The sequence below is a fragment of the Parapedobacter luteus genome (assembly GCF_900168055.1).
Lineage (GTDB): Bacteria > Bacteroidota > Bacteroidia > Sphingobacteriales > Sphingobacteriaceae > Parapedobacter > Parapedobacter luteus.
Window position 1 is genome coordinate 115,343 of record NZ_FUYS01000009.1, and the last position, 57,671, is coordinate 173,013.

A 57,671-nucleotide genomic window follows, 5' to 3' on the forward strand; every position below is an offset into this window, starting at 1 on the left:
AAGTCATCAGCATCCCTGTCGGCGATGAAATAGACGGGGAGACGGCCTTGAAGCGGATGCGGGCAGCGCTGGCTTCGCTCCCACAGGTGGAGAGCGTGAGCGGCTCGGACATCAACATCGGCAGGGGCACCGATGGCAGCTCCGCTACCTCGCGCCTCGGTTTTGGCTATGAAGACCGTACCATCCGCACGCATTGGCTGCGGGTAGACTACGATTACCTCAGCACACTGGATCTCCAGCTGGTGGCAGGCAGGGATTTTTCCCGCGATTTTGCCACAGACACGAATGCCGTACTCATCAACGAACAGATGGCTGCGCAGCTGGGTGGCATCGAGAAAATACTGGGACAAACCATTCCAATCAATGACGGCATGCAGGTGATCGGTGTGGTGAAAGACTACAACTTCAAGGATCTGCGGCAACAGATAGAGCCGCTCACGATGTTTATCAATCCGAATGAATTCGCCGTGGAGTACCTTTTTGTAAAAGTACGGCCCGAAAACTTAGCGGCTTCGCTTGCTGCAGTGGAAGCTGTATGGAAAAAAGTAAACCCGCGGGCAACGGATGGCGCGTCGTATCTGGATGAAAATACGGACAACCAATACCGGCGCGACCGGCGCTTTACCAACATCATCATCAGCGGCGCGGCACTGGCCATCCTCATTTCCTGCATGGGCCTATTTGCCATTGCGCTGCTGTCCATCAACCGGCGGGTCAAGGAAATCGGCATACGCAAGGTACTGGGGGCCAGCGTATCGGGCATTATTCTCTTGCTATCACGCGATTTTATGAAGATGGTGGTCATCGCCTTCGCCATTGGCGCTCCGATAGCTTGGTGGCTGGCAAATAAATGGCTCGAAAGCTTTGCGTACCGCATTGATGTTCACGCGGGGCTGTTGCTTCTTGGAGGCTTCATGGTATTGATGGTTGCGCTGGCAACAGTAATAACACAGTCGCTTCGTGCCGCGCTAGCCAATCCGGTGGAGTCGTTGAGGGATGAGTGATTTCAGCTTATGGGTTATAACCGTTAGGCTTAACAGCGTATTGCTTATAACCTGACGCTTACTTCATAAATCTAAAATGTAAAAAATGATCAAGAATTATTTCAAGACTGCCATACGAACTTTGGTCAAAAACAAATCCTACGCTGCCATCAATATCGCCGGCTTGGCCGTAAGTCTCACGGCGGCCATGCTGCTGCTACTTTGGGTATGGGATGAATTGAGCTACGACCGTATGCATGCCAAAGGCGACCGGATTTATTCCGCAAACGGCGCCATTGACCGAGAAATGCAGAACATTTGGGCAACTTCGGCGCCCTTGGCCGTCTTCGGTAAGGCGGAAATTGCCGCAGTCGAAGAGGCTTGCCGTGTGAACGAATCGGGAGGCTCCGTCTTGCTCTCCCATGGCCGTAAAACATTCAACGAGCGGGCAATTTACGCCGATTCTACGTTCTTCCGCATATTCGATTTCCGCCTGTTGGAAGGGAACCCGCTCAAGCCTTTCGCTGATAACAACTCCATCGTGCTTAGCCAAAGTACGGCGAATAAGTACTTTGGCAGCGAACAGGCAATGGGTCAGGTGTTGCAAACAAAAGACGGCAGGAACTTCAAGGTAACTGCCATCATGGAAGACATGCCGACCAATTCTTCGCTGCGTTATGACCTGTTGCTACCGGTTGGCATGCTCGCCGAAAACCGGAATGATATGGACAATGATTGGGGCAACTTCTATTTGAAGACCTATTTTTTGCTTAAGCCCGGCACAGATGCGAACGCTGTGGGTAAGCAATTGGCAGCAATACATCTTAAACACCGCCCATCCGAGTTTTTCAAGGATATCAACTACTTGATGCAGCCGTTGGAAAAGCTACATCTTTATAACGAAAAAGGCGACGAGCAAGGGATGCGCCAAGTCAAGATTTTCTCCTTGGTTGCACTCGTTATCTTACTGATTGCCTGCATCAATTACGTCAATCTGGTGACTGCACGGTCTACCAGGCGTAGCAAGGAGGTAAGCGTTCGCAAAGTAGTGGGAGCTAATAAAGGCCATTTGTTCTGGCAGTTTATAGCAGAATCGTTTGTTGTCTTTTTCATCGCGCTGATCGTCGCCATCGGGTTGATTGCGGCACTGATACCGATTTATAATAGTCTTTCGGGCAAGGAAATGGTGTTCAGCCTGTTGGATAGCCGTGTGTGGATAATCTTTGGTCTTGCACTGATAGCCGTGCTATCGATGGCCGGTGTGTACCCGGCCTGGATGCTTTCGTCGTTCAAGCCGGCGACGGCCCTCAAAGGTAAACTACCTGGATTCGGAAAAAACGGCAACTTCCGCAGGGTTTTGGTGGTGGTGCAATTTTCATGTGCCGTGGTATTGATTGTGGCTACGCTTGTTATCGCTAGCCAACTCAATTATATCCGCAACCTCAACTTGGGGTATACCAAGGAGAATATTTTTACGTTTAACAGCTATAATTTCCAGAAAAATTATGAAACCATCCGGGACGAGCTTCAAAATCAACCCGGCATTGCCGGCGTGACGGTTGCCCAGCAGTCTATTCTCAATGTTGGGAGCGCCACAGGCGATATCGAGTGGGAAGGCAAACCTGCTGGCATGGAGAATTTCATGATTAACCAGTTGTCTGTGGATCGCAATTTCCCCGAAGTGATGGGCATGGAGCTCATAGCGGGAAAAGGGTTTACGGGGACGGCGGCGGATAGCGCTCATTATATTCTTAATGAGACGGCCGTCAAACAAATGGGCCTCGAAAATCCCATCGGCCAGACGATATCCTTTCATGAGGTGCCGGGCACCATAGTGGCTGTTGTAAAGGATTTTCATTTCAAGAACATGAAGACGGCCATTGAGCCCTGCATTTTGTTCATAAATCCAAACTGGGGGTGGAGTACCCTGTATGTGAAAACTACCGGAAGCGAAGCACAACAGGCAATTGCGGCTGTAGAAAAACTTTGGAAACAATATAATGCCGACTATGATTTCAACTACCAGTTCATGGATGAGTCGTTTGACAACATGTACAAAAGCGATATGCGGTCTGGAAAATTGTTCAATATCTTTGCGGGAGTCGCCATCTTCCTATCGTGCCTCGGCCTTTTCGGCCTGGTGACCTATGCCGCGGAAACACGATTCAAGGAAATCGGCATCCGAAAGACATTGGGCGCTAGCGCCAGCAACATCATCATACTGATTTCCAAAGATTTTCTTGTCCTGGTAGCCATTTCCTTTTTGGTGGCCTTTCCGTTGGCCTGGTGGATGATGAACGGCTGGCTGAACAGCTATGCCTACCGTACGGATATCGCTTGGTGGATTTTTGCTGTCTCGGGCTTTGTCGCTTTTGCCATTGCGGCCATCACCGTTTGCGGCAAATCACTTCGCGCTGCGCAACAGAATCCTATCAAGGCGATCCGAACCGAATAAGCCGCGGCGACAACCTGTACGCAGCAGCCAGTTTGTTGCGTACAGGTACACAAAATTTCATGCCGTAAAAAAAAACAAAACCAGCAGGCCGTTGTTCTCTATGAAGTTGCAGTGTAATCCTTTTGCACCGCGGGCTAACTAACACAGATATGAGACAACAAGTTATTGACAATGCGGCATCTCTTTATAAAGATCCTATTCCTGTTCCATTTCTCTTCCCCAGATATCCAGAGAAAATCCATTACCCATTAATCGAAGGGACATCCTACCGTTATGACGGCATTGCCGAAGGCTTATTTACGCTTGACAAAAACTGGCGATGCATCTATGCCAGCACAAGCTTTCTCCGTCTTTTGGACAAGAAATCGCATGATTTGGTAGGCAGCCAAGTGTGGGAGATATTTCCGGAACTTGAAGCTACTGCGTTAGGCAGTATTTATAAATGTTCGATGCACGATGGCATGCCCCGTATTCTCGTGGATTATATCCCCGCCTTCTCCGGATGGTTTCGCGTAAGCATCACACCTACCGCAGAAGGCATTGATACCATCATACAGCACCATACAAAATCGACATCCGAAAGACACCCTTCGTATACATCGGAAGAAAAGTACCGTACATTGTTCAACTCAATTGACGAAAGCTTTTGTTTAGTTGAGGTTTTGTTTGACACCTACAATCGTCCCTATGATTACCGCTTTCTGGAAACCAACGAGGCCTTCAAGCAACAAACGGACATTGAAAATGCAGTCGGCCGAACCATGCGAGAAATAGCCCCGCTACACGAAAATCACTGGTTTGAAATTTATGGCCACGTCGCACTTACTGGAGAATCCATCCGCTTTGAAAATCATGCTGAGCAGCTGCACCGCTGGTATGAAGTCTATGCATTTCGCATGGGAGCTGCCGAACAACGACAAGTGGCTATACTGTTCAAAGACATCACTGAGCGCAAGCGAATGGAGCACCTCAAAGATGACTTTATCAGCACAGCGAGCCACGAGCTTAATACGCCGCTTACCGGAATCAAGGCATATACGCAATTGCTGACGCGGGAATTACAGAAAGCAGGAGATAAAAGGAATACTGCATTGGCTAAAAAACTCCACCACCATGTGGAACGGATGGTCAACCTGGTCAATAATTTGTTGGACACTTCCAACATTACCAAAGGAGAGTTCCCCCTTACGAAGGAACGCTTCGACATCAACGACCTCGTTGGAGAACGCATCAATGAATTCAGGCTGCTTAACCAATATCATCAAATCATCCTAAACACAAAACCCGTAAGGCCGGTTTTCGCCGACCGCCAGCGCATAGGGCAAGCGTTGGGCAATATCATTACGAATGCTATAAAATACTCCCCCCCGACCGGAAAGATTACGGTCAGTGTCTCTGATGTAGACGAAAAATTCCTAAAAATCAGTATCGAAGACCATGGCGTTGGCATTCCAGCCCCTTCGTTAACTAACGTGTTTGACCGCTTTTTTCGTGCCGGTAGTGCCGATATGCCGACTTATCCCGGTATGGGACTCGGACTATACATTACCGCCCAAATCATTAAGCACCACGGAGGAACCATCACGGCAGATAACAAACCGGACAAAGGCGCGGTCTTTTCTTTCACGCTGCCCTATGACTAATTGACATTTGTCCACGTGTTCCACCTCGCCGCGAGCGAGAAACTTATATGCCCATGACGGACTATGCGATTGCATAATGTCCACTGAAATCAACCGCCAGTAAATACCATTTCAAAGCATACGAACGTTTTAAAAAAAAATTTGTTTGCCAACCTAAAAATTTGGCACCCTTTTCGCTAACAAAGGATAGGTTTAGGTTGATAGCCCCTAACCCCATTGGGGCGGCCGTCCCGATGTATATTGGGACGGCTTTTTTATTTATAGCTGCTATTTTACAGCCTAAATAGCTATTTTGACGATGATTCTTTAACTTAGACGCGTATCCCACTTCATTTAAAATTAATTGCATCTCATGAAGAAAATGATTACAATCATCGTAATGCTGTGCAGCATTTTGGTCACTTCGGCACAGGAAGAGGCCCGTTTATTGCGCTTTCCCGCCATCCATGGCAATCAGGTTGTTTTTACGTATGCGGGCGACCTCTACGTTGTATCGGTAAACGGCGGCGTAGCGCGCAAAATCACCAGTCATCCCGGTTATGAAATGTTTGCACGATTTAGCCCGGACGGTAAGCACATTGCATTTACCGGCCAATACGATGGCAACACGGAAGTGTTTGTCATTCCGGCAAACGGGGGTGAGCCTAAACGCATCACCTATACACCTACATTGAGCCGCGATGACTTGGCTGATCGCATGGGCCCCAACAACATTGTCATGGGTTGGACACCCGATAACCAACATGTAATTTACCGTAGCCGAGGCACTTCGTTCAATGCCTTCAAAGGCAAGCTTTATTTGGCGCCCCTCAACGGGGATCTCAGCCGGGAGTTGCCTTACTCAGTGGCCTCTTGGGCCTCGTACAATGCCGACGGCTCGAAGCTGGCGATGAATCGCGTATTTCGTGAATTCAGGACATGGAAATATTACCGGGGAGGGATGGCTGACGACATCTGGCTTACCGACCCGAAAACCGGTGAAACGGAAAACGTGACCAACCATCCCGCCCAGGATGTCTTCCCGATGTATTACAACGATAAAATTTACTTTGTAAGTGATCGTAATCGTATCGCAAACTTGTTTGTGTATGACACACAAACAAAGCAAACACGACAGGTGACCGACTTCAAGGACTACGACGTCAAGTTTCCCTCGTTGGGAGGTGACGCCATCGTGTTTGAAAACGGGGGATATATCTACCACCACGACCTCCTTAACGGACAGACCAAAAAGCTTAATATCGTTATCGCCGAAGACTTTGCCTCCGGACGCACCAAACAAATAGACGCATCCAATTTTATCTATAGCGCTGACCTGTCGCCAGATGGAAAGCGGGTGGTGTTTGGTGCGCGCGGAGACGTGTTTACCGTCCCGGCGAAAGCAGGCGTGACGCGTAACCTGACGCAAAGTAGCGGCGTACACGACCGCAATGTAGGATGGAGCCCGGATGGCCAGTGGGTAAGCTTTATTTCGGATCGTACAGGAGAAGACGAATTATACATCCAGAAACAGGACGGTACCGAACCGGCAAAACAACTTACCAAAGGGGGCGGCGCTTATAAATTTAACGCAGTCTGGAGTCCGGACAGTAAATATTTGCTATATGGCGACCGGAACCAAGATTTATATGTCGTAGATATCCAGTCTGGCAACAAAACACTTGCTGCTCATTCGGACGAAAGCACCATCGGCGCTTATACTTTTGGGCCCGACAGCAAATGGATTGCTTATAGCATGCCCGGCAAAGCCCGCGAATTTACCGTCATCAAGCTATACAACATCGAGACCAAGAAAACCATTACGGTCACCGACACGTGGTATAACAGTGGCCAACCGGAATTCAGCCCTGACGGCAAATTCCTGTATTTTGTATCGCAGCGCGACTTCAATCCGACATACAGTAGTACAGAATGGAATCACGTTTATAATGACATGAGTCGTCCCTATCTGGTCAGGCTCAGCGCTTCGACCAAGTCTCCGTTTACCGAGGAAAGCGACGAAGTAACGGTGAAAACGAACAAAGAAAAGGAAGAAAATGAAGACAAAAAGGCTGAAAACGCTGCAAAAAACGGTGTAATAATCACTGTCGACGAGGAAGGTCTGGCCGACCGAGTAGAGAGCTTGCCGGTATCGCCCGGTTCGTATTTCGGACTTGTTGCTACAGAAGATGGGCTCTATTATTCCAGTGCCGGTACCAATGGACGAGGATTCAAGTTTTTTAATCTCTCGGACAAGAAAGAAACAGAAATCGGGACTTTTGGAAGTTATGCGGTAAGTCCTGACAGAAAAAAAATCCTAATCCGCAGCAGCGGCGGATTCTTCATCGAAAACCTGGCCAAATCAAAAATTACGCCTACGAATAAGGTGGATTTGACGGGACTGAAAACGACCGTAGATCTAAAAGCGGAATGGAAACAAGTCTATGACGAGAGCTGGCGGCAGATGCGTGATTATTTTTATGATCCGGATATGCACGGAGTAAACTGGAAAGCCATGCACGACAAGTATGCGCCATTGCTCCCTTACGTCAACCATCGGGACGACCTCACTTACCTCATTGGCGAGCTGATAGCCGAGCTCAACGTTGGGCACGCCTACGTGAACAGCGGCGACCGCCCTGCAGTGGAACGTATACCTATGGGGCTTTTAGGTGCAACGTTCAGCCGTGACAAAAGTGGCTATTACCGCATCGACAGCATTCTTTCGGGCCAAAGCTGGAACAAAACGCTCGTATCCCCCTTGCGCGCTCCTGCTGCCGGGGCTAAAAAGGGCGAATACATCATCGCCATCAATGGCGTATCCATGAAAGACGTAGACAACCTCTATCAGACGCTTATTGGCAAAGCCGACCAACTCATCGAAATTGAAATCAACACAAATCCTGCACCCAACGGAGCGCGAAAGGTCCTTGTAAAGCCGATAGCCGATGAGTCCGCCCTTTATTACCATGAATGGGTACAGCAAAACATCGCAAAGGTAAACGCCGCAAGCAACGGCCGGATTGGTTATGTACATATTCCAGATATGGGCCCAGATGGTCTCAACCAGTTTGCTCGTTACTTCTATCCGCAGCTGGACAAAGAGGCCCTCATTATCGATGACCGCGGAAACGGTGGGGGCAATGTGTCGCCGATGATTATAGAACGTCTGCTGCGCAAACCTGGCTTAGGGACCATGCGGCGAAATAGTAAAACAGCGTCCATCAAGCCCGACGCGCACGTAGGGCCTAAGGTATGCCTCATTGACCAGTATTCTGCTTCGGATGGCGATCTATTTCCCTGGCAGTTCAAGCATTACGGGATCGGGCCACTCATTGGCCAACGTACTTGGGGCGGCGTAGTGGGCATCAGCGGCACCCTACCATTTATCGACGGCGGCGATATGCGAAAACCCGAATTTGCGCACTTCGCGGCGGATGGGTCATCGTTTATCATTGAAGGAGAAGGCGTGCACCCCGATATTGAGGTCATAAACGATCCCTATGAAGAGTACCAGGGTACCGATGCCCAGCTAACCAAGGGCATTGAGATATTAATGGAGCAATTAGCTAAAGGAGAGGCTACGGGTGTACCGAAAATACCCCCCTTTCCAAATAAAGCAAAATAGCTAACTATTCAAAGAGGTTATTCATGACGAATAACCTCTTTTTTTATTACTAAGAACCAAAACCAAACCAAAAAAAAGCCAACAACACCAAATAACCATCTATAAAAACTTAAAAAAAATATAAAATAAACAAGAAAACACCAGTTTATTTGACAAAAAACATATTTTTATAAAAAATTACCACAACAACGATAACAACAAACACTTCTTTTGCCCCCAAACCAACAGCCATGACAGCAAAAACGAACCATTTTTTAAAACATTACGCGTACACTCCCAATAATTGGGATGAAATGTATGACTCAAAAGCAGTAAGAAAACAATACGCGTCAGTTTTTGCTAACCTCCTACAACTGGATACTGATAGTTTAGTCAGCAAGCATGATATAGCAAGTGAGCTATTCATGAACCAGGGCATTACCTTTACCGTCTACGACAATGATGAAGGCATCGAGCGCATTTTTCCTTTCGATATCATTCCCCGCATCATTACCGGAACGGAATGGCAGCAGATAGAGCAAGGTATTGCCCAGCGCTTGAAGGCACTCAACCTATTTCTCAAAGACGTGTATAATGAGCAACAAATCATACGCGATCATATTATTCCTGCCAGCCTTATTGCCTCTTGCCCGCACTACAAGCGTGAAGTATTTGGCATCAAGGTACCCTACGACATCTATGTACACATCTCCGGAATCGATTTAATCCGAGGCAATGACGGAGTACTTTATGTGCTGGAGGACAACCTGCGTACGCCGTCCGGTGTGAGCTACATGCTAGAGAACAGGGAAGTAACGAAACGGATTTTCCCTGACATGCTCGCTTCGAATAATGTACGGCGGATCAGCCATTATCCGGTACTACTCCACGAAATACTCCTTGAATTAGCTTCCACCCAGGTATCTAATCCGCGCGTGGTATTGCTTACGCCAGGCATTTATAATTCTGCTTACTATGAGCATTCTTTCCTTGCACGGCAAATGGGCATCGACCTCGTTGAGGGTAGAGACTTACTTGTAGACAATCACAAGGTATACATGAAGACGACAAAAGGTTTAGAACAGGTGCACGTTATTTACAGACGTTTAGATGACGAGTACCTTGATCCATTGGTCTTTATGAAAAACAGTGTATTAGGGGTGCCTGGGCTTATCGGTGCCTATCGCAAAGGCAATGTAGCCATTGTCAACGCCCTGGGTAATGGTGTGGCAGACGACAAAGCGGTATATGCTTATGTTCCCGCCATGATTAAGTATTACCTCAATGAAGACCCAATTTTGCAAAATGTTCCCACCTACCAATTGAGTAATCCGGAAGCCATGCATTATGTATTTGAAAACTACCGGAACATGGTCATCAAAAACACCAACCAATCGGGCGGCTACGGCATGGTAATGGGCAACACCATCAGCGAAAAAGAATGGTTAAGAGCGAAAGTTATCATTGAAAACAACCCTCGTAATTATATCGCCCAGCCTATTGTCCAACTGTCAACGGTGCCCTGCTTCATCAACGGCAACATAGAACCCCGCCACGTGGACCTTAGACCCTATGCTCTTTATGGCCCCAAAGGCATTAAGCTGGTCCCCGGAGGGTTGACCCGTGTAGCGCTGAAGGCCGGTTCACTGGTCGTCAATTCTTCCCAAGGCGGTGGCAGCAAGGACACATGGATTGTAGATGAGTAACCTAAATCGATAAGACAGCAATTATGTTAAGTAGAATAGCCGACTCGCTTTTTTGGTTAAACCGATATATGGAACGTACGCAAAGTATCCTTCGTGTTATACGCAGCCACTATATCATCTCGTTGGATAAAGATGCCATTGGAAGCACCACGTGGAGACCTATCCTTGAAATTTTTGCGCAACTGACTGATTCGGAAATCACCCAAATTGAAGCGAAACCCGATATCGTGCTGCAAAAAATATTAACGGAATCCACTAACCCTAACTCAATTAAAACAATCGTGGCTCGTGCAAGGGAAAATGCACGTGGCGTCCAAAATCACATTACCAAGGAGCTGTGGGAAGCGGTCAACTCCATGTATCACCTGACCAACAAACCGTATCTCAATCAAAAACTATCCGGCCCCGAAGCCCTGGAAGTAGTCGACCAACTAATGCGCCAGAGCGTATTATACGCCGGTATCGCCGACATTACCATGCCGCGTGGAATGGGGTGGGACTTTATGAAACTTGGCAAATACCTTGAGCGAAGTATGGAGACCATCGTCATCACAGACAAACAGTGCCAGCTATTCGGATATGACATGCAACAAGAAAGCGATATTACAAAATGGCGCTTTCTCCTCATGTCACTTGCCGGATACGAAGTCTATCTTAAAACCTACCAAACATTTAGACACAACAACAATATCTTGCATCAGATGTTGCTTAATGAACATTATCCACATTCGGTGATTTTTTCGCTCACCAGGATAAACCGCTATTTGCGCGATGTAATCAAAGACAATGAGTCAAACGAAAAATTAGCATTAATACGTACATTTGGCCGTTTATACAGCAAAGTCAACTACATGGATCCTGAACGTTTGGAAACCATGGACTCGCGGGCTTTTTTTAAGGAATTGCGCAATGAGTTGTTGGTATTTCATAACCAATTGGAAAAAGTGTTTTTTTCTTATTAGTGCTCAAAAAATTGACAAATGGCAATTTTCAAAATCCACCATATCACCAAATACGAATACGACAATCCAGTAATGGATAGTGTCAATGAAATCCGGATTTTCCCCTATGCCTGCGCAGAACAAGAGCTTTTGCAATTGGAGCTGACCATCACCCAGACGCCGGACGTCTATCTATTCCGGGACTATTGGGGAAATAAATGCGGTCAATTTTCGCTTGTGGCCCCGCATCGAACACTGATGATTGCAAGTAAAGCCATCATACGTACAACACTCTCCAACCAATTGCAAATTGAGTTCCACAGCGATTTCAATCGGCTCCACACCGAAGTAGCGAACAATCTCGATCTTATTGAATTGACCTATCCCGACCAGATCAGTAACCAGTGGGCAATCGACCAGATAGTCGACCAACTTATGAAGGGAGGCGGAAGTGTAGCAACCGTCGTTGAAAAATGCTGCGAGTACATTTACAAGCGGTTTAAGTATGTAAAAGGGATCACCACCATCGAAACCACGGTAGATGAGATTTTGGAACACGAATCAGGCGTCTGCCAAGATTTCGCGCACTTGATGCTACAAGTATTGCGGACCATGGGGATACCAAGTCGTTATGTCAGCGGGTATATCTGCCCAAATAAAAACGGTATGAGAGGCGAGGGAGCTACGCATGCGTGGGTGGAAGCGTATATACCCGGTTATGGTTGGGCCGGTATTGATCCAACCAACAATGTTTGGGTCACAAACACACACGTCAAATTAGCGATAGGGCGCAATTTCAACGATTGCAGTCCGGTAAAAGGTACATTCAGGGGTAATACAAGGCAACACTTGTCTGTGTATGTATCGGTAGGTTACGAAGACGGCCACGTATTTGAGGACACCAATGCCGTAAAGCAAGAGCCCTTGCTTGATACCCAAGCGGTAGAAGCTTCGGACCATATCAGTACCCAACAACAGCAATAGCGCTTAGATAAGCCCGGCCAGCAGTGTTGGATATACGCCTAAAACTACCGTCAGTAATACCGCAACCCATATGGCAGCTTGATATTGAGCCGTCATCGTCACCTCATCACGATCTGCCGGCTTGAAATACATCGACACAATCACGCGGAAATAATAAAAAATACCCATTGCCGCATTGATAGCTGCAAGTACGACTAATAGCACTTGATAATCGGCCAATGCGCTGCTAAACATCATAAACTTTCCAATGAAACCGGCTGTGAGCGGAATTCCAGCCAGCGAAAGCATCGCAATAGTAAGCGCAGCGGAAAGGTAGGGGTTTTTCCGCGCCAAGCCGTTAAATGCCTCGAAATGGTCACTCCCCGTTGCCCGCTTTACCAAGATAAGTATTCCAAACGCCACTACCGATGCTAATGAGTAAGCTCCGGCGTATACCAGCACAGAGCTGGCAGCAGCCGGCCCAATCGCAACAATGGCAAACAACATGTATCCGGCGTGTGATATACTGGAATAGGCAAGCATTCGTTTGAAGCTTTGCTGAGCGATTGCCGTAATATTGCCAATAAACAAGGTAATAATGGTGATGACCAATAAGACCGGCTCCCAAAAGTCGTGCAACGGTATAAAGCAAAAGTAAAACAAGCGCAGAAATCCGGCAAAAGCAGCCGTCTTAACCACGGTACTCATGAATGTCGTAATTAGTATTGGGGCACCATCATAGACATCAGGCGTCCAAAAATGGAAAGGAGCAGCGCCTACCTTAAAGGCCAGCCCCACAATCAGCAGCAAGATACCTGCATAAAACAAAGGCGACACTCCCTGCGGATTGGCTATCACATACGCCTTGATTGCCGCCAAGTCGAAAGAGCCGCTTGCTCCATACAGGAGAGTAATGCCAAACAGGAGAAAGCCTGTTGAGAAAGCGCCCATCAAGAAGTATTTAAGTGCCGCTTCGTTTGAAGCGAAATCCTTTTTTCTAATACCAGCAAGAATATATAGGGCCACTGACATGATCTCGATGCCGATAAACAGCATGGCCAGGTTGTGAAAAGAGGTCACCAGCAATGCACCAGTCAGTGAAAAAAGAATCAGCGCATAGTATTCAGCCACATGCACGCTAGCCGCATCGAAATAGCCCTTAGACAACAACATGACCAGCATGGTCACCAAAATGCATAATACCGAAAACGCAATAGCATAATGGTCAAAAAGCACCATGCCACTATATATGGGCGTTGCGTCTCCTGCCCATTGCATGACATACATTACCAGCGCAGCGGCAAGCCCCAGGAGTGAAATAGGTAAAAGCGATCTCCCGGCTTTGAACAACCCCAAATACAACAATAATATGGCTAATAAAGACAGCGTAATAATCGCACTCATGTTTTGTTTATTATCTCTTTAATCCCTCCGGCTAATCTAATAACCTTCGGCATATACTATATTAGTTTTTACCTATCAATCCAACTTTATCGACCAATTCTGCTACCGCCGCTTCTGATATATTCAATAGCGGGCCGGGATACACACCAATGCCGATGATAAGTAGCACAATGACTGCCAGCACCAGCCATTCAGAACCTCGAATGTCTGGGAAAGCAGCTGTTTGCTCATTGACATCTCCAAACATTACCTTTTGATACATACTCAGCATGTAGACAGCGCCAAGTATCAAGGTAAGCCCCCCGAAGACTGCATACCAAACACCGTACTCGTACACACCAAGCAATAGTAGGAATTCGCCCACAAAACCATTGGTAAGGGGCAGTCCCACCGCCCCCATGACAATGACTAAAAAAACGATTGCCAATATCGGAGCGGGTTTAGCAATACCGCCCATGGCAGCTAAATCCCTGGTACCTAGCCTACGGGCCACAATGTCCAGCACAAAGAATAACCCAACCACACTGATTCCGTGGTTGACCATCTGAATAATGGCCCCCTGTACGCCTTGCACATTCCAAGCAAAAACACCCGCGCCGATGAGTCCTACGTGAGCTATCGATGAATACGCAACCAAGCGTTTGGCATCACGTTGTTTAAACGCGATAATCGACGCATAAACCACACCTATGATACATAATACCAAAGCGAGTTGTCCATATGCAGCGACACCGAGAGGCGCTACGGGAATCAACCAGCGGATGACGCCATATACCCCCATCTTAAGCATGATCCCCGCCAACAACATCGTTCCAGCCGTAGGAGCTTCCGTATAGGTGTCCGGCTGCCAAGTATGGAACGGGAATATGGGCATCTTAATGGCGAACGCAAGGAAAAATGCCCAAAAAATCCAACGTTGCGTGCTGGAGTCCAAAGCCAACTGATAAAACGACGACAACGCATAGTCATCTGTGGGTACTTGCAAATGCAGGTAAATAATAGCCGCCAACATAAGCAAGCTTCCCAAAAAGGTATAGATAAAAAACTTAAGATTGACGCGAATGCGATTTTCGCCGCCCCACAAGGCACAAATAAAGTAAATGGGTATCAACGCTACTTCCCAACCGACGTAGAATGCAAAAGCGTCCAACGCGGTGAATACCAGTAGCAACCCCGCCTGCATAAACAAGACCAGTGCATAAAACCCGCCTTTGTAATCATAACTAAATGCCGCCAGAATAATCAAGGGTACGAGCCCATTCGTCAGCAATACCAACGGTAGGCTAATTCCGTCGATTCCAACATGGAAATGGATGCCAAGAGACGGAATCCAAGCAAACCGTTGCTCGAATTGCATACTGGCATCCGGCACAAAATTCACTAAAAATGGAATAGTAAACGCCAGCGAAACCAATGATACCAAGAGCGCAAACTGCCTGGCGGCTTTCGCCTGCTGCACAAAGGCAAGCACCAATGCCCCAAAGACCGGAAGTAATAATAGTATAAATAGATTGTCCATGTACGCGATATAACTTCGTCTCGATTAACCGTTAAAAATACCATAGGCCAAAAGCACCACCGCGGCGATGACCATCATGAAGATGTAAAACCCGACGTTTCCACTCTGCAACAACCGGATTCCCTTACCAGATTCGCCAACACTTCTGGCCAGGCCATTGACGACGCCATCTATACCCGACTTGTCGACCACACGATGCAGGAATACAGATAAGGCATTCAATGGGCGCACAATCAACGCATCATAGACCTCATCCACATAGAACTTACGGTAGGAAAGCCGCGCCAACAGGCCACGGGACACCTCATCGGCAGCCGGTATGGTAGCCTTACTCACATATTGCCGGTAGGCCACGACAGCCATAAATACAGCAGCTAGCGACGAAACTCCCATTAGGATATACTCCGTGCTGTGATCCAGATGGAATGTGCCGGTTTGAGCAACCGAATCAGCAAATACGGGGGAAAGGAAATCAGCCAACGCGTGACCGCCTCCCAAAGCCGACGGCACATTGATAAATCCACCGATGGCTGCCAATACCGCAAGAATAATCAACGGAACAGTCATTGACGCCGGCGACTCATGTAAATGGCTTGCCTGCTCCGCGGTGCCCCTAAACCGGCCGAAAAACGTCAGGAATAACATCCTAAACATATAAAATGCTGTAAACAACGCGCCGATAAAGCCGAGCATCCACAACAGTTTGTTATCGGCAAATGCATGGGCCAATATTTCGTCTTTGGAAAAAAATCCGGAAAGGGGAGGAATCCCTGCTATGGCGATGGTACCGATGAGCATCGTCAGGTATGTGATCGGCAACTGTTTCTTAAGCCCTCCCATGCTCCGCATGTCCTGTTCATTGCTCATCGCGTGGATCACAGAGCCTGCCCCCAAAAACAGCAACGCTTTAAAAAATGCGTGCGTAAGGACATGAAAAAATGCGCCGGTAAACGCCCCGACCCCCAGACCTAAAAACATGTACCCCAATTGCGAAACCGTTGAATAGGCCAGTACTTTCTTGATGTCATTTTGCGTGATGGCGATCGCCGCAGCCAATAGGGCGGTACAAATGCCGATGGCTGCCACCACCTGAAGCGTGATAGGGGAAAGTGTAAATAGGATGTTGGAACGGGCAATCATGTAAATACCAGCTGTAACCATCGTAGCGGCATGTATCAACGCCGAGACGGGCGTCGGGCCAGCCATGGCATCAGGCAACCAAGTAAACAACGGTATTTGCGCCGACTTACCCGTAGCGGCTATAAACAACAGCAACGTAATCAGCATCAACGTTGTATCGCCCATAGGCATAGTTGCCGCCTCGGGAAATACTCCCGCAAATTCCAATGTTCCAAACGTGGAAAAAATCAGAAATACGGCAATGAGGAAGCCTAAATCACCTATCCGGTTCATCACAAAAGCTTTCTTGGCAGCACTGGCGTAAGCCGAATTTTTAAACCAAAAGCCTATCAGCAAATATGAGCAAAGCCCCACCCCTTCCCAACCGATAAACATGACGATATAATTTGATCCAAGCACCAACAGCAACATGAAAAAAATAAACAAATTGAGGAAAGCGAAGAACTTCGCGAATCCTGGATCATGTTTCATATATCCTGTTGAATAGATATGGATAAGGAAGCCAATGCCCGTGACGATGAGCAACATGATAGCACTCAATGGATCGACCAAAAACGAAAGAGAAACATGTAAATTCCCCGCACTAATCCAATCGAAAATCAATTGTGTGAATGTTGCCGCCTCCCCGGCTTGCCGGGCGCTATATACCATCGAGAACACGCCGCAGCTCAACAGAAACGCCCCCAATACCACACCACTACCGATAATTCCGACTAACGATTTTGGCAACACATTCCTACCGAGCCCGTTGACCAGAAAACCAACCAAGGGGAGTAGCGGAATCAACCAAATTAACTCTATCATGTTTATTGCTTAAAATAAGTTCAGTCTTAAAATTTCAAACCAATGTTATGCTATATGTCAACAGCCCGCTATTACACAGCGGGATATACCAGCGATACCACACTTATCCCCGTAAACGGTTTAAGGCATTAATATCTACCGAACGAGTATTCCGATACACCATCACGATAATCGCCAACCCGACTGCTACCTCTGCCGCTGCCAAAGCCATGATGAAAAAAACGAACACTTGCCCAGAAGGATCACCACTATAGGCCGAAAAAGCCGTCAACAATAAGTTAACCGAATTGAGCATCAACTCAATGGACATCATGATAATAATTACGTTTCGCCGAATCAGCACACCAATGACACCGATGGCAAAAATAACACTACAAAACAGGATATAATGGTTAAGCGGAATACCCTGCATATTTTGTACGATAGTTTCCATTTAAGCTTTTTTTGGATCGTTTTTGGCCAACAATACCGCTCCTACCATGGCGGTTAACAAGAGAATAGATGAAATCTCAAAGGGAAGGAGGAACTCACTAAACAATACCCTACCCAAGTTGCCGACTAAGCCAATATCCGGGTCTTTTAGGATGATGGATTCCGACGACTCCAACGCTCTGAACGAACCCGCCAATGTGACCACTAAGCACATACCTGCAATCACCCCCATAAATTTCACCAGATTCGACTTCAGTGGCTCGGTATCCTTATTGAGGTTGAGCAGCATCAGTACGAATAGGAACAGTACCATGATTGCCCCCATATACACAATAAAATTGACTACGGCTAAAAACTGAGCATTCAGTAAAATATAATGCACAGTAAATGTAAAAAAGGTAATCACCAGATACAGGACGCTATGTACCGGATTCTTGGTGAAGATAGTCATTAGCGCAAAAAATACCGACAGGAAGGCTACAAAATAAAAAACGCTCATGCTGTTTTTGTAAGGTTTTTCAGCTGATTAGGCTGTGGTTTCATGCTCTTTTTTATATTCAAACCGCGGTTCCACCAGTTTGTCTTTACCATAAATAAAATCTTTACGCAATTGTTCGGGCGGCACGTGCGAGCCGTCTAAGAAGATGGCTTCCTTGGGGCACGCCTCCTCGCAAAGTCCGCAGAATATGCACCGCAGCATATTTATTTCGTATACAGCAGCGTATTTTTCTTCCCGATAAAGGTGCTCCTCGCCCTTCTTACGTTCCGCCGAAATCATCGTAATTGCTTCGGCAGGGCAAGAAAGCGCACATAGCCCACAAGCCGTACACCGCTCCCGCCCTTCCTCGTCACGTTTAAGCGAATGTTGCCCTCTGAAATTTTTTGAGTAAGGCCGTTGCACCTCAGGATATTTATATGTTGCCTTAGGTTTAAAAAAATGCCTTATGGTGATACCAAGTCCCCGCGCAATGGCCGGTAGATACATCCGCTCCCAAAAATTCATGGGTTTCTGCTCCAGTACCTTCTTTCTATTACTTAGTGATTGCATAATCTCTTTCCCTTCCATTCTCATTAAAAATAAGTGTCCTTCACAATGGTGATAATGCCAGTCAACACAATATTAGCCACGGCCAAAGGTATTAAAATCTTCCATCCTAACCGCATCAATTGGTCATAACGGAAACGAGGGATTGTCCACCGTATCCACATGAAGAAAAAGATGAAGGCGAGGATTTTCGCAAAAAACACCAATACTCCGATGATGGTAATCCAGTTTTGAGATAGCCCCAAATCATACATAAACGGAAAATTATAACCACCAAAGTAAAGTGCCGCCATCAGGGAGGATGACACGAACATATTAATGTATTCGGCAAACATATAAAAAGCCAGCTTCATTGAAGAATACTCAACGTTATAGCCCCCAATCAGCTCCGTCTCACACTCGGCAAGGTCAAACGGCACGCGATTACATTCGGCAAATGCGCAAACCAGGAAAATCAGAAAGCCTATGGGTTGTACCCATATATTCCAATTCACAAAGCCTTCCTGTTGTGCAACGATTTCACGGAGCGAAAGTGTGCCAGTCACCATCAACAATGCAATTAAGGAAAGCCCCATGCCGATTTCGTAACTGATACTCTGGGATGCCGCGCGTACAGCGCCCATCAACGAGTATTTGTTGTTGGAGGCCCAGCCGCCAATCATGATGCCATATACGCCTAATGCAACGACTCCAAAAATATAAAGGACGCCCACATTAATATCAGCAACCTGCAGCGTAATCACACGATCACCGATTGTTAGCTCTTGCCCCCAAGGAATCACCGCGCTGCTGATACATGCCGTGAACATCGCTACCGCCGGCCCAATAATAAATAGAAATTTATGAGCGCCCGCAGGGATGATTTCTTCTTTAAAGAAAAACTTTCCGCCATCACAAAGCGGCTGCAAAATACCAAAGGGGCCGGCGCGATCCGGGCCGAAACGCGCCTGCATAAAGCCAGCCACTTTCCGTTCTACCAACGTAGAATACATGGCTATTACTAGCGTAATGGCAAACACAGCCACCACCAAAATCGTTTTTTCTACCAATAAAGCAGACTCCATAGTTAAAAAATATGTTCCGTTTATCGCATTGCGCGACGTTATGCCAACTTATAGCAACTCCTTGGCCCGTTCGAATTGTTCCTTATTTGCCTCCTGCAGCATCAGGTTTTTCTTAACTACGGCAGGCGGATTCAGCTCTGCGTAGTGATTGAGGGAAATTACCGAAGTACGTTTTACCTCGCGGGGCCCTTCTATCACCCAATCCGATGTTGCCTTCTTTTCAAACCGGCAGGTATTGCAGATAAATTCCTCTACCTCGCCGTACTCGTCTTTACGCGCCGTGACGCGAAGCACCTCTTCCCCTTTGTACCACAAGGTCACCTTTCCGCTGCATGTCGGACAATCGCGGTGGGCCTCAACCGGCTTCGTAAACCATACGCGGTTTTTAAACCGGAAAGTCTTATCCGTCAATGCCCCAACCGGGCACACGTCGATGACGTTACCCGAAAACTCGTTGTCGATAGCCTTCTCTATATAAGTTGAAATCTCCGCTGCATCTCCCCTTCCCAAGATACCATGCACACGCTGGGGGGTAAGTTGGTCAGCCACAAACACACAGCGATAGCAAAGGATGCAGCGCGTCATGTGCAACTGCACTTTATCTCCGATATCAATTTTATTGAACGTTCTCCGCTCAAACTCATAGCGGGTGCTGGCTAGCCCATGCTCATAGCCTAAGTCTTGTAAATGGCATTCACCAGCCTGGTCACATATCGGGCAATCCAGCGGGTGGTTGATAAGCAGCATTTCCACCACCCCTTTTCTGGCCTCAATGACCTCGGGCGACGTGATATTCTGCACCTCCATTCCATCCATGACCGTGGTACGGCATGAAGCCACCAGTTTCGGCATAGGGCGGGGATCCTTGTCCGACCCCTTGCTTACCTTCACCAGGCATGTACGGCATTTACCCCCACTGCCTTGTAATTTCGAATAATAGCACATGGCTGGGGGCACAATATCACCTCCAATCAGCCGGGCGGCATTCAATATGGTCGTCCCTGGAGGGACTTCCACCGGGATACCGTCAATATTTACCTTGAATTTTACGTCATCAGCCATCTTCTTCAGCTTTGGGTTCGGTCTTTAATCAGCTTCCAGCCGATCATTAGCCTACCGTTAAGTATTTTGTTCTATACGCACGTACGTCCAGCTTCTGCATTACTATGTGCAATCCGGCACGTCGCGTAGCTTACATCACCGGTTCAAGAGGGTCTGCATAATGCGCCAAACCATAATTACGGCGCTGTGCCTCATGCCCATTGGTGATGTGCCATTCAAACTCGTCTCTAAAATGGCGGATAGCACTTGCTACCGGCCAAGCCGCTGCATCGCCCAACGGACATATGGTATTGCCCTCGATTTTCTTGGATACATCCACCAACAAATCAATATCGCTGTATGAACCATGACCAAACTCGATTTTGTGAAGCACCTTTTCCATCCAGCCGGTACCTTCTCGACATGGCGAACATTGCCCACAACTTTCATGATGATAAAACCGTGTGAAATTCCAGGTATTGCGCACAATACACTGATCCTCGTCAAAAGCGATAAATCCGCCGGATCCCAACATCGTACCGCTTTGGAACCCACCATCAGCTAATGATTCGTAGGTCATCAAGCGGGATTCGCCTTTCAGTGTCTTCAAAATCAAGTTCGCAGGTAATATTGGCACTGAAGATCCCCCGGCCACGACCGCCTTCAAGCGTTTGCCATTGGCAATACCTCCGCAATACTCATCCGAATAAATAAACTCTTCAACAGGTAATCCCAATTCGATTTCGTAGACGCCCGGCTTGTTCAGATTGCCACTGGCAGAAATCAGTTTCGTGCCGGTGCTACGTTCGATACCTATTTTTGCATACTCTTCCCCACCTTCATTGATAATTGGCACAGTAGCCGCGATAGATTCAACGTTATTCACTACCGTGGGACAATTATACAATCCCGAAACTGCCGGGAATGGTGGTTTTATTCTCGGATTGCCGCGCTTACCCTCCAGCGACTCCAGTAAGGCCGTTTCCTCCCCGCAGATGTAAGCTCCGCCTCCAGGCTGTACATACAGCTCAAGGTCATAGCCGCTACCCAAAATATTCTTACCAAGGAAGCCGGCATTTTTTGCCTCGGCAATTGCCCGTTCGAGAATCCGTATCTGAGGCATCATTTCTCCCCGTACGTAGATGTAGGAAGTATTTGCTCCCAACGCATAGCTTGACACAATCATGCCTTCAATCAACGCATGCGGGATATGGGTCATTAAATAACGATCCTTGAATGTTCCGGGCTCCGATTCATCGGCATTGCAGACCAGATAGCGCGGCACACCTTCCGGTTTAGCTAAAAAGCTCCATTTCATACCGGTCGGGAAACCTGCCCCACCACGCCCGCGCAGTCCTGATTTCTTCACCTCTTCCACCACTTCTTCGGGCGTAAGTGTCTTCAAGGCCTTTTCCACGGCACGATACCCCCCTTGTTGGCGGTATACTTCGAAGGTATGGATACCGGGAACATGAATATGTGTCAATAATAACTTACGTGCCATAATATCAGCTTTCAACCTTGGCTTTCCGATGGTCAACCGTTTACCTTGGCTTTTTCTGTTAATTCTTCAATCAGTTTGTCTACGCTTTCTTCGGTAAGGTTTTCGTAAAACGTATATTCAGGTCCGATTTGCAGCACAGGTCCATAGCCACAAGCCGCCAAACACTCCACGCCGCGCCAACTAAACAACCCGTCGGGAGTCACTTCACCTTCCTTTACACCGAGCCTGTGTTCAATGTGCTTCATGATGCGTTCGGCGCCCACCAGACAGCACGGCCCTGTACGACAGACCTCCAATACATATTTCCCTTGCGGTTGCAGGAAAAACATGGTGTAAAACGTCGCCACCTCGTAGACCTCGATTGACTCAAGATTTAGGTATGCGGCTACGCTATCCATGGCAGGAACGCTCAACCACCCATACTTGGCCTGTACTTCGTGCAAGATAGGCAGCAACGCCGATTTCTGTCTTCCCTCCGGATAACGCGATACGATTTCGGCAAACTTGCCGAGCATTTCTTCCGTGAACTCCACGGGTTCGTTATGTTTCACACTAAGCATCAAGTTCTCCTGCTATAATGTTTAAACTACTCATGTTGATGATAGCATCAGATAACAACATCCCACTGCTCATGGGGGCGTACATCTGGTAATTGATAAACGAGGGTCTCCGGAAATGCAGGCGATAAGGTGAGCGGCCGCCGTCACTGATTAAATAAAAGCCCAGCTCGCCATTGGCGCCCTCAACACAGTGATACAATTCCTTCTTTGGCGCATCTATTTCACCCATCACAATCTTAAAGTGGTAGATGAGTGCCTCCATGTTATTGAATACCTGCTCTTTTGGCGGAAGGTAGAAGTCTGGAACGTCCGCGTGAAATACACCCTTAGGTTCCTTTTCTATTTTAGCCAAGGCCTGTTCAATGATTCGCAAGCTTTGCCACATTTCATGATTACGCACCAAAAACCGGTCGTAAACATCCCCATTTGTACCTACAGGAACCTCAAAATCAAATTCCTCGTACGAAGAGTAAGGTTCGTTGGCGCGCACGTCATAATCTACGCCTGTGGCCCTCAGAATTGGGCCGCTCCAGCTGTAACTAAGCGCTGTTTCGGCATCTACGGCGGCCACACCTGAAGTCCGATCAATAAATATACGATTGCGTTCCAACAGTGCTTCAAACTCCTTCAACACTGCGGGAAATTCGTTAACAAACTCCCTGATCTTCGCAAAAGCCACCTCATTGAAATCCCGTTCAAACCCACCGATACGCCCGATATTAGTCGTCAGTCGCGCCCCACATATTTCTTCGAATATTTCATAGATAAATTCGCGTTTTACCATCATCGGAATAAATCCGGCAAACGTGCCGGTATCGACTCCAAGGATGCCGTTGCAAATGATATGATCGGCAATACGCGACAACTCCATGATGATTACGCGCATGTATTGGACCCGTTTGGGCAGCTCGATATCCAACAACTTTTCTACCGTCATATGCCATCCCATGTTATTGATAGGCGAAGAGCAGTAGTTCAGCCGATCGGTCAATGTCGTAATCTGATAGTAAGCGCGCCGCTCGGCTATTTTTTCAAACGCCCGATGGATATAACCAATGGTCGACACCCCGCTAATGATTCGTTCGCCATCCACTTGCAATACGTTCTGGAATACACCATGTGTAGCAGGGTGCGTAGGCCCGAGGTTGAGCGTAAAAAGCTCGTCCTGCGGATCATTGTCGATAAAGATCGGCCTGTTGTCTGTTAATTTAATCTTGCTGATAGCATCACTCATATCGAAACCGTTTATCTACCGAAAAAATAATCCCCTTTATCCATTCGGTTGGGGTCCTCCAATGGATATTCTTTCCGCATCGGGAATACGTCCATATCATCAACATTCAATATCCGACGCAAATCGGGATGCCCCACAAACTGGATTCCAAAGAAATCATACGTTTCGCGTTCCATCCAGTTGGCACCATTCCACAGTACCGTAGCGGTGGGGATAGCCGGATATGCGCCATCCAGAAACACTTTTATACGTATCCTCACGTTATTTACCAAACTATGCAGGTGATAGACCACCGCAAATTCCTTGGGCAAATCGGGGTAGTGTACGGCCGTAATATCCGTAAGGTAATTAAACTGCAGTTCGCCATCGGTTTTTAGAAACTCGAGTATATCCAGAATATCCTCTTTCCCTGTCTCAATGGTAAGCAACCCATAAGGGTCTTCAATTTGATTGAACCGATTTTCAAAGCGCGTATTGAGTCGCCCGATAACGCTATCATTGCTCAGTTTAGCCATTCGTATGGAATCCGTATTTTTCCAGCAACGCCTTATACTCGGGCGTTTGCCTTCTGTTTAATGGTTCGTTCTTTACAATCTCCTGCAGCCGCATTACGCCGTCCAGGATGGCTTCCGGTCTAGGCGGACACCCCGGCACATATACGTCTACAGGAATGATTTCATCAATCCCCTGTAACACCGAATAAGTATCGAATATTCCCCCGCTTGACGCACATGCGCCAACAGCAATCACCCACCGAGGTTCGGCCATTTGCGAGTACACCTGCCGGAGCACGGGCCCCATCTTCTTTGCGATGGTCCCCATTACCATCAGCATATCTGCTTGTCGAGGAGAAAAGCTGTTTCGTTCCATCCCAAAACGCCCCGCATCGTAAGTTGCGGCCATTGTAGCCATAAACTCAATGCCACAACACGATGTTGCGAATGGCAACGGCCACAGTGAATTGGCTCTCGCCAATCCGATAGCTTTATCCAATGATGTTGCGAAAAAACCAGATCCTTGAATACCGGGAGGAGCTTCCGCCATTTTTATATCACTCATGCTAACCCCTTACCTTTCTTAATAAAAAAAAACTCATCAGTCACACACTGATGAGTACAAATCTACAATATATTGCCCTTTTAAACGGTTAATTATATTATTTAGAAACGTTCTAAAGGTGTTTATTCCCAGTCCAATACCCGTTTTTTAATCACATAGATAAACCCGAGAAGAAGCAGTGCCATGAACACAAACATCTCAATCAAACCTGACAATCCAAATTCACGGAAATTAACGGCCCAAGGGTACATAAAAATGACCTCGATATCAAAAATCACAAATAGGATTGCTACAATGAAGTATTTGATTGAAAAAGGTTGCCTGGCATTTCCTATCACCTCAACGCCCGATTCGAATGCACCGAGCTTGGTTTCTGTCTTTACCTTGGGACCAATGAAATGGGTCAACAGAATCACGCCTGCGGAAAAAAGGATAGCAACCCCAAACTGGATCAAAATCGGTAAATAATCACTGGGCATACTTTGTACTTCTGGTTCCATACTATGCTAACTATAAGATGCGACAAAGCTAAAAATAAAGCGCTAATTTTAAAAATTAGCGCTTTATAACATTCAATTTATTCTAACAAATCGGAAATTATTGACCTGAAGAACCGCCCGTTGATGCTGCTGACGCTTGCTCAAGATATTGCAATGTCTGTTTCGCCCAAGCATTCTCCGGATCAAGCTTTAATACTTCGCCGATCAAATCCCTACCTTTTTGGTACTCACCACGCTTTACACTCACTACGGCTATTGTGCTATATGCATCAACCAGCCTATTTTTATTCCTCTGAATTTCGCTGTCCCCTTTTTCTTTTACCATTTCAATGTATTTCAAGAAATAAGGCTCCGCGAGTCCCTTTGGATTTTCAGGATCATCCAAAAGATTACTTACATTCGCCCTGAACAGGTAAGCATCCTGAGTGGTCGGTGCCTTTTCGATAACCAGTCCGAGTGCCGTATCGGCCTTTTTGAGCCATTCAGTACGGGCCGGCTCCTCGGCCAATTGCTTGGTTGCCGCACCGTAATAGGTAGCAAAGCCAACATAGAAATTGTCGAGGACATGGTTCCGGGATGTAGGCGTAGCCGCAGGTATTTCAAACACCTTCGCCGCCAACGCATACTTCTTTTTATTGGTAACAAGATCCATACCTACCTCATGTAAGTCATCGGCGATAGAAGAATCGATAGCTACCGCCTTTTCCAATTGCGCAATCCCCTTATCGAAAAGGGCTTCATCTACCGGATCCTGTTCTACGGCGATATTAATGTCTGCCAACCCTAAATGCAGGTAATCAAGCGAAATAATCCGCTCTTCCTCCATGCGGGTGAACATTTTCTCCAACGCCTCTTTACTTTCTTGGTACTGCTTGTTTTCATAAGCCGAATAACCCAAGTAACGTAATATCTTTGGATTTACATCCTCCAATTGGGCCAGTTCAGCGGCTTGCGCTTGCAGCTCTTCGTAGTCCTTCACGTACACCAAAAAGTCGGCGTAGCGAATCCGTGAATCTACCGTATAATCGGTTTTATCCATGTATTGCTTGTAGAATGCCACAGCTTCTTTATTCCGTGCTGCGTAGTCCTCACTCGTAGTAGCCGTATTGGCCCACGCGTGGTACGTCTCTGCCAGTTCCCTATAGGTCGGTGCGTAGTCCGGCACCTCGGAAGCAATTTGTTTCAAGCCGTCAATAGCTTCCTGCCACGCATGTGACCCCCGGGTGATCACTTGCATCTGCACACGGGCACGCGTAAGCGTATTATCAAGCACTGTAGCGTCCCGATAGCTCTTGTATGCCATGCTATTGTTCTTCAGCCCAAAATAGGCATCACCCAATGCCAAAGGTATCAACGGATCTTGGTTGTTTTTGGCTTTGGCCTGATCGAGATATTCCACCGCCTTCTGGTAATCTGGCTGTGGTGCATCGATATAAGCCCTTCCAATGTGGTACAGCTCCAAATAATCTCTCCGTTTCAATCCCGAAGTCGCTTCGGCAAATTTGGTTGCAGCTGCACTCGCATTCTCGTTGTACAAATCTACGATCCCCTGCCCTACTTTATTCAGGTTGTTTTTGGGATCAGCTGCCAATCCTTGATTAAAAACGTTTAATGCGGAATCCAAGTGTTCATTATGTATATAGACAAGCCCTAAATAAAAATAGTTCTCTCCAGCTTTGGGCTTGTTTTTTACAAGTGTTTCCAACATTCCTTTGGCCTGGGCGAATTGCTCGGCATCTATCGCCTTCCTCGCATCGTCCAAGCTCTGCGCACGTACTCCCGTAATCACAAAAGCAAGGGATATACCCCATATCATTGCTTTTTTCATCATTTTCATTTTATTTAGTGTTCAACCTTTATTACTATCTGATAATCAATTCCCTTGGTGGCAAACTATCCGGCATCAAGCCGGATTTTAAAACTACCCGTTGACCGGATTCACCCGTTAAGAACGCGGCAAACCCCATGCCTAAACTCTTCCGGGGCTCAGCATTGATGATGTACACCGGGCGGGCAAGCGCATACAGATTCTCCGCTAAGTTTGACTGCGACGGCTTGTAATATCCATCGCCACCACGCTCACCCTGCCGCCCTTTTAGCGCCAAAACCTTAACCCCATCGATGTACTTCTGTATACTGCTATCGGGCCGCGCTATCCAGTTGATCCCCACCACTCCCACAGATTGCGGCGTTTCGTATACATACTTGAGCACCTCCGGATTAGACTGCATGGCATAAACACCCGTCGTCGGTAGGGAATCTATGCCTGCTATTTCCTTAAGCAGCCGAACGGTGCTTGAATTCGGATTATCAAACACCAGCCTGTTCAGCGACCCAATGCCGGCATTACCTCGCAGGATCTCCGTAATGTGATCCAATGTAATGGTTGAATCGGAAACCTGCTTATTCACTACAAACGCTATCGCATCCGTTGCAAACTTATATACCTGAGGCACAAACTTACGGGCTTTAAAGAACGCTGTCTCCTCTTCGGTCAATAATCTCGTCAATACAACCACCTCCACTTCCCTATTCAAAAGTTTACTGATGACCTGGCTTTCCCGGGCACCTGCCAACTCAACGTCGGCACGGCGATACAAGTGTTCAAACACCGCAACCTGCTCTTCCATGATGGGAAGCAAGGTCTCATCTGTCAGCACCTGCAATTGTCCGCTCACGATGGTCCGGTTTTCGCCCGACTGACTATTATTTTCACGATTGCTACATGACCACAACGAAGCAGCAAGACCAAAAAAGACGGGTAATAATACTAATTTTTTCATTGTTATGAAAAAATATCATGTTTTTTTTTAAATTAACTGCTTCGAACTATCGACTCTGCCAAAGTCGGATAAAACGAAAGAAAGAATAGACCACCAATAATATTCCAAACAACGTCCGCAGGGTACTATCCAATTCTAGCGGAAAATTTTTCCAAAAAATGATGGCCAGGCCTAATGCAAAGTAAAAACCAAACATAAACAGCCCCAAAACAGACAGAAACCGCTTGGTGGGCGATTTCTGTCTGCCATTATTATCCCTATAGTATCTAGCGGCCAACTTACCTATTGCTGAAGGTTAAGTCGGATAGGCAATGTATAGGCTACGCGAACCGGCCGTCCATTCTGGATACCGGGGCTCCATTTCTTAGCTTTCTGCAAAAGCTTTAAAGCTGCCTCGCCCGTTCCATATTTCAAATCCCGCACAACTCTCAAGTCAGTTAAGCTTCCGTCGCGTTCTACCACGAACGAAATCTGCACCTGACCATTCACACCCGCCTCAATAGCCGCCTGTGGATAATCATAATTCTTAGCAATCCATTCCATAAACTCCTTCATCCCACCTGGCGGTTCTGGATTGATCTCTACTGATTGGAAGACCTGATCACTGGATGTTTCTGTCACCTCAGCGTCGATCTCACCTTCGCCGACAGGCAGATCAATACGGATTTCTGCATTGGGGTCACCTTCTATGGTCTTTGACCCGGGATCAGCCAATTTAAGCTGTTCTACCGTAGGAGGTTCCTCGTCTTGCACCTGCTCGGCGGGAACAACCTTCGGCTCAGGCATCCGCACCTGGTCTACCCGAGGCGGAGGAGGCTCAACCGGAGGGGGGGGAGGAGGTTCCTCCTCGTTTACAGGTGGCGGCTCTGAGAGCACAACCTCTGTTTCAATAATTTGTTCAACTGGCCCATCATCGCCCATTTCTATTCCCATCCACCGTGCAATCGCCGGCGACATTAGAAGTAGTACGAATACGACGGAAGCCGAAAACAACCCGATGTTGGTGGCCTTAGGCGACAACTTACGGAGATCGTATGCTCCATAAGACTTGTTCCGACCGTCAAATACCACATCGAGCCATTCTTTCTTAAAAATATCTAATTTTGAACCTATCATAGCTATCGTATTCTGTGGTTATTGTCAATCATTATACAGGTTGTCCCGTTGCAACACTTCTATTTCCGCATCGCTGATGGTACCAATCATATATATTGGTGCTTTGATAATATTCATTTCATCCAGAATATCTACCAAATTGCGGTGAGTAGACTTATCACTGGGACGCACAACAATGATCAGGTCTTTTCCTGTCTGCTGTCTCACCTGTTCCATCTTTTTGATCAGGATAGGCCGAACCCCATCCTTACCATAATCCACGATCTCTGGCCCTTCTAGGGGATTGCTGTAATCGCCGTGATACCATTCGATCTTATTGTTGCTACCCAGCAACAACGTCAGCGTCCGGTTGTCGGCCACCTCAAGTCTATCTTCCGGATTGTCTTCGTTTTTATCCGGCATGGCCACGTCCATGGCATTGGGCTTGTTGATGGAAGTGGTAAGCATGAAAAACGTGATCAAGAGAAACGCCAAATCCACCATGGCTGTCAAGTCTACTCTCGGCTGCTGCTTACCACCGGTATTTAATTCTGCCATTTTTTTATCCTTTATGTTTAAATTGCATTGCTACTAAAAATCCTCGCTACGAAGACTGGTGATCAAACTAAACTTATTCACCTTTTGGCTTTGCAACACATCCATTACTTTCTTGATCTCGGGATACTTTTCATTGGCATCCCCTTTTATTGACACCCGCATCTCGGCATTCTTCAACTCCTTCGTCGCAACGCGAGCCGAATAAATCCAATGGAACAACTCATTGCTGAGTGCATCGGTAGAATCGATGGGAATACCAGGTTGCAGACCGGGCTTTACACGATCATTAGTACCCAGATTGATCAGTTGTTTCAAATTGCCCATCGGCACGCCGAAACTCTCCATCGTCGAAAACTCGGCCTTTTCTTCAGGGGTAAATGCGATGGAATATTTTTCTGACATAAGCTCTAGCATCCGGGCTCGTGCATTCCTGTTTACCACACCAAAGAACACTTTGCCTCCATCGCCCACCGTAATCAACCCCAAATCATCGTCTGGCAATTTTACTTGTGTAGCCGACGCTGGCGTATCTACCGGCATCGGTTCGGGTTGCCGGGCTGTGGCTGTCAATATAAAAAACGTGAGCAGCAAGAACGACACGTCACACATCGCGGTCATGTCTATCGTCGTACTGGCTCTTTTAACTTTTACCCTTGGCATAATTTATAATTTTAGTTGCCTACTTCGTATTGATAAGATGCACATTCATCCGGCATTCCATAAGCCGGATGAAATTTTTTACTATTTGTGCGTAGCTGCGTAAGTCTGTACGATAGAAAACCCAGCTTCGTCAATCGAGTAAGTTAATGTATCTATCTTAGATGTAAAGATGTTATAGAATACGATGGCTACCGTCGAGGTAGCGATACCTGTAGCCGTGTTAATCAACGCCTCAGAGATACCGTTTGCCAGTGCAGCAGAGTCCGGAGCACCACCGGTAGCTAATGCGGAGAACGCCCTGATCATCCCTGTTACCGTACCTAATAGCCCTGTCAATGTACCGATAGAAACCAGCGTAGCGATGATGGTAAGGTTCTTTTCGAGCATTGGCATTTCCAACGCGGTCGCTTCTTCGATTTCCTTTTGGATAGCTACAGTAGCTTGATCGGTATCAAGGTTTGGGTTTGCCGATACATCTTTATATTTAAGCAGACCTGCCTTGATAACATTTGCTACCGAACCTTGTTGCTTATCGCACTCTGAGATGGCCGAATCAATGTTGCCTCCTCCGATAAGAGACTGAATTTTCCGCACGAAGTTGCCCACATTGCCTTTTCCAGAAGCCCTTCCAATCACGATGAAGCGTTCAACCGCAAATACCCATACCATCAGGAACAACCCCAGCAATACCGGCACCACATATCCGGCATGGTATACCATCCCTAAGTAATTGCCCTCTAAAGGCCGGTTCTCCGGATCGCCATCGACAAAGTTATTCGGATCGCCCATGATGAATCTCCAAACCAATGCGCCGATGACGAAACAAATAATAATTGCCAGACTTGCAAAAACGTTGGATGTTGAGTTGCTCTTTTCCTTTTTTGCTGTACTTGTTTTTGGTGCGTTTGCCATTTTTTTTGAATTTTTAGATTTTAACGTTGTTAAATATGATTTTTAAGTAATTTGTGCAATTTAATCCGCTACTAACCACTAAAAATGGTTAAAGCAAATATAGTGTTTTATACTAAAAACAAAATCTTTGTCAATAATTGTTTAGTAAAACTTATTTACATGCCGGGGTGCGCAGCAGCAGCATCAACACACCTTAAACAAACATCGCTTCTGTAATCCAAAAGCAATTTTTTTACAATGAAAACTATTTTTTTTTGTAATTGCAAATTAAACATTCAAATAAATAGCTGCCGAGTAGTGTATAATAGCGTTTAAACATGAATGGATAGTGTATACCAACGCTACGCCAACACACAACTAACTAATAATAAATGATTTAATGAAACAAGACTTCGCCGCTTTTATTAATCAATATATTTTTTTTGTTACTTCCGGTTAGGTTGATTGTTATCCCCCTGCCAATTTAGCTCGATATCCTTCATCAATCAACAATTGCAACACTCGCTGCCTAAAATCACCTTGAATAATAATCTCACCCTGCTTAGCGCTTCCTCCCACTCCGCATTTTTGTTTTAACAGTTTGCCTAACGCCTCCAAATCTTCTGGCGTTCCCACAAAGCCCTTGACAAGCGTTACCATTTTCCCGCCCCGCATTTTCTTATCCAGCATCACGCGCAAGTCCTGTTTGTTTTTTGACAGTGTAGATTCTTCGTTCGGTTCCTCTTCGTGGTATACGAAGGCATCGTCTGTGGAATACACAATGCCGCTATACCGCTGTTTCTTCTTCATGCTTTAGTAAACGGTTATTTTGCGAATAAATTACGTTCAATAACAAAATTACACTACGTTCAACAAAGAATTGTCAATGTACTGGGATTTACTGCGATATCCAGCACTTTGCCCATCGCTTTGGGTTCGCCATCCACGTGCACGGACCCGATATACGTCCGCTCAATGTGGATCCGCCTGCCAGGGATAATCTCTACATATTCGGATTGATCCGCTGTCTTATTAAACAGGTGAAACACCATCATCGGAATGGTATATAAGGGAAACTTATGAACGATGCAAACATCCAATAGACCATCGGTTACTGAAGCCTGCGGTGCAACATATGCATTATTACCATATTGCGGTGAATTCGCCACACTTATCATAAATGCCTCGCGTTCGAAACGATCCCCATCAATATCCAGCACATATTGTTTTGGTTTATAGGTACTAATTTCGGTCAAGACCGCCTTTAGATACCCTATTGGCCCTCGAAGCGAATCATTCGCAAACCGATCGCTTACCGAAGCGTCAAACCCTATGCCGGCCATATTAAAAAAAAACAGGCCATTGATAACGCCACTATCGATGGTCATGTGCTCAAACCGATTCAGCCGCTTCACTGCGGCGCGTTCATTGAGTGGGATACCCAGGTATAAGGCCAGCCCATTGCCTGATCCTTCGGGAATAATACCCAATATCGTATCGGTACCATTCAGGGCCGATGCGATTTCATTGATCGTACCGTCTCCCCCCACCGCCACAACTACCTCTACGCCATCGGCTACGGCTTTTGTAGCCAACTCGTTGGCATGGCCGATATGCCCCGTTAAAACAAACTCGGGATCATATAACGCCAAGTCAAGATCTTCCATGACGCGCTTCTCGAAGCCTCTTTTTTTCTTGCCTCCAGATATTGGATTAATAATAAATAAAATGCGCTTCCTTTTCCCCATGCCTCTTGGCGTGTTTACCATGACAAATGTATCAGCAATATTGGTATATTTTTATGTATATGGCAACAATTTATAAAAACTTAACATCAGTCGATTAGGAATAACGAATCGCGATCTTCCCGTTTTGAAAACAACAAAAGTATTGTAGCTTTGCAGCGTGAAATGTGGATTGATTTGGATATGATAGCCGTCCAGAGCCTTCATAGGATTGCAACCACGATAAAAAAGTGCTAAAAACATGCTTTCCCTCATTTCAGCCATTGGATATTTATACATTAGATAATACAAATAATATAGTAATGCCTTATTTATTCACTTCAGAGTCCGTTTCCGAAGGACATCCAGATAAGATAGCTGATCAAATTTCTGATGCGCTTATTGACAACTTCCTGGCATGGGATCCTGACTCGCGCGTTGCCATTGAAACACTGGTCACCACGGGGCAGGTGGTGCTTGCGGGGGAGGTCAAATCTAAAATATACCTCGATGTACCAAAAATCACTCGATCGGTAATCGAACGCATCGGGTACACCAAGTCCGAATACATGTTTGAAGCCAATTCGTGTGGCATCCTCTCCGCTATACATGAGCAGTCTCCGGATATCAATCAAGGTGTAGACCGTAAAGAAAAGCAGGAGCAAGGCGCCGGGGATCAGGGAATCATGTTTGGCTACGCCAATAATGAAACCGAAAACCTGATGCCTTTGGCCCTCGACCTGGCTCATAAGCTGCTCTATGAGCTGGCCGCACTGCGTCGCGAGCATGATCAGATAAAATACCTAAGGCCTGATTCAAAAGCACAAGTAACGTTGGAATATGATGACAACCATAAGCCCATCCGAATTGACGCCATTGTCATATCTACCCAGCATGACGAATTCGACACCGAAGCCGCTATGCTTGACCGGATCAAATCCGATATGGTCAACATCCTTATTCCAAGAGTAAAAGCCCAATTGAAGCCCGAGTTGCAACAGCTTTTTACCGACCAGATCACATATCATATTAACCCCACTGGGAAATTTGTGATTGGCGGCCCACACGGAGACACCGGATTAACCGGAAGGAAAATCATCGTCGACACGTATGGTGGTAAAGGCGGCCATGGCGGCGGGGCCTTTTCTGGCAAAGATCCATCCAAGGTAGATCGATCAGCGGCCTATGCGACGCGTCATATCGCGAAAAATTTAGTGGCTGCAGGCGTAGCTGATGAGCTGTTGGTACAGATTTCTTATGCTATCGGTGTAAAGGATCCCATTGGCATATACGTCAACACATATGGCACGTCAAACGTCGGACTATCCGACGGCGAAATTGCCCGCAAAATCCAGGAATTGTTTGATATGACACCTTACGGCATCGAGACCCGTCTTAAACTGCGTAATCCGATTTATTCGGAAACGGCTGCATATGGTCACATGGGACGCGAGCCACGTACGGTGACAAAGACCTTTGAAAACAGCAACGGCGAGATCACCTCTTTGGACGTTGAACTATTTACGTGGGAAAAGCTCGATTATGTGGACCGTGTGAAAGCCGCGTTTGGCCTATAAGGCTGCAGCGGCTGTTTGAACTTGGCGGTTAATCTTTTTGACCAGCCCTTGCAGCACATTGCCGGGCCCTACTTCCGTAAATGATGTAGCCCCACTTTCAATCATGTGTTGAATGGTTTGAGTCCAACGTACCGGCCCGGTGAGCTGATCAATAAGGTTTTGCTTTATCGCCTCAGGATCAGTGTACGGCTTTGCATCGATGTTTTGATAAATCGGGCAAACCGGTTTGTTAATAGCCGTTGCTTCGATGGCCGCTTGCAATGCCACCTTGGCAGCCTCCATCAAAGGCGAATGGAAGGCCCCGCCTACATTAAGCTTCAGCGCCCGTTTTGCTCCGGCCTCCAGCAGCAATTCGCAGGCTTTGTCGACGCCTTCGATAGACCCTGAAATCACCAATTGCCCCGGACAATTGTAATTGGCTGGCACAACCACTTCACTGACGCGCCGGCAAATATCCTCCACGGTAAAATCATCAAGTCCCAGAATGGCGGCCATTGTAGATGGCTGGATTTCCGTAGCTGCCTGCATTGCATTGGCACGTGCGGCCACCAACTGCAACCCATCTTCAAAGCGCAAAGCTTGGGCCGCTACCAACGCCGAAAATTCACCCAATGAGTGTCCGGCTACCATGTGTGGGTTGAATGATTTCCCCAGTGCTCGCGCCAGGATAACGGAATGCAAAAAGATGGCCGGCTGGGTGACCTTGGTCTGTTTTAAATCTTCGTCTGTGCCCTCGAACATGACATCCGTAATACGGAATCCCAAAATCTCATTGGCTTGTTCAAACAAGAACTTTGTTTCTTCGTTATGGTTATACAGATCTTTACCCATACCTACGAATTGGGCACCCTGTCCGGGGAATATATAAGCATGCTTCATTTGTTGTTCAGTTTAATCTATGCACTTCGAAAAAAAAAAGACCTTGGCAAAGATATCATTTGACACCTAAAATTAAGGCAATTTAGCTAAGTTTGTTTTCCATGGTCAAGCGAATTACATGCATCGTCGTGGTCTGTTGTTCGGTAGTCGCCGCGGCCTGTGCGCAGTGGACCGACAGCACGCACTATTATGTGCAGCTTTCTTCTACCAATTCGATTAATAAGGCCAATAATCAGAGTGCCTTCCTTTTCAACAATGGATTACGTTTTTCAATTCAAAAAGAGCGGATACGCCTCAATCTGAATAACAACTGGCTTTATGGACAACAAGACAGTGTCAAGACGAACAACGACTATTCTGCCAGCTTCGATGCCAACTTTTACCGCGCCAATAAGCGTTTTTTTTATTGGGGACTGGCAAATTACAACACCAGCTACTCATTGAGGATCAAAAACCAGCTCCTTACCGGTGCCGGCGTAGCATATAGCATGCTGGATAATGACGTAGCCTACATCAATATCAGCGATGGTTTGCTTTTTGACGCAAGCAGTATTCTTGAAAACGACATTCCTATACACTACCAGACCATACGCAATTCATTCCGCCTCGTATATAAGTTTACCATTAAGCAATTCGTCATCTTGCAAGGCACCAACTTTTATCAACCCTCGCTTACGAGTGGGGCCGATTTCAACATCCGGCTGAATAACGACATTTCCTTTCAACTCAACAGATGGCTAAGCCTCAAAGCAGCCTTGACGTATAATCGAATCAACCGTACGGACAGCGAGAATCTCCTATTTACATACGGGCTGGCCTTTGAACGGTATTTTTGACTATGACGTGTTATTCCGGTACAAAGCTCAGGCTTGAGAGGCGGTCATCTGCAAAAATCTCATTCGCAATCGCTAATAATTGATCGGCCGTAACCGCATCAATTTTGCCAAACACCTCATTCAACGTCTGCACGCTACCATAATCCAATAGGCTTTTGGCCAACGTGATGATTAAATTAAGCCTGTTTTCTTCGCCCAACGCTATCTGTCCCTTAAACTTCTTTTTCGCTTGATAAAGCTGCATCACCCCGAGCTTTTGTTCGCGCATTTTTTTCAGCTGTTGTCCTACCAACCGTCGCGCCTTGTCCGCTTTCTCCTCATCGGTACCAAAGTAGATATGAAACAATCCCGTGTCAGAAAGCGGTGTATAATTGGATTCAATGGTGTATGCAATACCATGCCGTTCGCGCACGACCAAATTGAGTCTCGAGCTCATGCCCATCCCCCCCAGTATATTGTTGAGCAGCAATAACCCGGTCTTATATTCATGATGAATGTCGTAAGCCAACCCACCCATCACATAATGTGCTTGGTTTATGGGTTTCTTAATGACCGCATGGTGGTTTCCGTATTGGGTAGGAGCCTGCCGATATCGCCGGTTTCGACTTTCCGGAATCTTGCCCAGAATCCGGTTGGCAATACCTCGTACCTCCTTTAGGGAATAATCACCGGTGACGCCAATCACAATCTCATGCGTATTGTAATTCCGCTGGATAAAATTAACGATATCGGCCTTGGTAAGTCGTTTCAGATCATCAACCGTACCCAATATATTATGTCCAAGTGCATGTCCTTGAAAGAGTAGGTCTTCAAAATCATCCATGATGGCCTCTTCGGGACTGTCCCAATAAGAAGCCATCTCATCCAGAATTACCCCTTTTTCTTTTTCCATCTCGCTTTCCGGAAAAACCGAATGAAAAAACAAATCTTCAAAGAGATCCAACGCTCGTGCCAAATACGGTGTTAGGAAAGACGCGTGAACACAGGTATACTCTTTGGTAGTGTAGGCATTCAGATCGCCCCCTACGGCCTCAAGCCTATTTAATATTTGTGTAGTATTGCGTTTTTCCGTTTGCTTAAACAACAGATGCTCGATGAAATGAGCCAACCCGTAATGCCCCTCTTGCTCATCCCTTGCTCCGGCATTGATGATCATGCATGCATGAGACACCGGCGATGTGGAGTGATGTTGGATTACCCGGATGCCGTTGGGTAACTGAATAAGATCGTATTCCATTGCCACGCAAGATAACAAAAACCTGCTGGGTTTTCAGAACCCAGTAGGTTTTTTAGCCTCCACCTCCGGGTCTGCGATCGCCTCTCCAGCCTCCTGGACCTCCGGGCCCACCGGGACGGTCAAACATGTTTCCCCCAGCAAAATTTGAAAAGCGGTAAGACACCGTAAGCATAAAATAGCGTGCCAAGCGATTGCTGCGGCTATCGACGATCATATTCTCGGTCACATTCCGTGAAACGTTGATCTGTTCATTAAGCAAATCGAAAGCTTGGAATCGGATTGCGCCAGTCCTGCCTTTAAAAAACTGCTTTTCGATATACGAATTGATGATAAATGGATTAGCCTGCACCGAAGCACTGTAACCGTTGTTGGTTGTTTTTGCCAAATCCGCTCCAAATATCCAGGTAGGGGAGAGGTTGACCGAACCATTCAACGTAAAAGCCCAAGTTGAAATATTATTATCCGCATTATTGCGGGATACCACGGTATTGGTTGTGGTGTTGTACGTATAACGTATTCCGGGTACGACCTCTACAAATTCAGAAGGGTTATACCGGAAATTAATGTTTTGGCTTATCAGCCAATTTTTTGCAATATTGCGCAATGTCTGGAAGTCCGGTTCAGCGCCCGGGGTAGCAACGTCCGAAGTTGTGAATGAGACATTGTTATTGTACATGACCATCCCACCATAAGAGATGGTATAGGTCCGATTCGAAAACGGTTTTGAGAAGTTGTAAAAACCCCGTGCGTTATAAAATCCGCTGGTATTGAGATACTCGGTTTCCTGCACGACCCCTAACGTTGGGTGATTGGGGATTGTTGTCCGATTGGTCACAATCTTATCTTCCGCCAACGACCCGGTAGCGCCGACGAAGAAAGACGTCCCATTACTGATGTCAAAATTACGGTAATTGATACGGAGTTCGTGTGTGAACTCTGCATTAAGGTTCGGATTACCGGTCACGGGCGCATTTGGATTCGAATAGTCCGTGAAAGGTTGTATTTGAGTCACACTCGGCTCGGTGGCCCGCCCGGTATAATTTACATTAAACCGTTTGGTGCGGGACATCTCATACTCCAACCGTGCCACCGGCATCCAGTTAAAGCCGTCTCGGCTAATGGGAACATACTCGCCGTTGACATTCGCAGCCCCCCTTAGTAGATTGGGCTGTGCCGCCACGCCGAGCGAGTAATTCCATTTATCTTTACGGTATCGATAGGTTAGGGATCCACGGTGTGTATAAAACGTGTAGTCGTACTGCTGATCCACGTTATACCCCGGCTGGTCAATAATTGCCCCATCCAAATTATAAGCGTTGGCCCTCCTATTATTGTCATATGACGCAAAATTAAAATCATAACTTGCCTCTACCGTGCTGTTCTTGCCAACTGGCTCGATATAAGAAACGGTCGTCCCGCCATTGAGGCTTTTGTTCTGAAGATCCACTAAATGCTGTTCATATTCGGCAAGGTAATCTTCTACCGAGCCTTGAAACACGATCGAATTAATGATCCGTTCCTGGTCTTGTTCAGTACTCGCCGTATTAATGGAGAAATTTACAAAGATGTTACGGCCGTTGTCGCTCAATCGACGGTTATACAAGCCACTGGCACCATAGTTCGGTGAGTAAGACCGATTAGTTTGATTATTTTCAAGATCATTTACAAGTACATCGCCCAACCTATTTCTGCTCAACGATAAGTTATCTCCCCGGTTTTGCCGATAACTGAAATTAGGTGAAAACTTAATGAAGTTTTTCTGATCTGGTTTGTATTCAACATTCCAACTGAACCTATGGTCGTTACCGATACTTCCATTGTTCATGTTACTTGATATAAAGGTATTTTCTCCCGAAGCGATAACTTCTTCCAACCGGTCGCTCAGCGTCGTGTTATCGGTATGACCGAAACTATAATCACCGTACATCAATAATTTGTCATTGATATCTTGGCGGTAGTTGATACCGATAGACTGCGTATTGGTGATCCCGTCGCTGCCACCGAAACCGCCGCCGCCCATCCCGCCTCGGGCAAAACCACCACCGCCCATGCCACCGAAGCTGCCGCCACCGGGTCCGCGACGGGCACCGCCACCTCGTATGTTGAAATCAAACATATTCGCGTTTACATTATTCAAGTTTCCCAAGACCGATAATTGCATGCCCTCTTTAAATTTGCCATACGATCCTGTTGCCTGATAGCGATCTTCCGTACCGCCGCCCACACGGAAATTGCCGTATTCACCATTATTATTCTCAGGAGCGATTTCCAGGTTTAATACCCGCTCGGGGCTGCCGCTACGGTTACCGGTCAGGTTGGCCATATCGCCATAGTCATCCACAATCTGGATTTTTTCGATGATTTCCGCTGGCAGGTTCTGTATAGCAGCCTTTATATCCCCGCCGAAATAGTCGCGGCCATTAATCCGAGCACGCGTTACACTTTCGCCCTGGGCGGTAACATTGCCATCCTTATCGACTTCCACACCGTCGAGCTTTTTCAATGCATCCTGTACCAACGCCCCTTCACGAAGCCTTAGATCTTTAGTTGCGTATTCGAGTGTATCTTCCTTAACCGTCATTGCGGCGACACCCGTGACGGACACCTCTGCGAGCATTTGGCTCGATTCGTTTAGGCTTACGGGCAGCATCAGCTCATTTTTACCTGCTTCGAAAGCAAAGCTCCGCTGAAGCGTGTCGAGGCCCAGACTGGTTACCGTAAGGACAAAACGATCGCCTTTTATATTGGTGAACGTAAAAAGACCTCCTGCACCGGAGCTTGTGTGCACAGAGTCGAGGGGCGAGACGAGTTTAATGGAGGCGCCTACAACGGGTTCACCTCGCTGATTGCTTAACGTGCCTTGCACCCGTTTGTTGGTTTGGGAAAATCCCAGAACGCTGAGCGAGGTCAATAAAACGCTCAAAAGACTTACTGTAAATGTTTGTCTAATACCTGATTGATTGCTAATTGTCATTATTAATAAATAAAAAATTATTCTTTAGCCAAAGGTGCCACCACCCACACGCCGGGTTCTTCTCTAGGTTTTGATGGTGTCGGCTGTCCATATCCGTAGGGATATCCGTAGCCATATGGATACCCATAACCGCGTCTCATCGTACTGGCTGAGCTACCACTGCCGGGTATTATCACGCCGTTGATTTTGATGTTGAAAGCCAACTCTCCGGTGTCGCCGACAGACACGCCCAAGCGATTCAATGGAATTGCCATTTCAACACACAGCGCATCGGCCGTATCCAATGTGGCTTGTGCTTGTACTCCGTATGTATTTTCGAGGGAAATTTGGCCGTCGAGTATGTCTTCAAACCGCATTACGTAAATCGCCCGTATAGCTTCAAGGGCCCCTTTTCGCATGTCATCGGGACGATTGTCGTTGTCTGCAGACATAATCGAACGGAATGCCAAGCGGTCCGCAACGGGAAAATATACCGTAGGCCCCTCCCTTTTTTTGCCCTTAATGTTAACCATACAGGCGAGCCCCTGTGCAAAAATTTGCATCTGCCGATCCTTATCAAGTACCCGCATCGCGATGTACAGGTTTTCCGTATCGTTCTTGATGTGATAACGAAATTTCTGCGTGGTGTGTTCATAGGTTAGTGTGTCTCCCCATTCATCAAGCTTGCCGTCAATGACGATGGAGGCCGCCCAATCCAGCGATTGTTGGACATTACCTTTGTTGCGCTGCGCGAATATTGGATTCACTGCAACAAAAACAAACAGCAATAACGTACAAGTATTCTTAGTCATTTGTACTGTAATGTGTGATTTTGACACCATCATACGTGATAAGTTTAATTGTATAAGAATTATTACAACCGAAGTATTAAACCGATTTAATCTTGAAAAAATGGCTATCTTCCCTTGCTCTTCCGCTAATAAAGCAAACCGCTTTCCAACAAAACGCATCGAATCAAACGTATGCACCTGCTTCGCAGGAAAGAAAAACCAATACGTGTAAAAGCTTAGCACAGCGATTTCATAAACGCTGCTGAAAATAAACACTTGTGAAAAAAAGTCAACTTATCTAAGTTTGCTACCGGTTTAACGAAACTGTTTGGAATAATGCTACTACCTAGGTATCAGGATATACTTCTCGAAGCGGGCTGCGATGAAGCAGGTAGGGGGTGTTTAGCCGGCCCTGTCTTTGCCGCCGCTGTCATCTTTTCAAAAGACTTCAGACACGAGGTACTCACGGATTCTAAACAACTTTCTGCTGCCCAACGCCAAGAACTGCGCCATATCATCGAATCGAACGCCCTGGCTTTTGCGGTGGCAAGCGTGGCGGCTGAGGAGATCGATCGGATCAATATCCATAACGCTTCCTATTTGGCAATGCATCGGGCGCTCGACACCTTGGCGTTAAAAGCCGAATATATCATTGTCGATGGTAACCGGTTTATCCCTTATCAGCAGGTCCCGTATTGTTGTATTATAAAAGGCGACGGTAAGTATTTATCGATTGCTGCAGCATCCATACTTGCTAAAACCTATCGCGACGAATACATGGAAAGCCTCGCTACCGAGTTTCCGGAATACGGCTGGTGCCAAAACAAAGGTTATCCAACCATCCAGCATAGAAACGCCATCCTACAGCATGGGTTTACACCTCATCATCGCCGAACCTTCCGCGTCACTGACCCCCAGCTTAAGCTTTTTTGACCGGTGCGGTTCCTTTTCTTACCTCCAGCCAAATGGCCAAACCGATACCGAACAATAAGACGATGGAGCCAACCAACGAAATCGTTTCTCCCAGATGGTAGGATTGCGGTTCAAATTTAAACTCGACTTTATGGTTTCCTCCTGGCAGTTGCAAAGCACGCAAAAGGTAGTTTGCCCTTAGAATCGGCAGCTCTTCGCCATCTACAAACGCCTTCCAACCTTTGTCATACCATATTTCGGAAAATACCGCCAATGCATCATTGGGCGTAGAGTATTCATATACCAGCCGATCAGGTCGATAAGAAGTTAGTTCAATGGTAGCGTTCACTGGAGTTCGCAACCGTTTTTCGTCCAACCATGGTTTGAACTCTTCATGGATAAAAGCCTCTTTACGCGGATCAAACCCATTGATAGCTTGCATTTCTTCTTCATTGTCTTTCACTAAGGTGACTTTCTCTACGAACCATGCATTGCCAGCCGCTGTATTGCGCCGTTGGATGCGTTCACTGTTCTGGTTATTGTCCCGCGTGATGATGTATCGGGTGTTGAGCATATCGAGTACATCTTCGTTGATGGCACCAGAAAACTGCCGTTCAATAACTTCCTGATAACGCATAAGCTTAGCGGCATGATAGCCACCGATGGATTTGTGAAAATAAGACGTACGGGAATCCGCAAAAGGATTCGTCGTCAAGTCAAACACACGGTAATTGGGGTCCCTATCCATCAAAATAAGCCGATCTACCTCACGCTCCTGTATAAATTGGCGATTTAGCTGCAATTTGTCTACAAACCGATCTGCATTCAAGTACCGCTTGTCTACACTCCATAGATCTATCAACGTAACAAGACCTAACAGCATAACGACTGATTGCACTTTTAGCTTGTTTTTGACGAGTAACCATACCAGCCCGAATGTAATAACGATGAATAACAGCGACCGGAACGCGTCGGCCCTTGCCAAGGCGGCGCGGTCTTTCACCAATGCAGACACCAGTTCGTTGGCTAAGGTATTGTCCCGTAGCTGTTGCGCATATTGCTGAATCATCGCTTGGTGGTTGGAGCTCTTGAAGCTCAGGAATACATCGGGCAACAGCGCAATAAGCAGCACGGCGCCTCCTACACCATACAAGACATATAGCAGCTTTTTATCCAATTTTTTGATCTTGTCACCTTGCGTGGCGATTTCGCTCACGGTCAAAACCGCCAGAATAGGAACCGACAGTGTTGCTATAATCAACACCGATTCAACGGCCCTAAACTTATTGTACATTGGAAAATAATTGAAGAACAAATCTGAAACCAATGGAAAATGCCGTCCAAACGACAGTAGCAGCACCAAGGCTGTCGTCGCGAGTAGCCACCACTTAAGCTTACCTTTTACAACAAATAATCCCAATATAAATAAAAAGACTACTCCGGCACCAAAATACCACGGTCCCGAAGTAAAATCTTTTTCTCCCCAATAAGTCGGAAAGTTAGCCGCGGCTTCGGGTGAATATGCGTGATTCATTAATACCTTAGCCACGTTAGAACTCGCATCCAGTTGGGTTGAAGTTCCCCCGCCATAGGCATTAGGTATTAAAAATGTCAGGCTTTCTCCCACCCCCTGGCTCCATTGGTAAGCGTATTCGCGGCTTACGCCATTATCTGCCCGTTGCGCATTTTCGGTTTTTAAATTAGCCCTTCCTCGCAACGTTTCTTTACTGTACTCATAGGTCGGCCACAATAAGGAAGCATTTACCGCCAAAGCCACGAGTACAGCCACTGCTTGGTATACGATAGCCCTGCCGAAGCCTAACAATCGTTTTTCTTTGACTGCATGGTATAGCTCGATGCCCACCAATATCAACACGGCCAGAAATAAATAGTACGTTACCTGAATGTGATTTACCCGAATTTCAAGCGCCATGGCTAATGCCAGTAATACAGCACCCCATAGGTATCTGCCTCGAAACGCCAGCAATATGCCCGCCAATATCGGTGCCATGAAGGCTACAGCGTAAGTCTTATTGGCATGCCCTGCTTCGATATAAATAAAATTGTAGGACGAAAACGCAAATGCAATAGCGCCCACGGCGGCCAACCACGGCCTTACCTTCAGAACAGTGAACAATAGATAAGCCCCCAACAAATATAACAACACAACGTCGATGGGATGTGGAAATACTGCTTTAACCCCCCGCAGCAAATACGTGGTCAGGTTATTGGGCAATTCCATCAGCACTTGATACGACGGCATTCCGCCAAACATGGAATTGGTCCAGAGCGGCATATCGCCATCACGGGCCTTGATATCTACTATCTCCTTCTGCCCCGCCTGAGCGAGCAACACATCTTGCTGATACAGTACTTTCCCTTGCCAGGCAGGAGTAAAATACAGAAAACAGATGGCGATGAAAACGCCAATCACCGCCAAGTGAGTCGAATTGTTGTTGAACCAGGTCTTCATTTATCGCAATGGTTGTAATAACAAAGTGCCAAACTTAGATAAATTGCCTCGTATTCACGAACTCCTATCCAATAAAATTTACTGTCCTTATCACCTTTCGGTCGCACGGCCCTGTTGAGCAATTTGCCTGATACCCACATGCAGCATATCTTGGGATAAAGTCGGAGTGATTCGTTTCTACGATGGTGACTGCCACCCACCTACTCAGCTAACACGGAATATCGCAACACTGGTAATGGCGATATTAAGCGACCCGGCTTAGCGCGGTTGAAAAGGTCTTTTTCGGGTAAGGTATGATACCGCGAACGTATAATATTGGTTTAAAGATTAAGTAGGATGCCGCAAATGCACAATTGCTTTGCGGCATCCAATGCCTTTTCGAGTTTACCGAAGTGGTAATTCGCCCGATTGAAAAAACGCCAATGGATGGCCGTCTGGATCGGCAATTTCGGCACTCCAGCCACCGGGAGCTTCTGTAACGGGGGTGACTATCTCAACACCTTCATTCGCCAGCTTTTCCAATACAGATTCCATATACCCGTCCTCGAGCTCGAATACCACGACAGGTGACCGGCCGGCCTTTTCTGTTCCTTGAAAAAACAGCAATTCAACATGATCTTCCCACTTTGCAATCAACCAATCGGCCTCATCCCCGCCAGATTGGCGCACTGTTTCAATTCCCAAAACGTTTCGGTAAAAGTGTTCTGTACGGTCGATATCGCTTACGTTAAAAATTATGGCAATACCTTTTTTCAATTTTAAATCCATATTAGTCCTTGTTTTTACGTTTAACATTTCGCGCAGGGTTATTTCCCTTTGTCTTTACTAGTGTTGCCACCGGCGTGCTTTTTGTGAGCAAGAAAAGTACGAATTGCAAATAAATGTCCATCTGGATCGTGGCTACCAATAATCCTGCCCGACAGGTGTTGTGTCCGATTCGTATTGTGCCTGAATGCCTGGATAAGCGACCTCCGTATCAATCCGCTGGATAATAGATGATCGGGCTTATCTTGAGGCTCAGGATGTTGCTCTCCCGTCCTATCACAGTAGGTTTTCCACTCCCGGCGTAATGCCACCAGGCGTTGGCGCAGCGCCGTATCGGTTAGGTTCAGGATGTATAGCATCTCCTTTCGATCTAAGCCGCAGTTGATCAAGCGGGCGAGTATACGGAGCGATGGACGAAGGCCAACAATAAGGGTATCAGGAAGCTGCAGCCGGAAATACTCGACATCCGCCTCGGTATTATGATACACCGCTTCCCTTTTGCGGCGACGGCCTTCCGTACGGGCAATGAACGCTGCGCGATTGCGAAGAAAGCCCCGTCCCCATGCCATGAAACGGGCGTCTGTAAAATCTTTTTCCGTTCTGACTGCTTCGAGAAGTAAATCCTGTACCAAATCGTCGGCCTCCGCTTGCCGGCGGGCATACTGCTTTGCGATACGATACATCTCCTCAAAGGGCGGTTGAATCCTGTCTCGTGATTGAAATTCCATTGGCTTAAACAATAGATGGTTCCCATTCTTTGGTGGCATTCCCTCGCTTTATTTCTCAAACAAGCTGTTGCGGATCGCTCATATTTCGGTTATAAAGTTAGTGTTTTTCTTGATGGCGGCGTTAGTTGCCTGAGAATCGTCCCATTTGGCTTTCCATGCGCATGCTCAAAAACGATCTGAACAAATAAACAATAACTGTAACAACAATTATTACAATTAAAAATACTTACTTACCTTTGAATCATATGAACAACACCCGATTTGCGACAGTGGTACATGTTTTGGCGATATTAGCCGATAATGACGGCGAATGGCTGAGTTCCGACTGGATTGCGAACAGCATCAATATCAATCCGGTGATGGTAAGGAAAGAGCTGGGAACGCTGCAACAACGCGGGTTGGTAATTACCCGCAAAGGCAAGGAAGGAGGCTCCAGACTGCAAAAGTCCAGCACCGAAATCTCGCTTGCTGATATCTATCTGCTTGTAAAGAATACAGAGGTACTGGGCAAGAAAAACCTCAACACAAACCCGCAATGCCCGATAGGAAAACAAATCAACAAGGCACTAGATGGCCTATTTGCAAAAACCGACGAATTGATGCTGGCTTACCTTCAAAGTATCACATTGGAGAAGTTTGTCAAGCAGTTCCGCTGATTGTTTGAATAATATAATGCAACTGAATAAAAATGGCAAAAATAGGAATAACAGGAGCGACAGGACAACTGGGTCGTCTGGTCGTAGAAAAGTTGAAAGCAAGGATAGCTGCCGACAATCTTGTAGCATTGGTACGTAGTCCTGAAAAGGCCGTTGACTTGGGCATCGAGGTCCTCGCTTTTGACTACAGCAAACCGGCATCGCTTGCTGAACCCTTGCGAGGGATCGAGCACCTACTATTGATCTCTTCTAATGAGGTTGGACAACGTAAAACACAGCACGAACATGTCATCCGAGCGGCACAACGAGCTGGTGTGAAATGGGTGATTTACACGAGCTTACTACATGCTGACACTTCCACCTTGAGTTTAGCTGCTGAGCACTTGGCGACGGAAGAAACACTGAAGGGGTCCGGCATCCCGTATACGATTTTGCGCAATGGGTGGTATACCGAAAACTATTTGGGGTCGATCGTCACAGCAATGACCACAGGGGCGGTCACCGGCAGTGCAGGTACAGGCAAAATTGCTTCTGCTGCCCGTGCCGATTATGCCGAGGCGGCCGCTGTAGTGCTGACCAGCGAAGACCATCAAGGAAAGGTATACGAATTGGCGGGCGACGAGGCCTACACACTGACGGAACTCGCAGCTGAAGTATCCCGGCAGACTGAGAAAAATATCTCCTACAACGACCTTCCGGAAAAGGGGTATGCTGAAGTCCTGAAATCACTGGGTGTACCTGAGCATTTTGCCCAAGCCATTGCTGGATGGGATGCGAGTGCTGCCAAGGGCGACTTATTCGATGACAGCCACACGCTTTCGCGATTGATAGGCCATCCAACCACGTCGCTGGCAGCGTCTGTCAAAAATGCGATAGCAAAATCGGCTTGAGATTTAGGCCGTATTTTCTCGCGCCGAAAAGCAGGACGAAGAATCAATCCTTGTCCCACCTACATGGGCAAGGATTGATTGGTATCTCCGCGATGTCATGCTCATCGCCTCACAAAGAAGGGAATATTTGCTGTGGCCACATTGTTATTGCCATCCGAGACATACAAGAATAGCCGATAGGCACCTTCTTTAGAAGGTGCTGTCAACGTGGCTTTGTCTACCGCCATACTGCTGACCAGCCCGGGAATAGCCTCCGGTCTGCGCTCACGATCGCCGCCCTCCTTGAGGTCCGTGCTTTCAGGCAACAGCTCCCAACGCGTCGTAAGCTTGTCATTGTCCGGATCGGAGGCATATACGACGGCCGTGTATGATTGCCCAGGTTTTAAGTAAATGAAGTCCAAGGTCTGCTTACCATCCAATACCACCGAATCCAGGTGTGGAGCCCGATTTTTGGGCCATTGACCCGTCCACAAATATTGCATCACATCGACGACCTCACTTTCCTCTCCCGCTTCGGTAAATAGGCCGTACCACGTAGGTGTGCGTTCCTGTTTTTGCCCCCACAAGAACACATACGAGCCCAAGCAATGCGTGTCTTTTGCGATGGAGGCTTCATATCGGCTTTTATAGACGGCCGCTTTCTGACTGCTTGTCTCTTCTACCGAAGCACCCCATGGCGTTTGGGGCCCCTCCCAATGGCCGGTAGGCCCCCACTCGGTAACGATGTACGCCTTATCCCAACCTGTAGCTCTGATCTGTTCGGGTACCGATGCGAGGCCGCCGTATACCTGTACCGCAATCAGGTCGAGTGCCGGGCACTTGGTTTTGATATAGTCGATTTCCTTTTGGTTGATTCCCGCAAGCATCGTAGTAACAAGGTGGTTAGGATCGATTTCATGGATCAGCTCAGCCACAGCGTTGACGGCATCCCACACCTTTGGATTCGTATAGTGCAGATTCAGCTCATTACCTATTCCCCAAGCTAAGAGTGCGGGATGATCTTTATACTTAAGCACCTCTGCCCGAACGCGCTCTAATTGATCCGCTACAGCCGACGCATCGTCATAATCAAAGCCATGGCGCTCGTTGCCCATACTAAGCCCCATGGTCACCGTAAGCCCTAACCGCTGCGCCTCATCCAGCACTTGCTGTCCGTCGCTCGTGCTCCACGTGCGGATGGAATTTCCACCGTAAGCTTTCAACCGATCCAAATAGCTGGTGCCACCTGCCCCCTTTATAAAATAAGGTTTGCCGTCGCGCAGCAAGGTATACCCTCCTTCTTGCTCAACAATTTCGGTTTTTATCGGCTTGCCGGACTGCGCGGAAACGCTGAGCGCCAGCGAAAGCAGCGCGGCAATCGTCAACATCGCTAACTTAGAAAAACTCATAACAATCAGTTTTTTAACTACAAAAAATCGTCTACCTGAAATTCGAATTGGCATCTATCTGCGTCTGCGGTATAGGTACGTACTCACTTTGCCCAGGAATGAAATTCGACCCAAACACTTGCTGCGCTCTGCCCGTGCGCACAAGATCATTGAAACGCTCACCCCACCACTCACAGGCAAACTCAGCCCTGCGCTCGTCAAGAATCTGCTCCAGCGTCACACCAGTAATAGGCGCCATATTCACGCGTTGGCGCACCAGCCGGAAGGGCTCATCGCCGCTCTGTCCCTTGCGTACCTTAGCTTCGGCATTCAGCAATAGAACATCGGCATAGCGCAGGATGCGCACATTGTTATTAGCCCCGTACTCGAAACGGCCTTCGGTCATCTGTGATGTTGGCAGGTAGGTTTTGCCATTGAAATACTTTGTGCCAAAGTCATTGCCATATACACGATCGCCACTGGGTGTTTCGACAAATGTAGCCGGATTGCCATCCACACCGCAGTACAGAATGGTGGTTCGAAGCCGGGTGTCGTCACCGCGATTTGTCAGGAAATCAACAATATCCTGCGACGGGGGAACCCATCCTGCCCCCGAAATAGGGCTTCCGCGCTGATCGCCCGCGGGTCCCTGCCAACGGAAGAAGGTACCCCAATCTACTCCAGGACGCACAATATCGCCCGCGGGGAGACCAAAATCGGAATATTGCAACTCAAAAAGCGACTCGTTTGAAAGCTTGCCGGGAAGTTTAAAGAGCTGGTAGAAATCTGGGTAAAGCGAGAATTTATTGCTAGTGATGATCTCATTGGTTGCCTCCAGTACAGTATCCCAATAGGGACTTGCGTTATCGTTGCCTGCCAGATCAGCGGCAGCTTTGGCTTTCAGCAACAAGGCCGAGTACCGGGTGACAGCTCCTACATGTCTGGATTCATTCGGTCTGGCATCTTCCAAATCAGTAACACACGCATCCATCTCTGCGATGATAAACTGCCGGACCTCCGCGGCAGTGCTCTTTTCGATGGTGGTAAGCCGAGCAATGTCGCCGCTATCTGACAAGATGGGCACATCGCCAAACAGACGTGTGGCCATTAAGTGTGCATAAGCCCTTAGGAACCTGACTTCTGCCTGATACTGTCTGTTAAGTGCAGCATCAGCGGTATTGCCTGTAGGGATAGTCTCGGCAAAACGGTCCAATTCCATCAGCGCATTGTTGGCCGCAATGGCTAAGCTGTAGTAGCTGATCCACGACTGGTTGAGCCCCCAATACGACTGTATCGTCACATCGCGCTGGAAATTCTTGATGCTCATCAGTTCGGGGTTATCGTTGGGGTTTGGCGCACCTTGCTCGTAGTCATCTTCCCGAACACAACGGATTGAAAGGTCTATCCAATGTACGAGGTTGTCATCCGACGCGGCCCGATAAACACCCGATACCGGCGCATACATCAACGAAAGATTGGTATAATCAATTTCTTCAGACCGCTGTTGGTTTTCCAGGGGCTTATCCAGGAACTTCTCGCACCCACTCAGCAGGGATGCCACAACGATACATCCACTGATTGCAATATATTTGTAATTATTCATGGCTATCTTATTAATATCCGTTTAAATTAAAAAGTAACATTCAGGCCTAGGCTATAGGTGGCCGACACCGGATACACATTTGCATCGTATCCCATTCCGGATACTTCTGGGGTAAACCCGTTGTAGCCGGTAAAAATAAACGGCCTGTCTGCCGTTGCAAAGACGCGCACAGGTATAGACTCTCGGATATTGAAGCTGTATCCCGCCTGGATATTCTGGACGCGCAGGTAGGCACCACTTTCTACGAAGAACGAGCTCGCCTGCAGGTTCCAAGAGGCTACACTTCCTTGTGCCGAAGGGTATTTGTTGGTAGAGCCTTCGCCTGTCCAAAGACCGGTGATAAAGGCTTCGTCTGCATTCATCTGCGGATATTTACGCCGCATTGCCCGATTGAGGTTGTGTATTTTATTGCCAGCCACGCCTTGTAAGGCCAAATTGAAATCAAATCGTTTATACGTCAGGCCAATATTGAGACCATACGTCAACTTAGGTAAATAATTGCCCAGGTTTATGCGGTCCTCCTCATCCAGTTCGCCATTGCCATTTTGATCTTTGTATTTCAGGTAACCCGGCTGTATAGGCGACCCAGGGTTTGCTGCGTTGTATTGACGCGCTATTGGATCTGCGTCGATCTCGGCCTGGTTTTGATATACGCCAACCACTTCGTACCCATAATAGTAGTTGATTGGTTGATTTTCTTCGATACGTGCCGGGAATTCGGCAGTCCACTCTGGGAACCCGTTCATGATGTTGTCTAGTCCACCTAAGTCAACGACCCTGTTTTTCAGTGTAGTTGCATTAATCCCGATGGTATATCCAAGCTCGCCAGCTTGGTCTTTCCAGTCTAATCCGATCTCCCATCCGCTGTTGGCCACGCTGCCCCAGTTGCCGTATACACGGTCCCACAGGAATGGTATCGGACGACTAAAAGCCAGGTCCTTGGTACGACGATAGTAATAGTCTACTGTACCATTCAACCGATTGCCCAATAGTGCAAAATCGATACCGCCGTCCCATTCTTCGACCACCTCCCAGCGTACCTGAGTAAAAAACCGGCTCACTCGATATCCTGGGACGCGGCTTCCGTAGCTTGTGCCCACACTGCCGAATATCGCAGAATTATTGTTACCTGAATTGATAATGGCATACCCCGCGTTGGGCTGGATGCCGTCATTGCCCAGAAGCCCCCAGCTGCCGCGGATCTTCAAGAGGTCAAACAACGATTGGTTTTCCATAAAGCCTTCACGACTGAGCACCCACCCTAAACCTACCGATGGAAAATAACCCCATTTGGTTTGGTATTTCGAGCTGCCATCCGCCCGGAATGTGGCCGTAAGCAAGTATTTATTGTCATAATCATATGTACCCCGCGTAAAGAACGAAACCCCCGCATTGCGAAAGCCACCCTCGCCATAGCCGGTGGCCGAACCAATACCTTGGGCGCCCTGGCCGACATACCAGAATTCCGGCGACTGCGGCACATCGTTAGCAGATACCCAGGTTTCCCGCCAGCGCTCTTCGCGTACGGACTGCCCCAGCAACATGGTCCAATGGTGTGCACCTGCTTCATCCCGATAGGTCAGAAGGTTGTCAAGGATATAGTTGGTGTTCCGTTCTTGAGCCGAGCGCAAATATGAGCGATCACTCCGCTGGTCATTGTCAATGTAGTATACCGGCGTATAGGCTATCGCATGTGTAGACTGATAGCGCTGGCTGAGCTGCGACCGGAAGGTTAGCTTCTTTCGCCAAAATTCTGCCTCCACATAAGCACTTGGCAATATCTGGAATCCTTTGTTTTCATTATGATTGTAATACGCCGTAGCAATCGGGTTATTAAACCAGAAGCCTGTCGGTATACCAATGGAAGCGCTGGTACCAAACTTGACAGGGTTCGCCAATTCAAGGCTTGGATCGTAAACCGGATACAGTGGCGAAGCGAAATATGCCTGACGGAAAGCTGCGTTATTCGGCGAAAACTGGTTGAAATTATTCAGATGACCGGTAAACCCGATTTTCAACCACGGAGCTACCCGCGCTTCAGCTTGCATGCGAATGTTGTACTTGCGGTGATAGTTTTCTGCGTCCATAATGCCATCTTGATCCAAATAGTTTACCCCAAAAGTATAGGAGATCTTATCGCTGCCCCCCTGTACATCCACGTTGTGGTTGGTAATTAGCGCCTGAGACCGCAGTAACTCGTTATACCAATCGGTATCCATCGCTGGTCTGGTATCCTGTCCGCCAAATTTTTCTACCGAGTTATCGACAACATACCGATCGCCCTTCGCTAGCGAATAAGCTGCAAATTGCGCTCCATCGGCCATCTTCAACACATTATTTGGGGTCTGAACACCTACATAACCGTTGTAGGTGACGCGTGGCTTCATATTGAGGCTGCCTCGTTTTGTGGTGACGATGATCACACCGTTTGCCGCCCGTACACCGTAAATGGCCGCACCCGAAGCGTCTTTCAAGACCGACATATCAGCGATGTCATTCGGGTTAAGGAAATCAATATTATCCATAAACATCCCGTCTACTACGTATAACGGATTTTCATTGTTGAGAGAACCAACGCCCCGGACACGTACTGTCGGCGTAGAACCCGGTGCGCCCGAGCTCACCACCTGTACCCCAGTCACTGCTCCCTGCAAAGCATCCATCGGCGTGGAGACAGTACGCCTCGTCGCATTCTCCATATTGACCGAAGCAACCGGTGCCGTAAGGTCGCCCTTGCGTTGCGTACCATAGCCAACTACAACCACCTCATCCAAATTGAACCCACCATCCGGAGCCAACCGAATGTCCATCACTGTGCCGGAGATTACTAAGATCTGTCGCGCGTAGCCAACGGCAGAAACAATCAACGAATCAGCCGTCTGGGGAACAGACAAGCTGAACGATCCCGTCTCCGTACTTGTGGTACCGATGCCTGGAACACCCTTTACCGTTATTGAAGCAATCACGGGATTTCCTGCTTCATCAGTAACACTTCCAGTTACTGTCCTACTTTGTGCCCGTACGTATCCGTGTACGCAGGACAAAAGTGTAATCATGGCAAGTATTAATACACACTTTTTCATTTAACATGATTTTTTTAAGGCTATGAAACTTGCATGCGCTATTTATTCGTATTCCCTTGGCAGCTCACGCAGGTCTCATCGCATAATGAATTAATTGGAATTTGTTGTTTACAACTAGTGGGGCCAAAAGTAACGTTACCGCATGAAAAACCCGAAACATCGCACTACATCATTTCTACATCAATAGCCCGAAATCGACGAATTTCGCTATATTTGGGCACTTCGCTGTGACAACAAACGGTGTTTAAAAATCTCTGATGAAGGTCTGTCGATTGCTTGCTGTTTTATTCGCTGTCCTGCCTTATGTTATATTCGGCCAGAACAGCCTAGGCATTCCCCCGGTCTTTAACTATAACAAATCCGTGTTTCAAGGAGGAAGTCGCACTTGGGACATCAAACAGGACAGCAGAGGCATCATGTACTTTGCCAATAATGAAGGGTTAATAACCTTTAATGGCCGCTATTGGAAACCGTATCCGCTTCCCAATAGTACCATACTACGTTCAATTTCTATCGATGAAAACGATCGAATATATGTTGGGGGACAGGGCGAATTTGGCTATTTTGAAGGAGGCGTCCATACAAAACTGAGTTATACCTCATTAAGTAGCCGCGTGCCGCAAGCCTACCAGAAATTTGCAGATATATGGAATACAGCAGCAACCGGGCGGTCGGTTTTTTTCCGGGCTACCGATCGTATTTTTGAATGGACCAATGGCGGCATCACGGTACATACTCCTGTCTCAGAATGGCTATTTCTAGGCGAAGCAGCCGGGCGGCTATTTGCACAGGATAAAAACCGCGGCCTACTGGAGTTCAGGAATAAGCAATGGGTGCCTCTCAACAATGCAAACATCATGGAGGAGGCCATCGTCGCCTCGGTCCTCCCCATTGGCACAGACAGTGTCTTCGTGGCAACAATTACCAACAAGAACTATCTTTTGCATAACAATACACTCCAGCGCCTAAACACCGGCCCTTGGCAAGACCTATATACCCCATCGTTCGCAAAATTAAGCAACAATGCATACGTAATGGCCACTTCTACAGATGGCTGCGTGATACGTACGCTGGATGGCTGCGTGATTCAACGTATCGCTGCTGCGGAAGGACTGCGGAACACTAATGTTACCCGCGTATTTGTTGATCGTGACCAGAATATCTGGGCAGGTGTCGATAATACGATTGCCGTGATCGGCTATAACAGTGCAGTGAAATTTTTCCGACCAAACACAGAAAACGACGTGACAGGTTTCTCCACCAGAATTTTGGGGAACAAGCTTTATGTTTCCTCTTCCAATGGCGTATACGTAGCCCAGTTGGCCGGAGGAATAGCTGACCATAGCCTTTGCCAGGGTAAATTTTCTTTAGTAAATGGTAGCGACCGAGGGGAAGCATGGCGCCTTGAGGAAGTAAACGGGCAGTTGATTCTTGCCCATAACAACGGTATTTTCTTAATAAACGATGAGCTTGCCAAACCTGTCGCGACGGGTACGGGATCTTGGATGTTTTTACCGCTTTCATCTGGGCACCCAATACAGGATATGCTGGTGGGCACATATTATGGTGTAGATATGCTACGCTATTCAAACGGCAGATTCAAACGTGCTGGTACGCTCGCGGGTCAGGCCGACTCATATCGCTTTTTGGAGCGCGATGAAGATGGCACTATCTGGGCGTCACACCCTTACCGTGGCATTTATCGGTTAACTTTATCGTCCGATAGTACAGCGTACGCTGTGCGCCTCTTTACCCGAGATGATGGTCTACCTTCATCTTATCAAAATTTTGTCTTCAGGATCAAGAACCGTATCGTATTTGCAACCGAGGCAGGTGTGTACGAGTTTGACCGGGCGGCTGGACGGTTTATGCCTTCCCAATCGTTTGCTCTTTTCGCCGGAATTCCAATAAAATACTTAAAGGATGACGCCGATGGCAACGTGTGGTTTTGCAGCGGAAAAAAAATCGGCGTAGCAAAGTCAGTGGCAGACAGTATTTCGGGTGGCATTTTCTATTTCCCCGAAATAGAAGGGTTGAATACCTCAGGGTTCGAAAATATCTACCCGTATGACAAAAGCAACATATATATCGGCTCCGAAACGGGAATTATCCACCTTAACTATGAAAAATACCGGACAAATACACCACAACCCAGGGTATTGCTCTCGGTTGTAAATATTTCCGGCAAAAAGGACAGCACCATATTTGGTGGATACCCTTCGCAAAACAGTGCCGGATCCTATACACAGCAAGGGCTGCAAATCCCCCTGTTGCATGCCGCTTTTAATGCCTTTCATTTTGAGTACAGCTCACCAAACTACGGCATACAGGGCCAAATAAGCTATAGCTATTGGTTAGAAGGCTACGACACCAAATGGTCGGCTTGGAGTACGAATACAGAAAAAGACTACACTAACCTACCAAGCGGCACGTATACTTTTAAACTGAAAGCGCGCAACAGCTTAAATGTCGAATCTGACCCTGTTGTGTACACGTTTGTAATACGCCCGCCTTGGTACCAAACAAAATGGGCCATACTTATATACGTAATCGTTGCATTGATAGGGTTATACCTGTTCATCCGATGGCAGCAACGCGCTTGGCGCCTCCAACAGAACAAATACGAGGAAAAGCTGGCGCAATTGCGTTATATCCACCAATTGGAGATCGAAAAAAATGAAAAGGAAATTGTAAAACTCCAAAACGAAATGCTGGAAAATGAAGTACTAATGAAAACGAAGGAACTTGCCAATACCAGCATGCAATTGATGGAAAACACAGGCGCGCTCAGTAAGGTCAAGCTTGAATTGGCAAAATTGCACCTCAGCGCTGAAGACGAAAGCGATCTAAAACGGATCACGTCGCTGCTCAAGGATATCGAAAAGAACAGTGCCAACTGGGATCAATTTGCCACTCATTTTGATGAGTTGAACGACGGTTTCCTTAATCGATTGAAAGCGAAATATCCATCGCTCTCACGCAACGACCTAAAAGTATGTGCCTATCTGCGGCTGAACTTTTCGTCCAAACAGATTGCGCAGCTTCAAAATATTTCCGTCCGCGGGGTGGAAATACACCGATACCGTCTCAGGAAAAAGCTAGGCCTACAAACCGAAGTACCTCTAAATGAATACCTGGCAGCAATTTAGACCAGCCATGGCCTTTTTATTCAGACAGGGCATGCCCTTGTATATAAAGAATATCGAAAGTTAATCGCCTTTTTGAATTAACCGATTGATATTCTTCAGCTCTCCGAACAACACGAGGATATCGCCGGCCTCCAATACCGTGTCTGATTGGGCAATCCCTGTTGCCTCTTTGTTGATTTTTACCTTGCCATTCTCCAACGCCTCCGTCGACTTAATCGTGGTCAGCACAATGACCCTGTATTTGTTGGTCAGGTTGGCTTCTTTCAAGGTCATTCCCACGTATTTGCCAGGCACTTTGGTCTCCACAATGCTGTACCGATCGGATACTTTGAAAGAATCAACAATATCGAGGTTGTCCAAACGCATCGCCAACCGCGCAGCTGACTCCTCTTCGGGCATAATATACTCGTCAATGTTCATTGCCTCTAGCACCGTCCGCTGGAGGTCAGACACGATCCGCCCGATAATACGCTTCACC

At 47.2% G+C, this 57,671-nt stretch carries 47 protein-coding genes (2 of these 47 running past the window's edge); 13 read left to right on the forward strand and 34 right to left on the reverse strand.

The window, feature by feature from the left end:
• The 3 genes from B5X72_RS16000 to B5X72_RS16010 all read left to right on the forward strand — a co-directional run.
• Nucleotides 1-1,004 carry the final stretch of an ABC transporter permease gene (locus B5X72_RS16000; protein WP_079717932.1) on the forward strand. The gene continues 1,411 nt to the left of window position 1, outside the view, so the window shows 1,004 of its 2,415 coding nt (coding positions 1,412-2,415); the start codon falls outside the window, past its left edge; the stop codon is at nt 1,002-1,004.
• 85 nt (nt 1,005-1,089) lie between these two features.
• Nucleotides 1,090-3,438: an ABC transporter permease gene (locus tag B5X72_RS16005; protein WP_079717933.1), complete on the forward strand. Its 2,349-nt coding sequence runs from the start codon at nt 1,090-1,092 to the stop codon at nt 3,436-3,438.
• A 149-nt stretch (nt 3,439-3,587) separates the two neighbouring features.
• Entirely contained in the window at nt 3,588-5,081 is a 1,494-nt protein-coding gene (locus B5X72_RS16010) for a PAS domain-containing sensor histidine kinase (protein ID WP_079717934.1), read from the forward strand.
• A gap of 61 nt (nt 5,082-5,142) precedes the next feature.
• Here B5X72_RS16010 and B5X72_RS16015 read toward each other — a convergent pair whose 3' ends face one another.
• Entirely contained in the window at nt 5,143-5,430 is a 288-nt protein-coding gene (locus B5X72_RS16015) for a hypothetical protein (protein ID WP_079717935.1), read from the reverse strand.
• Nucleotides 5,431-5,433: 3 nt separating this feature from the next.
• Between B5X72_RS16015 and B5X72_RS16020 the strand changes: the two genes are divergently transcribed.
• From B5X72_RS16020 to B5X72_RS16035, 4 genes are all read left to right on the forward strand, one after another.
• Nucleotides 5,434-8,688: a S41 family peptidase gene (locus B5X72_RS16020; RefSeq protein ID WP_079717936.1), complete on the forward strand. Its 3,255-nt coding sequence runs from the start codon at nt 5,434-5,436 to the stop codon at nt 8,686-8,688.
• 230 nt (nt 8,689-8,918) lie between these two features.
• Nucleotides 8,919-10,373, forward strand: coding sequence for a circularly permuted type 2 ATP-grasp protein (locus B5X72_RS16025; RefSeq protein ID WP_079717937.1), 1,455 nt, complete (start codon nt 8,919-8,921; stop codon nt 10,371-10,373).
• A gap of 23 nt (nt 10,374-10,396) precedes the next feature.
• Nucleotides 10,397-11,335, forward strand: a complete 939-nt coding sequence (locus tag B5X72_RS16030; protein WP_079717938.1) for an alpha-E domain-containing protein — start codon at nt 10,397-10,399, stop codon at nt 11,333-11,335.
• 18 nt (nt 11,336-11,353) lie between these two features.
• Entirely contained in the window at nt 11,354-12,298 is a 945-nt protein-coding gene (locus tag B5X72_RS16035) for a transglutaminase family protein (protein WP_079717939.1), read from the forward strand.
• A gap of 3 nt (nt 12,299-12,301) precedes the next feature.
• On the opposite strand, the gene B5X72_RS16040 is transcribed toward B5X72_RS16035, so the two are convergent.
• From B5X72_RS16040 to B5X72_RS16150, 22 genes are all read right to left on the reverse strand, one after another.
• Entirely contained in the window at nt 12,302-13,681 is a 1,380-nt protein-coding gene (locus B5X72_RS16040) for an NADH-quinone oxidoreductase subunit N (RefSeq protein ID WP_079717940.1), read from the reverse strand.
• A 61-nt stretch (nt 13,682-13,742) separates the two neighbouring features.
• Nucleotides 13,743-15,200, reverse strand: a complete 1,458-nt coding sequence (locus B5X72_RS16045) for a complex I subunit 4 family protein (RefSeq protein WP_079717941.1) — start codon at nt 15,198-15,200, stop codon at nt 13,743-13,745.
• 24 nt (nt 15,201-15,224) lie between these two features.
• The gene (gene nuoL / locus B5X72_RS16050; RefSeq protein WP_079717942.1) at nt 15,225-17,144 is read right to left on the reverse strand and encodes an NADH-quinone oxidoreductase subunit L; all 1,920 of its coding nucleotides are present in this window, start codon (nt 17,142-17,144) and stop codon (nt 15,225-15,227) included.
• Between the two features lie 103 nt (nt 17,145-17,247).
• Nucleotides 17,248-17,577, reverse strand: coding sequence for an NADH-quinone oxidoreductase subunit NuoK (gene nuoK, locus B5X72_RS16055; protein WP_079717943.1), 330 nt, complete (start codon nt 17,575-17,577; stop codon nt 17,248-17,250).
• Complete coding sequence (locus B5X72_RS16060) at nt 17,578-18,075, reverse strand: NADH-quinone oxidoreductase subunit J family protein (RefSeq protein ID WP_079717944.1); 498 nt, start codon at nt 18,073-18,075, stop codon at nt 17,578-17,580.
• A 27-nt stretch (nt 18,076-18,102) separates the two neighbouring features.
• Nucleotides 18,103-18,624, reverse strand: coding sequence for a NuoI/complex I 23 kDa subunit family protein (locus tag B5X72_RS16065; RefSeq protein ID WP_079717987.1), 522 nt, complete (start codon nt 18,622-18,624; stop codon nt 18,103-18,105).
• A 23-nt stretch (nt 18,625-18,647) separates the two neighbouring features.
• Nucleotides 18,648-19,685, reverse strand: coding sequence for an NADH-quinone oxidoreductase subunit NuoH (gene nuoH, locus B5X72_RS16070; protein WP_079717945.1), 1,038 nt, complete (start codon nt 19,683-19,685; stop codon nt 18,648-18,650).
• A 48-nt stretch (nt 19,686-19,733) separates the two neighbouring features.
• Entirely contained in the window at nt 19,734-20,747 is a 1,014-nt protein-coding gene (locus tag B5X72_RS16075; protein ID WP_079717946.1) for an NADH-quinone oxidoreductase subunit G, read from the reverse strand.
• 130 nt (nt 20,748-20,877) lie between these two features.
• Complete coding sequence (nuoF, locus tag B5X72_RS16080; RefSeq protein ID WP_079717988.1) at nt 20,878-22,230, reverse strand: NADH-quinone oxidoreductase subunit NuoF; 1,353 nt, start codon at nt 22,228-22,230, stop codon at nt 20,878-20,880.
• A 32-nt stretch (nt 22,231-22,262) separates the two neighbouring features.
• Nucleotides 22,263-22,790, reverse strand: a complete 528-nt coding sequence (locus tag B5X72_RS16085) for an NADH-quinone oxidoreductase subunit NuoE family protein (protein ID WP_079717947.1) — start codon at nt 22,788-22,790, stop codon at nt 22,263-22,265.
• Nucleotides 22,783-24,024: an NADH-quinone oxidoreductase subunit D gene (locus B5X72_RS16090; protein ID WP_079717948.1), complete on the reverse strand. Its 1,242-nt coding sequence runs from the start codon at nt 24,022-24,024 to the stop codon at nt 22,783-22,785. Before B5X72_RS16090 ends, B5X72_RS16085 begins: the two co-directional genes overlap by 8 nt.
• Before the next feature lie 11 nt (nt 24,025-24,035).
• On the reverse strand, nt 24,036-24,539 hold the full coding sequence (locus tag B5X72_RS16095) for an NADH-quinone oxidoreductase subunit C (RefSeq protein ID WP_079717949.1): 504 nt from the start codon (nt 24,537-24,539) through the stop codon (nt 24,036-24,038).
• The gene (locus B5X72_RS16100; protein WP_079717950.1) at nt 24,532-25,083 is read right to left on the reverse strand and encodes an NADH-quinone oxidoreductase subunit B; all 552 of its coding nucleotides are present in this window, start codon (nt 25,081-25,083) and stop codon (nt 24,532-24,534) included. Before B5X72_RS16100 ends, B5X72_RS16095 begins: the two co-directional genes overlap by 8 nt.
• Before the next feature lie 122 nt (nt 25,084-25,205).
• Entirely contained in the window at nt 25,206-25,583 is a 378-nt protein-coding gene (locus B5X72_RS16105) for an NADH-quinone oxidoreductase subunit A (protein WP_079717951.1), read from the reverse strand.
• 97 nt (nt 25,584-25,680) lie between these two features.
• Nucleotides 25,681-27,414: a tetratricopeptide repeat protein gene (locus B5X72_RS16110; protein ID WP_139378739.1), complete on the reverse strand. Its 1,734-nt coding sequence runs from the start codon at nt 27,412-27,414 to the stop codon at nt 25,681-25,683.
• Nucleotides 27,415-27,445: 31 nt separating this feature from the next.
• The gene (locus B5X72_RS16115) at nt 27,446-28,366 is read right to left on the reverse strand and encodes a PstS family phosphate ABC transporter substrate-binding protein (RefSeq protein WP_079717953.1); all 921 of its coding nucleotides are present in this window, start codon (nt 28,364-28,366) and stop codon (nt 27,446-27,448) included.
• Between the two features lie 282 nt (nt 28,367-28,648).
• A complete protein-coding gene (locus tag B5X72_RS16125) occupies nt 28,649-29,482 on the reverse strand; it encodes an energy transducer TonB (RefSeq protein WP_079717955.1) in 834 nt (277 codons plus the stop codon).
• Between the two features lie 24 nt (nt 29,483-29,506).
• Nucleotides 29,507-30,019 (reverse strand): ExbD/TolR family protein, encoded by a 513-nt coding sequence (locus B5X72_RS16130; RefSeq protein ID WP_079717956.1) that lies wholly within the window; start codon nt 30,017-30,019, stop codon nt 29,507-29,509.
• A 33-nt stretch (nt 30,020-30,052) separates the two neighbouring features.
• Entirely contained in the window at nt 30,053-30,679 is a 627-nt protein-coding gene (locus B5X72_RS16135; RefSeq protein WP_079717957.1) for an ExbD/TolR family protein, read from the reverse strand.
• A gap of 81 nt (nt 30,680-30,760) precedes the next feature.
• On the reverse strand, nt 30,761-31,591 hold the full coding sequence (locus B5X72_RS16140; RefSeq protein WP_079717958.1) for a MotA/TolQ/ExbB proton channel family protein: 831 nt from the start codon (nt 31,589-31,591) through the stop codon (nt 30,761-30,763).
• A gap of 447 nt (nt 31,592-32,038) precedes the next feature.
• Nucleotides 32,039-32,380: a translation initiation factor gene (locus B5X72_RS16145; protein WP_079717959.1), complete on the reverse strand. Its 342-nt coding sequence runs from the start codon at nt 32,378-32,380 to the stop codon at nt 32,039-32,041.
• A 59-nt stretch (nt 32,381-32,439) separates the two neighbouring features.
• Nucleotides 32,440-33,318, reverse strand: coding sequence for a diacylglycerol/lipid kinase family protein (locus B5X72_RS16150; RefSeq protein ID WP_079717960.1), 879 nt, complete (start codon nt 33,316-33,318; stop codon nt 32,440-32,442).
• A 299-nt stretch (nt 33,319-33,617) separates the two neighbouring features.
• Between B5X72_RS16150 and metK the strand changes: the two genes are divergently transcribed.
• Nucleotides 33,618-34,871, forward strand: a complete 1,254-nt coding sequence (gene metK, locus B5X72_RS16160; RefSeq protein ID WP_079717962.1) for a methionine adenosyltransferase — start codon at nt 33,618-33,620, stop codon at nt 34,869-34,871.
• Here metK and fabD read toward each other — a convergent pair.
• Nucleotides 34,866-35,750, reverse strand: coding sequence for an ACP S-malonyltransferase (fabD, locus tag B5X72_RS16165; protein WP_079717963.1), 885 nt, complete (start codon nt 35,748-35,750; stop codon nt 34,866-34,868). The genes metK and fabD overlap by 6 nt on opposite strands.
• A gap of 101 nt (nt 35,751-35,851) precedes the next feature.
• Between fabD and B5X72_RS16170 the strand changes: the two genes are divergently transcribed.
• Nucleotides 35,852-36,586, forward strand: a complete 735-nt coding sequence (locus B5X72_RS16170; protein ID WP_079717964.1) for a DUF481 domain-containing protein — start codon at nt 35,852-35,854, stop codon at nt 36,584-36,586.
• A 10-nt stretch (nt 36,587-36,596) separates the two neighbouring features.
• Here B5X72_RS16170 and B5X72_RS16175 read toward each other — a convergent pair whose 3' ends face one another.
• From B5X72_RS16175 to B5X72_RS16185, 3 genes are all read right to left on the reverse strand, one after another.
• Nucleotides 36,597-37,823, reverse strand: a complete 1,227-nt coding sequence (locus B5X72_RS16175; protein ID WP_079717965.1) for a M16 family metallopeptidase — start codon at nt 37,821-37,823, stop codon at nt 36,597-36,599.
• Nucleotides 37,824-37,875: 52 nt separating this feature from the next.
• Nucleotides 37,876-40,746 carry an outer membrane beta-barrel protein gene (locus tag B5X72_RS16180; RefSeq protein ID WP_176146246.1) on the reverse strand — a complete coding sequence of 957 codons (2,871 nt, stop codon included), beginning with the start codon at nt 40,744-40,746 and terminating at the stop codon, nt 37,876-37,878.
• Nucleotides 40,747-40,814: 68 nt separating this feature from the next.
• Nucleotides 40,815-41,588, reverse strand: a complete 774-nt coding sequence (locus B5X72_RS16185) for a sulfur globule family protein (RefSeq protein WP_139378740.1) — start codon at nt 41,586-41,588, stop codon at nt 40,815-40,817.
• Between the two features lie 315 nt (nt 41,589-41,903).
• Between B5X72_RS16185 and B5X72_RS16190 the strand changes: the two genes are divergently transcribed.
• Entirely contained in the window at nt 41,904-42,500 is a 597-nt protein-coding gene (locus tag B5X72_RS16190) for a ribonuclease HII (RefSeq protein ID WP_079717968.1), read from the forward strand.
• On the opposite strand, the gene B5X72_RS16195 is transcribed toward B5X72_RS16190, so the two are convergent.
• The 3 genes from B5X72_RS16195 to B5X72_RS16205 all read right to left on the reverse strand — a co-directional run bounded on the left by B5X72_RS16195 (nt 42,487) and on the right by B5X72_RS16205 (nt 46,445).
• Nucleotides 42,487-44,952 carry a YfhO family protein gene (locus tag B5X72_RS16195; RefSeq protein ID WP_079717969.1) on the reverse strand — a complete coding sequence of 822 codons (2,466 nt, stop codon included), beginning with the start codon at nt 44,950-44,952 and terminating at the stop codon, nt 42,487-42,489. The two genes, B5X72_RS16190 and B5X72_RS16195, sit on opposite strands and share 14 nt — an antisense overlap.
• 384 nt (nt 44,953-45,336) lie before the next feature.
• Nucleotides 45,337-45,720, reverse strand: coding sequence for a VOC family protein (locus B5X72_RS16200; RefSeq protein WP_079717970.1), 384 nt, complete (start codon nt 45,718-45,720; stop codon nt 45,337-45,339).
• A gap of 38 nt (nt 45,721-45,758) precedes the next feature.
• The gene (locus tag B5X72_RS16205) at nt 45,759-46,445 is read right to left on the reverse strand and encodes an RNA polymerase sigma factor (RefSeq protein WP_176146247.1); all 687 of its coding nucleotides are present in this window, start codon (nt 46,443-46,445) and stop codon (nt 45,759-45,761) included.
• 245 nt (nt 46,446-46,690) lie between these two features.
• Here B5X72_RS16205 and B5X72_RS16210 point away from each other — a divergent pair, with 245 nt between their 5' ends.
• Nucleotides 46,691-47,101 carry an Rrf2 family transcriptional regulator gene (locus B5X72_RS16210; RefSeq protein ID WP_079717972.1) on the forward strand — a complete coding sequence of 137 codons (411 nt, stop codon included), beginning with the start codon at nt 46,691-46,693 and terminating at the stop codon, nt 47,099-47,101.
• A 32-nt stretch (nt 47,102-47,133) separates the two neighbouring features.
• On the forward strand, nt 47,134-47,991 hold the full coding sequence (locus tag B5X72_RS16215) for an SDR family oxidoreductase (RefSeq protein ID WP_079717973.1): 858 nt from the start codon (nt 47,134-47,136) through the stop codon (nt 47,989-47,991).
• A 101-nt stretch (nt 47,992-48,092) separates the two neighbouring features.
• Here B5X72_RS16215 and B5X72_RS16220 read toward each other — a convergent pair whose 3' ends face one another.
• Genes B5X72_RS16220 through B5X72_RS16230 form a run of 3 tightly spaced genes read right to left on the reverse strand, consistent with a single transcriptional unit; the run spans nt 48,093 to nt 54,017 of the window.
• Nucleotides 48,093-49,379: a glycoside hydrolase family 2 TIM barrel-domain containing protein gene (locus B5X72_RS16220; RefSeq protein ID WP_079717974.1), complete on the reverse strand. Its 1,287-nt coding sequence runs from the start codon at nt 49,377-49,379 to the stop codon at nt 48,093-48,095.
• Between the two features lie 31 nt (nt 49,380-49,410).
• Nucleotides 49,411-50,961 carry a RagB/SusD family nutrient uptake outer membrane protein gene (locus B5X72_RS16225; protein ID WP_079717975.1) on the reverse strand — a complete coding sequence of 517 codons (1,551 nt, stop codon included), beginning with the start codon at nt 50,959-50,961 and terminating at the stop codon, nt 49,411-49,413.
• Nucleotides 50,962-50,987: 26 nt separating this feature from the next.
• A complete protein-coding gene (locus B5X72_RS16230; protein WP_176146248.1) occupies nt 50,988-54,017 on the reverse strand; it encodes a SusC/RagA family TonB-linked outer membrane protein in 3,030 nt (1,009 codons plus the stop codon).
• Between the two features lie 284 nt (nt 54,018-54,301).
• On the opposite strand from B5X72_RS16230, the gene B5X72_RS16235 reads away from it, so the two are divergent.
• Nucleotides 54,302-57,193 carry a triple tyrosine motif-containing protein gene (locus B5X72_RS16235; protein WP_079717977.1) on the forward strand — a complete coding sequence of 964 codons (2,892 nt, stop codon included), beginning with the start codon at nt 54,302-54,304 and terminating at the stop codon, nt 57,191-57,193.
• A gap of 60 nt (nt 57,194-57,253) precedes the next feature.
• Here the strand turns inward: B5X72_RS16235 and B5X72_RS16240 are convergent, their stop codons facing one another.
• Nucleotides 57,254-57,671 carry the 3' portion of a potassium channel family protein gene (locus B5X72_RS16240; RefSeq protein ID WP_079717978.1) on the reverse strand. It continues 269 nt past the right edge of the window, so the window shows 418 of its 687 coding nt (coding positions 270-687); its start codon lies off the right edge, out of view; it ends in the stop codon at nt 57,254-57,256.

What these genes read in the sequence shown, in the direction of transcription:
- B5X72_RS16005 (WP_079717933.1), top strand. Translation starts at nt 1,090, where the DNA reads ATGATCAAGAATTATTTCAAGACTGCCATACGAACTTTGGTCAAAAAC.
- B5X72_RS16010 (WP_079717934.1), top strand. Translation starts at nt 3,588, where the DNA reads ATGAGACAACAAGTTATTGACAATGCGGCATCTCTTTATAAAGATCCT.
- B5X72_RS16015 (WP_079717935.1), bottom strand. Translation starts at nt 5,430, where the DNA reads ATGCAATTAATTTTAAATGAAGTGGGATACGCGTCTAAGTTAAAGAAT.
- B5X72_RS16020 (WP_079717936.1), top strand. Translation starts at nt 5,434, where the DNA reads ATGAAGAAAATGATTACAATCATCGTAATGCTGTGCAGCATTTTGGTC.
- B5X72_RS16025 (WP_079717937.1), top strand. Translation starts at nt 8,919, where the DNA reads ATGACAGCAAAAACGAACCATTTTTTAAAACATTACGCGTACACTCCC.
- B5X72_RS16030 (WP_079717938.1), top strand. Translation starts at nt 10,397, where the DNA reads ATGTTAAGTAGAATAGCCGACTCGCTTTTTTGGTTAAACCGATATATG.
- B5X72_RS16035 (WP_079717939.1), top strand. Translation starts at nt 11,354, where the DNA reads ATGGCAATTTTCAAAATCCACCATATCACCAAATACGAATACGACAAT.
- B5X72_RS16040 (WP_079717940.1), bottom strand. Translation starts at nt 13,681, where the DNA reads ATGAGTGCGATTATTACGCTGTCTTTATTAGCCATATTATTGTTGTAT.
- B5X72_RS16045 (WP_079717941.1), bottom strand. Translation starts at nt 15,200, where the DNA reads ATGGACAATCTATTTATACTATTATTACTTCCGGTCTTTGGGGCATTG.
- nuoL (WP_079717942.1), bottom strand. Translation starts at nt 17,144, where the DNA reads ATGATAGAGTTAATTTGGTTGATTCCGCTACTCCCCTTGGTTGGTTTT.
- nuoK (WP_079717943.1), bottom strand. Translation starts at nt 17,577, where the DNA reads ATGGAAACTATCGTACAAAATATGCAGGGTATTCCGCTTAACCATTAT.
- B5X72_RS16060 (WP_079717944.1), bottom strand. Translation starts at nt 18,075, where the DNA reads ATGAGCGTTTTTTATTTTGTAGCCTTCCTGTCGGTATTTTTTGCGCTA.
- B5X72_RS16065 (WP_079717987.1), bottom strand. Translation starts at nt 18,624, where the DNA reads ATGCAATCACTAAGTAATAGAAAGAAGGTACTGGAGCAGAAACCCATG.
- nuoH (WP_079717945.1), bottom strand. Translation starts at nt 19,685, where the DNA reads ATGGAGTCTGCTTTATTGGTAGAAAAAACGATTTTGGTGGTGGCTGTG.
- B5X72_RS16075 (WP_079717946.1), bottom strand. Translation starts at nt 20,747, where the DNA reads ATGGCTGATGACGTAAAATTCAAGGTAAATATTGACGGTATCCCGGTG.
- nuoF (WP_079717988.1), bottom strand. Translation starts at nt 22,230, where the DNA reads ATGGCACGTAAGTTATTATTGACACATATTCATGTTCCCGGTATCCAT.
- B5X72_RS16085 (WP_079717947.1), bottom strand. Translation starts at nt 22,790, where the DNA reads ATGCTTAGTGTGAAACATAACGAACCCGTGGAGTTCACGGAAGAAATG.
- B5X72_RS16090 (WP_079717948.1), bottom strand. Translation starts at nt 24,024, where the DNA reads ATGAGTGATGCTATCAGCAAGATTAAATTAACAGACAACAGGCCGATC.
- B5X72_RS16095 (WP_079717949.1), bottom strand. Translation starts at nt 24,539, where the DNA reads ATGGCTAAACTGAGCAATGATAGCGTTATCGGGCGACTCAATACGCGC.
- B5X72_RS16100 (WP_079717950.1), bottom strand. Translation starts at nt 25,083, where the DNA reads ATGAGTGATATAAAAATGGCGGAAGCTCCTCCCGGTATTCAAGGATCT.
- B5X72_RS16105 (WP_079717951.1), bottom strand. Translation starts at nt 25,583, where the DNA reads ATGGAACCAGAAGTACAAAGTATGCCCAGTGATTATTTACCGATTTTG.
- B5X72_RS16110 (WP_139378739.1), bottom strand. Translation starts at nt 27,414, where the DNA reads ATGATGAAAAAAGCAATGATATGGGGTATATCCCTTGCTTTTGTGATT.
- B5X72_RS16115 (WP_079717953.1), bottom strand. Translation starts at nt 28,366, where the DNA reads ATGAAAAAATTAGTATTATTACCCGTCTTTTTTGGTCTTGCTGCTTCG.
- B5X72_RS16125 (WP_079717955.1), bottom strand. Translation starts at nt 29,482, where the DNA reads ATGATAGGTTCAAAATTAGATATTTTTAAGAAAGAATGGCTCGATGTG.
- B5X72_RS16130 (WP_079717956.1), bottom strand. Translation starts at nt 30,019, where the DNA reads ATGGCAGAATTAAATACCGGTGGTAAGCAGCAGCCGAGAGTAGACTTG.
- B5X72_RS16135 (WP_079717957.1), bottom strand. Translation starts at nt 30,679, where the DNA reads ATGCCAAGGGTAAAAGTTAAAAGAGCCAGTACGACGATAGACATGACC.
- B5X72_RS16140 (WP_079717958.1), bottom strand. Translation starts at nt 31,591, where the DNA reads ATGGCAAACGCACCAAAAACAAGTACAGCAAAAAAGGAAAAGAGCAAC.
- B5X72_RS16145 (WP_079717959.1), bottom strand. Translation starts at nt 32,380, where the DNA reads ATGAAGAAGAAACAGCGGTATAGCGGCATTGTGTATTCCACAGACGAT.
- B5X72_RS16150 (WP_079717960.1), bottom strand. Translation starts at nt 33,318, where the DNA reads ATGGGGAAAAGGAAGCGCATTTTATTTATTATTAATCCAATATCTGGA.
- metK (WP_079717962.1), top strand. Translation starts at nt 33,618, where the DNA reads ATGCCTTATTTATTCACTTCAGAGTCCGTTTCCGAAGGACATCCAGAT.
- fabD (WP_079717963.1), bottom strand. Translation starts at nt 35,750, where the DNA reads ATGAAGCATGCTTATATATTCCCCGGACAGGGTGCCCAATTCGTAGGT.
- B5X72_RS16170 (WP_079717964.1), top strand. Translation starts at nt 35,852, where the DNA reads ATGGTCAAGCGAATTACATGCATCGTCGTGGTCTGTTGTTCGGTAGTC.
- B5X72_RS16175 (WP_079717965.1), bottom strand. Translation starts at nt 37,823, where the DNA reads ATGGAATACGATCTTATTCAGTTACCCAACGGCATCCGGGTAATCCAA.
- B5X72_RS16185 (WP_139378740.1), bottom strand. Translation starts at nt 41,588, where the DNA reads ATGACTAAGAATACTTGTACGTTATTGCTGTTTGTTTTTGTTGCAGTG.
- B5X72_RS16190 (WP_079717968.1), top strand. Translation starts at nt 41,904, where the DNA reads ATGCTACTACCTAGGTATCAGGATATACTTCTCGAAGCGGGCTGCGAT.
- B5X72_RS16195 (WP_079717969.1), bottom strand. Translation starts at nt 44,952, where the DNA reads ATGAAGACCTGGTTCAACAACAATTCGACTCACTTGGCGGTGATTGGC.
- B5X72_RS16200 (WP_079717970.1), bottom strand. Translation starts at nt 45,720, where the DNA reads ATGGATTTAAAATTGAAAAAAGGTATTGCCATAATTTTTAACGTAAGC.
- B5X72_RS16205 (WP_176146247.1), bottom strand. Translation starts at nt 46,445, where the DNA reads ATGGAATTTCAATCACGAGACAGGATTCAACCGCCCTTTGAGGAGATG.
- B5X72_RS16210 (WP_079717972.1), top strand. Translation starts at nt 46,691, where the DNA reads ATGAACAACACCCGATTTGCGACAGTGGTACATGTTTTGGCGATATTA.
- B5X72_RS16215 (WP_079717973.1), top strand. Translation starts at nt 47,134, where the DNA reads ATGGCAAAAATAGGAATAACAGGAGCGACAGGACAACTGGGTCGTCTG.
- B5X72_RS16220 (WP_079717974.1), bottom strand. Translation starts at nt 49,379, where the DNA reads ATGAGTTTTTCTAAGTTAGCGATGTTGACGATTGCCGCGCTGCTTTCG.
- B5X72_RS16225 (WP_079717975.1), bottom strand. Translation starts at nt 50,961, where the DNA reads ATGAATAATTACAAATATATTGCAATCAGTGGATGTATCGTTGTGGCA.
- B5X72_RS16230 (WP_176146248.1), bottom strand. Translation starts at nt 54,017, where the DNA reads ATGATTACACTTTTGTCCTGCGTACACGGATACGTACGGGCACAAAGT.
- B5X72_RS16235 (WP_079717977.1), top strand. Translation starts at nt 54,302, where the DNA reads ATGAAGGTCTGTCGATTGCTTGCTGTTTTATTCGCTGTCCTGCCTTAT.